46 protein-coding genes are annotated in these 41,323 nt (G+C 71.2%); 24 read left to right on the top strand and 22 right to left on the bottom strand.

The window, feature by feature from the left end; all coding sequences use genetic code 11:
- Window positions 1–82: 82 nt before the first annotated feature.
- Window positions 83–967: a methyltransferase domain-containing protein gene (locus METY_RS19890; RefSeq protein ID WP_103123129.1), complete on the bottom strand. Its 885-nt coding sequence runs from the start codon at window positions 965–967 to the stop codon at window positions 83–85.
- Window positions 968–1,112: 145 nt separating this feature from the next.
- On the opposite strand from METY_RS19890, the gene METY_RS19885 reads away from it, so the two are divergent.
- Window positions 1,113–1,649 (top strand): DUF2199 domain-containing protein, encoded by a 537-nt coding sequence (locus tag METY_RS19885; RefSeq protein WP_200819746.1) that lies wholly within the window; start codon window positions 1,113–1,115, stop codon window positions 1,647–1,649.
- Window positions 1,650–1,950: 301 nt separating this feature from the next.
- Here the strand turns inward: METY_RS19885 and METY_RS19880 are convergent, their stop codons facing one another.
- On the bottom strand, window positions 1,951–3,180 hold the full coding sequence (locus METY_RS19880; RefSeq protein ID WP_103123127.1) for an SAM-dependent methyltransferase: 1,230 nt from the start codon (window positions 3,178–3,180) through the stop codon (window positions 1,951–1,953).
- 161 nt (window positions 3,181–3,341) lie between these two features.
- On the opposite strand from METY_RS19880, the gene METY_RS19875 reads away from it, so the two are divergent.
- From METY_RS19875 to METY_RS19855, 5 genes are all read left to right on the top strand, one after another.
- Window positions 3,342–4,121 carry a ComF family protein gene (locus METY_RS19875; protein WP_103123126.1) on the top strand — a complete coding sequence of 260 codons (780 nt, stop codon included), beginning with the start codon at window positions 3,342–3,344 and terminating at the stop codon, window positions 4,119–4,121.
- Between the two features lie 52 nt (window positions 4,122–4,173).
- On the top strand, window positions 4,174–4,431 hold the full coding sequence (grxC, locus tag METY_RS19870) for a glutaredoxin 3 (RefSeq protein ID WP_103123125.1): 258 nt from the start codon (window positions 4,174–4,176) through the stop codon (window positions 4,429–4,431).
- A 5-nt stretch (window positions 4,432–4,436) separates the two neighbouring features.
- Entirely contained in the window at window positions 4,437–5,315 is an 879-nt protein-coding gene (locus METY_RS19865; protein WP_103123124.1) for a carbon-nitrogen hydrolase family protein, read from the top strand.
- 40 nt (window positions 5,316–5,355) lie between these two features.
- A complete protein-coding gene (locus METY_RS19860) occupies window positions 5,356–5,811 on the top strand; it encodes a DUF1178 family protein (RefSeq protein WP_103123123.1) in 456 nt (151 codons plus the stop codon).
- 228 nt (window positions 5,812–6,039) lie between these two features.
- On the top strand, window positions 6,040–6,243 hold the full coding sequence (locus tag METY_RS19855) for a hypothetical protein (protein ID WP_103123122.1): 204 nt from the start codon (window positions 6,040–6,042) through the stop codon (window positions 6,241–6,243).
- Here the strand turns inward: METY_RS19855 and METY_RS19850 are convergent.
- From METY_RS19850 to METY_RS19825, 6 genes are all read right to left on the bottom strand, one after another.
- The gene (locus METY_RS19850; protein ID WP_103123121.1) at window positions 6,240–6,989 is read right to left on the bottom strand and encodes a rhomboid family intramembrane serine protease; all 750 of its coding nucleotides are present in this window, start codon (window positions 6,987–6,989) and stop codon (window positions 6,240–6,242) included. The genes METY_RS19855 and METY_RS19850 overlap by 4 nt on opposite strands.
- A 119-nt stretch (window positions 6,990–7,108) precedes the next feature.
- Window positions 7,109–7,672: a cob(I)yrinic acid a,c-diamide adenosyltransferase gene (locus tag METY_RS19845; protein WP_103123120.1), complete on the bottom strand. Its 564-nt coding sequence runs from the start codon at window positions 7,670–7,672 to the stop codon at window positions 7,109–7,111.
- A 7-nt stretch (window positions 7,673–7,679) separates the two neighbouring features.
- Window positions 7,680–7,874, bottom strand: coding sequence for a twin transmembrane helix small protein (locus tag METY_RS19840; RefSeq protein ID WP_103123119.1), 195 nt, complete (start codon window positions 7,872–7,874; stop codon window positions 7,680–7,682).
- Window positions 7,875–7,883: 9 nt separating this feature from the next.
- On the bottom strand, window positions 7,884–8,381 hold the full coding sequence (locus METY_RS19835; protein WP_244593757.1) for a TspO/MBR family protein: 498 nt from the start codon (window positions 8,379–8,381) through the stop codon (window positions 7,884–7,886).
- Between the two features lie 54 nt (window positions 8,382–8,435).
- Window positions 8,436–9,701 (bottom strand): peptide antibiotic transporter SbmA, encoded by a 1,266-nt coding sequence (gene sbmA / locus METY_RS19830; protein WP_103123117.1) that lies wholly within the window; start codon window positions 9,699–9,701, stop codon window positions 8,436–8,438.
- 125 nt (window positions 9,702–9,826) lie between these two features.
- On the bottom strand, window positions 9,827–10,684 hold the full coding sequence (locus tag METY_RS19825) for a PfkB family carbohydrate kinase (protein ID WP_244593756.1): 858 nt from the start codon (window positions 10,682–10,684) through the stop codon (window positions 9,827–9,829).
- Window positions 10,685–10,908: 224 nt separating this feature from the next.
- On the opposite strand from METY_RS19825, the gene METY_RS19820 reads away from it, so the two are divergent.
- Both METY_RS19820 and METY_RS19815 read left to right on the top strand, forming a co-directional pair.
- Window positions 10,909–11,607 carry a GntR family transcriptional regulator gene (locus METY_RS19820; protein ID WP_200819745.1) on the top strand — a complete coding sequence of 233 codons (699 nt, stop codon included), beginning with the start codon at window positions 10,909–10,911 and terminating at the stop codon, window positions 11,605–11,607.
- A gap of 65 nt (window positions 11,608–11,672) precedes the next feature.
- Window positions 11,673–12,668, top strand: a complete 996-nt coding sequence (locus METY_RS19815) for a Bug family tripartite tricarboxylate transporter substrate binding protein (RefSeq protein WP_103123115.1) — start codon at window positions 11,673–11,675, stop codon at window positions 12,666–12,668.
- 6 nt (window positions 12,669–12,674) lie between these two features.
- Here the strand turns inward: METY_RS19815 and METY_RS19810 are convergent, their stop codons facing one another.
- A complete protein-coding gene (locus METY_RS19810) occupies window positions 12,675–14,042 on the bottom strand; it encodes a sensor histidine kinase (protein WP_103123114.1) in 1,368 nt (455 codons plus the stop codon).
- On the bottom strand, window positions 14,039–14,704 hold the full coding sequence (locus METY_RS19805) for a response regulator (RefSeq protein WP_103123113.1): 666 nt from the start codon (window positions 14,702–14,704) through the stop codon (window positions 14,039–14,041). The genes METY_RS19810 and METY_RS19805 overlap by 4 nt, the downstream gene beginning before the upstream one ends.
- Window positions 14,705–14,836: 132 nt before the next feature.
- Between METY_RS19805 and METY_RS21530 the strand changes: the two genes are divergently transcribed.
- Both METY_RS21530 and METY_RS19795 read left to right on the top strand, forming a co-directional pair.
- Entirely contained in the window at window positions 14,837–15,424 is a 588-nt protein-coding gene (locus METY_RS21530) for a hypothetical protein (RefSeq protein ID WP_244593755.1), read from the top strand.
- 183 nt (window positions 15,425–15,607) lie between these two features.
- Window positions 15,608–16,621, top strand: coding sequence for an LLM class flavin-dependent oxidoreductase (locus METY_RS19795; RefSeq protein ID WP_103123134.1), 1,014 nt, complete (start codon window positions 15,608–15,610; stop codon window positions 16,619–16,621).
- Window positions 16,622–16,632: 11 nt separating this feature from the next.
- Here the strand turns inward: METY_RS19795 and METY_RS19790 are convergent, their stop codons facing one another.
- Entirely contained in the window at window positions 16,633–18,153 is a 1,521-nt protein-coding gene (locus METY_RS19790; protein ID WP_103123112.1) for a sensor histidine kinase, read from the bottom strand.
- 101 nt (window positions 18,154–18,254) lie between these two features.
- Here METY_RS19790 and METY_RS19785 point away from each other — a divergent pair, with 101 nt between their 5' ends.
- The 5 genes from METY_RS19785 to METY_RS19765 all read left to right on the top strand — a co-directional run bounded on the left by METY_RS19785 (window position 18,255) and on the right by METY_RS19765 (window position 20,984).
- Window positions 18,255–18,890, top strand: coding sequence for a uracil-DNA glycosylase family protein (locus METY_RS19785; RefSeq protein ID WP_103123111.1), 636 nt, complete (start codon window positions 18,255–18,257; stop codon window positions 18,888–18,890).
- A 79-nt stretch (window positions 18,891–18,969) separates the two neighbouring features.
- Entirely contained in the window at window positions 18,970–19,482 is a 513-nt protein-coding gene (locus tag METY_RS19780; RefSeq protein ID WP_103123110.1) for an EF-hand domain-containing protein, read from the top strand.
- Between the two features lie 44 nt (window positions 19,483–19,526).
- Complete coding sequence (locus METY_RS19775) at window positions 19,527–20,144, top strand: sigma-70 family RNA polymerase sigma factor (protein WP_244593754.1); 618 nt, start codon at window positions 19,527–19,529, stop codon at window positions 20,142–20,144.
- Window position 20,145: 1 nt separating this feature from the next.
- On the top strand, window positions 20,146–20,562 hold the full coding sequence (locus METY_RS19770; protein ID WP_103123108.1) for a hypothetical protein: 417 nt from the start codon (window positions 20,146–20,148) through the stop codon (window positions 20,560–20,562).
- Complete coding sequence (locus METY_RS19765; RefSeq protein WP_103123107.1) at window positions 20,562–20,984, top strand: periplasmic heavy metal sensor; 423 nt, start codon at window positions 20,562–20,564, stop codon at window positions 20,982–20,984. The genes METY_RS19770 and METY_RS19765 overlap by 1 nt, the downstream gene beginning before the upstream one ends.
- A 15-nt stretch (window positions 20,985–20,999) precedes the next feature.
- On the opposite strand, the gene fae is transcribed toward METY_RS19765, so the two are convergent.
- Window positions 21,000–21,539: a formaldehyde-activating enzyme gene (gene fae / locus METY_RS19760; protein ID WP_103123106.1), complete on the bottom strand. Its 540-nt coding sequence runs from the start codon at window positions 21,537–21,539 to the stop codon at window positions 21,000–21,002.
- Between the two features lie 25 nt (window positions 21,540–21,564).
- A complete protein-coding gene (locus METY_RS19755) occupies window positions 21,565–22,230 on the bottom strand; it encodes a carbonic anhydrase (protein WP_200819744.1) in 666 nt (221 codons plus the stop codon).
- A gap of 198 nt (window positions 22,231–22,428) precedes the next feature.
- Here METY_RS19755 and METY_RS19750 point away from each other — a divergent pair, with 198 nt between their 5' ends.
- A complete protein-coding gene (locus METY_RS19750) occupies window positions 22,429–23,310 on the top strand; it encodes a RibD family protein (protein WP_103123105.1) in 882 nt (293 codons plus the stop codon).
- Window positions 23,252–23,803: a cytochrome b gene (locus tag METY_RS19745; RefSeq protein ID WP_103123104.1), complete on the top strand. Its 552-nt coding sequence runs from the start codon at window positions 23,252–23,254 to the stop codon at window positions 23,801–23,803. The genes METY_RS19750 and METY_RS19745 overlap by 59 nt, the downstream gene beginning before the upstream one ends.
- 190 nt (window positions 23,804–23,993) lie before the next feature.
- On the opposite strand, the gene METY_RS19740 is transcribed toward METY_RS19745, so the two are convergent.
- Together METY_RS19740 and METY_RS19735 are read right to left on the bottom strand one after the other, a co-directional pair.
- Window positions 23,994–24,419 (bottom strand): OsmC family protein, encoded by a 426-nt coding sequence (locus tag METY_RS19740; RefSeq protein WP_103123103.1) that lies wholly within the window; start codon window positions 24,417–24,419, stop codon window positions 23,994–23,996.
- 122 nt (window positions 24,420–24,541) lie between these two features.
- The gene (locus tag METY_RS19735; protein WP_244593753.1) at window positions 24,542–25,432 is read right to left on the bottom strand and encodes a YihY/virulence factor BrkB family protein; all 891 of its coding nucleotides are present in this window, start codon (window positions 25,430–25,432) and stop codon (window positions 24,542–24,544) included.
- A gap of 184 nt (window positions 25,433–25,616) precedes the next feature.
- Between METY_RS19735 and METY_RS19730 the strand changes: the two genes are divergently transcribed.
- A complete protein-coding gene (locus METY_RS19730; RefSeq protein WP_103123101.1) occupies window positions 25,617–26,579 on the top strand; it encodes a DMT family transporter in 963 nt (320 codons plus the stop codon).
- Window positions 26,580–26,617: 38 nt separating this feature from the next.
- Window positions 26,618–28,300 (top strand): acyl-CoA dehydrogenase family protein, encoded by a 1,683-nt coding sequence (locus METY_RS19725; protein WP_103123132.1) that lies wholly within the window; start codon window positions 26,618–26,620, stop codon window positions 28,298–28,300.
- Window positions 28,301–28,409: 109 nt separating this feature from the next.
- Here the strand turns inward: METY_RS19725 and METY_RS19720 are convergent, their stop codons facing one another.
- The 5 genes from METY_RS19720 to METY_RS19700 all read right to left on the bottom strand — a co-directional run bounded on the left by METY_RS19720 (window position 28,410) and on the right by METY_RS19700 (window position 33,765).
- Window positions 28,410–29,951: an FAD-dependent oxidoreductase gene (locus METY_RS19720; protein ID WP_160147395.1), complete on the bottom strand. Its 1,542-nt coding sequence runs from the start codon at window positions 29,949–29,951 to the stop codon at window positions 28,410–28,412.
- 623 nt (window positions 29,952–30,574) lie between these two features.
- Complete coding sequence (upp, locus tag METY_RS19715; RefSeq protein WP_103123099.1) at window positions 30,575–31,204, bottom strand: uracil phosphoribosyltransferase; 630 nt, start codon at window positions 31,202–31,204, stop codon at window positions 30,575–30,577.
- A 32-nt stretch (window positions 31,205–31,236) separates the two neighbouring features.
- Window positions 31,237–32,559: a thymidine phosphorylase gene (gene deoA / locus METY_RS19710; protein WP_103123098.1), complete on the bottom strand. Its 1,323-nt coding sequence runs from the start codon at window positions 32,557–32,559 to the stop codon at window positions 31,237–31,239.
- Entirely contained in the window at window positions 32,549–33,352 is an 804-nt protein-coding gene (locus METY_RS19705) for a purine-nucleoside phosphorylase (protein ID WP_103123097.1), read from the bottom strand. The genes deoA and METY_RS19705 overlap by 11 nt, the downstream gene beginning before the upstream one ends.
- On the bottom strand, window positions 33,349–33,765 hold the full coding sequence (locus METY_RS19700) for a cytidine deaminase (protein WP_103123131.1): 417 nt from the start codon (window positions 33,763–33,765) through the stop codon (window positions 33,349–33,351). Before METY_RS19700 ends, METY_RS19705 begins: the two co-directional genes overlap by 4 nt.
- Window positions 33,766–33,919: 154 nt before the next feature.
- On the opposite strand from METY_RS19700, the gene METY_RS19695 reads away from it, so the two are divergent.
- From METY_RS19695 to pgm, 3 genes are all read left to right on the top strand, one after another.
- Window positions 33,920–34,768 carry a DUF1194 domain-containing protein gene (locus METY_RS19695; RefSeq protein ID WP_103123096.1) on the top strand — a complete coding sequence of 283 codons (849 nt, stop codon included), beginning with the start codon at window positions 33,920–33,922 and terminating at the stop codon, window positions 34,766–34,768.
- 131 nt (window positions 34,769–34,899) lie between these two features.
- Window positions 34,900–35,403 carry a retropepsin-like aspartic protease family protein gene (locus METY_RS19690; RefSeq protein ID WP_103123130.1) on the top strand — a complete coding sequence of 168 codons (504 nt, stop codon included), beginning with the start codon at window positions 34,900–34,902 and terminating at the stop codon, window positions 35,401–35,403.
- 138 nt (window positions 35,404–35,541) lie between these two features.
- Window positions 35,542–37,188, top strand: a complete 1,647-nt coding sequence (pgm, locus tag METY_RS19685; RefSeq protein WP_103123095.1) for a phosphoglucomutase (alpha-D-glucose-1,6-bisphosphate-dependent) — start codon at window positions 35,542–35,544, stop codon at window positions 37,186–37,188.
- 465 nt (window positions 37,189–37,653) lie between these two features.
- Here the strand turns inward: pgm and METY_RS19680 are convergent, their stop codons facing one another.
- Window positions 37,654–38,640 carry an NADPH:quinone oxidoreductase family protein gene (locus METY_RS19680; protein WP_103123094.1) on the bottom strand — a complete coding sequence of 329 codons (987 nt, stop codon included), beginning with the start codon at window positions 38,638–38,640 and terminating at the stop codon, window positions 37,654–37,656.
- A gap of 47 nt (window positions 38,641–38,687) precedes the next feature.
- Window positions 38,688–39,236 (bottom strand): sigma-70 family RNA polymerase sigma factor, encoded by a 549-nt coding sequence (locus METY_RS19675; RefSeq protein WP_103123093.1) that lies wholly within the window; start codon window positions 39,234–39,236, stop codon window positions 38,688–38,690.
- Window positions 39,237–39,523: 287 nt separating this feature from the next.
- On the opposite strand from METY_RS19675, the gene METY_RS19670 reads away from it, so the two are divergent.
- A complete protein-coding gene (locus METY_RS19670) occupies window positions 39,524–40,057 on the top strand; it encodes an invasion associated locus B family protein (RefSeq protein WP_103123092.1) in 534 nt (177 codons plus the stop codon).
- A gap of 54 nt (window positions 40,058–40,111) precedes the next feature.
- Window positions 40,112–41,323, top strand: a 1,212-nt coding sequence (gene hrpB / locus METY_RS19665; RefSeq protein ID WP_103123091.1) for an ATP-dependent helicase HrpB, incomplete at its 3' end; no start/stop codon positions are given.

Genomic DNA, 41,323 nt, shown 5'->3' with positions numbered 1-41,323 from the left:
CCGCAAGGGGAGAGGGGGACCGCGACGTGGCGCATCATCTCCAAGCGACCAGTCACGCTCCGCCGCCGAAGGCGCCCCGCCGTCACCCCTTCCCCGGAAACTCCCCCTCCGGCACGCCCAGCGCGTCGGCGAGGCGCGCGCGGGCGGAGCCGGGCTTGAGCGGCTTCTGCTGCTCGGGATGCGGCGCCCAGCCCGACAGCCAGGCGACGTCGAACGTCGCGCGCACCCGGCCGTCGGCGTCGGCGAACCGCTCGGCGTAGATCGCGAGCGCCCGGGCGAGCGTCGCCCGCCGCAGCGGCCGGCGCCGCCGCTCCAGCAGCACGTTGGTCGCCCCCCAGGCGCGCAGGTCGGCCATCAGCGCGAGCGCATGCGGGTAGCGCACCGTCACGCGGTCGACGTCCGCGACCGGCAGCGCGAAGCCCGCCCGCTGCAGCAGCGCGCCCAAGGCCCTGACGTCGGCGAAGGGCAGCACGCGCGGGCTCAAGCCGCCCTCGACCTCGCCCTCGGCCGCCGCGAAGGCTTGCCGCAGCTCCGTCAGCGTCTCGCCGCTGAGCAGGGCGCCGAGGAACAGACCGTCCGGCTTCAGCGAGCGCCGGACCTGCGCCAGGGCGCCCGGCAGATCGTCCACGAGCTGCAGCGCAAGAGACGAGACCACGAGATCGAAGCTCTCGGGCGCGAACGGCGAGGCCGCCGGGTCTGAGACGAGGTCCGCCCCGGCCTCCGCCCGCGCCGCCGCCCGGACCACCCGGCCGGCGCCCGGCCGCGCGCGCAAGACGCCAGCGGCCTCGGGGCCGGTCGAGACGAGGTCGAGCGCGTCGGCGAAGGGCCGGAGCGTCGCGGCCAGCCGGTCGGCGAGATCCTCGGCCACCCGCCGCCGCAGGAAGTCCGGCCCGCCTCCCGCCGTCGCGGCGCGCGCGAGCCGCAGGCCGAGCGTGCGGCGGTCGATGAGAGCGGGGACGGCGGTCATGAGCGAGAGATAGGCCGCCGCGCCGGTCAGGTCATCCCCCGAAGGAGGGCCCGATCCCGGACGTTTCTCGACTGACCCGGCCGGCCCGCGAGCCCGCGTCCCGCCAGCCGGCCCGTTGACTGCAATACACACATGATTTCTACTTATGCGCGAACTGACGTCGGACCGGGGGCGGGCGATGGCGCTGTATCGGTGGGCCTGCGCGTGCTGCGGTGAGGCTCATGACGAGCTGCCCACATGCTGGGGCTCTCCCTCGCCCTTCGATCTTCTGCCGGAGGGGGAGCGCGAACGGCGCGCGATCTTCAACCGGGACACCGGGATCCTCGACGACAACACGTTCTTTGTCCGCGGAGGGATCTACATCCCCATCCACGGCATGGACGAGCCGCTCGCCTGGGACGTGTGGGTGTCGCTGTCGGAAGAGAGCTGGAATGCGATGGCGGAGACCTGGGACGATCCCGACCGCCACGAGACGACCGGCCCGTTCTTCGGATGGCTCCAGAGCTCGCTGCCCTACGCCGAGGAGACACGCGGCCTGAAGACCAGGGTGCACATCCAGCCGCCGGGCCAGATCCCCTGGATCGAGGTCGAGCCGACCGCGCATCCCCTCGCCGTCGAGCAGGAGTTCGGGGTAACCGTCGAGCGCGTGGCGGAGATCGCCGCGCGCTTTCTCGCGCACTGACGACGACCTCCGCCTCCGCGACCGTCTTCGCCCGCTCTGCGCGGGCACCCGGTTTCGCGACAGTCTTCCCCAACTGCGAAGGGGCGAGCTCAATCGTCATTCCCCGGTTTATCCGGGGAATCCAGGCCAGCTCTTCCGCACGCAGGGGGTCGACTGGATGCCCCGGATAAACCGGGGCATGACGCGCGCGCTTTCAGGCTGGGCCGGAGCTTACGCCAAAGCCGAGGAAGACGCTGGCCCTCCTTGTTCCCGCCGGAGAGAGGTCGCCGCGAAGCCGCGGGTGAGGGCTCAGGCCGCCCCCTCAATCCGGCCGCCGTTCCCCCGCCTGCAGCCGCGCCTCGGCCTCGGCCATGTAGTCGCGCGTCATCGGTGTGGCGGCGACGTCCTTGGTGAGCTGGATCTGGAAGACCATGTGCTTGCCGTGGCGGAACGAGAACTCCGCGGTGATGAGGTAGAACTCCCACATCCGGCAGAACCGCTCGCCGAGCAGCGCCGCGGCCTGGGCGCGGTTCTCCTGGAACCGGCGCTCCCAGTGCACGAGCGTTTCCGCGTAGTGCATCCGCCAGATCTCGATGTCGGTCGCCCAGAGCTTGGCGCCCTCGATCGCGGTCAGGGTCTCCGAGAGCGCGGGCGAGTAGCCGCCGGGGAAGATGTACTTCTTCACCCAGGCGCCGGTGATCCCCGGGCCGCCCTTGCGCCCGATCGAATGCAGCAGCGCCACGCCGTCCGGCTTCAGCAGCTTCGAGACCTTGGCGAAGAAGGCCGGGAAGTTCTTGACGCCCACGTGCTCGAACATGCCGACCGAGACGATGCGGTCGAACGGGCCCTCCACATCGCGGTAGTCCATCAGCTCGAACCGCACCCGATCGGAGAGGCCACGCGCCGCGGCGCGTTCGATCGCGAGCGCCCGCTGCTCCTTCGACAGCGTGACGCCGACCACTTCAACCCCGCAGTTCTCGGCGAGATAGATCGCCATCGAGCCCCAGCCGGATCCGATGTCGAGCACGCGCTGGCCGGGCTTGAGGTCGAGCTTCGCCGCGATGTGGCGGAGCTTGGCGACCTGCGCCTCCTCCAGCGTGTCGTCGGGCGAACGGAAATAGCCGCAGGAGTAGTTCAGCCCCTTGTCGAGGAAGAGCCGGTACATCTCGTTCGAGAGGTCGTAGTGCGCCTCGACGTTCTTTTTCGACAGCGCCGTCGTGTTGGAGCGCGCCCAGCGCTTGAGCGTCTTCAAGCCGCGGCGCAGCGCCTTCTGGATCGGCTGGGCGCGCAGATTGGTGCGGTTTAGCGCGTAGATCGTCAGGAAGTCCCGGAGCGTTCCCTGCTCGATGGTGAGCCGGCCGTCCATGTAGGCCTCGCCCGCCTTGAGCTCGGGATTGAGCAGCAGGTCGCGCGCGACCTTGGCGTCATGGAACTTGAGCGTCACGGCCGGCCCGGGCTCGCCGGCGTGGCTGTGGCGGACGCCCTTGTGGTCGATGATCGTGAGCGAGCCGCGGCCGACGAAACGGCGTAGCATGGCTTGGAACAGATCCATCGGCGGCTCCGGGCGTGAAAGGCTGGGCGCTTGATTAGAACAGCGCGCGCGATCCCGCATCGTCTTTGTGCATGGGCCGTCCGGCGGAGGGCGTTCGTCTCGTCGGAGGAAGCCACGTCACGCCTCTGCTCGTGGAGGGCGTCCAGAGAACGCGGGAACGCATGAGCGCCGTCGACGAGGCCGCGCCGTCCCGCCTCGCCCGCCTCCGCGCGCCGCTTGCCCGGCTCGGCCGGCGCGCGCTCGATCTCGCGCTGCCGCCCCAGTGCCTCGCCTGCGCGACGCCGGTCGCCGACATGGGCGGGCTCTGCGTCGCCTGCTGGAGCGGCCTGAAGGCGATCGAGCGGCCGTTCTGCGAGCGGCTCGGGACGCCGTTCCCCGCCGACTTCGGTCCCGGCCTGGTGTCGCCCAAGGCGCTCGCGAGCCCGCCGGCCTGGGACCGGGCCCGCGCGGTCGCCCGGTTCGACGGCACGGCCCGCACGCTGGTCCACCGCCTGAAGTACGGCGACGGCACCCATCTCGCGGACGCGCTCGGCGGCATGATGGCGCGGGCCGGCCATGAACTGCTGGCGCCCGAGACGCTGCTGCTCCCTGTGCCGCTGCACCGGGGGAGGCTGTGGCGCCGGCGGTTCAACCAGTCGGCGCTGCTCGCCCGCAGGATTGCGGCGCTCTCCGGCGCGGAGCTCGCGCTCGATCTCCTCGTGCGCGCCAAGGCCACACGGCCCCAGGTGGGCCTGAGCGGGCGCGAACGGGCCGAAAACCTTGCCGGGGCCTTCCGCCTGGGCGACCAGGGGAAGGCGCGGATCGCCGGGCGGGCGGTCGTTCTCGTCGACGACGTGATGACGACCGGGGCCACTCTCGACCGCCTCGCCCGGCTCGTGCGGCGCGCAGGGGCAGGCTCCGTGGACGCGCTGGTGTTCGCGCTGGTTGTGAACGACGGCTGACAGCCTATATCGTGACGCTTTCGCCCTTTCGCTCCTTTGCGTCGAGGTTTCGATGCCCACGGTGACGGTCTACTCCCGCGTCGGCTGCCCCTATTGCGACATGGCCAAGAGCCTGCTGCGCCGGAAGAGCGTGACCTTCGACGAGATCGACATCGGCCGCGCGCCGGACAGGAGACCGGAGATGATCGCGAAATCAGGAGGCCGCACCACGGTGCCGCAGATCTTCATCGACGGGCGCCATGTGGGAGGCTGCGACGATCTCTACGCTCTCGACGAGAGCGGCGGCCTCGACCCGTTGCTGGCGGCGTGACGGCGATGGCGGAGGTCTCCAGAAGCTTCGTCGCCGCCTGCGCGCAGATGCGCTCGGGCAAGGACATGACCGCGAACGTCGACGCCGCCGCGAAGCTGATCCGGGAGGCGGCGGAGAGCGGCGCGGCCTATGTCCAGACGCCGGAGATGACCAACATCCTGGTGCGCTCCCGCGACGAACTGTTCGCCGCCATCATGCCGGAGAACGTCTGCCCGGCGCTCGCGGCCTTCCAGGAGCTCGCGCGCGGCCTCGCGGTCTACGTTCATCTCGGGTCGCTCGCGGTGAAGCTCGACGGCCACCGCGCGGCGAACCGCAGTTTCGTGATCGACCCCGAGGGCGAGATCGTCGCGCGCTACGACAAGATCCACATGTTCGACGTGGACCTGCCGAACGGCGAGAGCTGGCGGGAAAGCGCGACCTACCGTCCGGGCGAATCGGCCGTCGGCGTCGATCTGCCCTGGGGCCGGCTGGGGCTCACCGTCTGCTACGACGTCCGCTTCCCCACGCTGCACCGCGCGCTGGCCGAGACCGGCGCCGAGGCGATCGCCTCCCCCGCGGCCTTCACTCGGCAGACCGGCGAGGCGCACTGGCACGTCCTGCTGCGCTCGCGCGCGATCGAGACCGGCTCCTTCGTCATCGCGGCCGCCCAGGGCGGCAAGCACGACGACGGCCGCGAGACCTATGGCCACAGCCTGATCATCGACCCCTGGGGCCGCGTCCTGGCGGAAGCCGACCACGACCGCCCCGGCGTCATCCTGGCGGAGATCGACCTCGCGCAGTCCGCCGAGGCCCGCCGCCGCATCCCGGCGCTCGAGAACGGGCGGCGCTTCGGCGTTCTGCCCCAGGCCTCGGACCCGACCCCGCTGCGCGACGTCGGGACGTGACGCCCGACGCCGGCCCAGCCGTCCAAACCCTCCCTCGCCCATGATCCGCTACCAACTCACCTGCGCCGCGGCCCACGGCTTCGACGGCTGGTTCCGCTCCTCTGCCGATTTCGACGGCCAGGCGGAGCGCGGCCTTTTGTCCTGTCCCGCTTGCGGGTCGGCCGAGGTGCGCAAGGCGCTGATGGCCCCGGCCCTGGCGACCGCTTCCGACGTCCCGGGGCCCGCCCTCGCAGCCCCCTCCCCCGCCGAGCCGGTCACGCTCGTCTCCGAAAAGGACAGGGCGTTGCGCGCGATGCTTCGGGAGCTGCGCGAGCACGTGACGCGGACCGCCGAAGACGTCGGCGACCGGTTTCCGGAGGTCGCCCGGCAGATCCACGCCGAGGAGATCGAGCCCCGCTCGGTCTACGGCAGGGCGACGTTCGAGGAGGCGAAGGCGCTGGCCGAGGAGGGCGTGCCCGTCCATCCGCTGCCGCGTTTCCCCGACGACGGAAACTGACCGCCAGCCATGCGCCACAGGGCTTGACACAGCTCCCGATCGGCGTATTTCAGCGCGCATCCGCAGCGGCTTACGCCGTTCGCGGCTCCACAGGAATTCGACCCTTTATGCCAAGCGACAGTAGTCGATGGACCGCGCCCTGCGCGGCCGTTCGCGAGCGCCTCGCCTGATCGCTTGATCGGGCTCGCCCGCGACCGGCCCGTGCGGCCGGTCGGACGAGGTGAGCCAATGACCTTTCCCAAGCGCGCCCCCGGGCGCATCGCCGCCGAGTTCGAGGCCGCCCCGCGTGAGCGCGGCGGCGATCTCGCGTTGATCATCCTGCTTGCGCTGGTGTTCGCGCCGATCGTCGCGATGCACGTAGCCTTCGCGTCGGACGACGGCGCCCAGCAGGCGTCGCCCGCGACGCAGGCGATGGCGGCTGGCGCGCGCTAGGCCGACCGCTCTTCCAGCGTCGGCGCCGGCTGGCGGCGGCGCTCGATGCGCTCCGCGAGGCCGCGATCGAACAGGTGCACGTCGCGCCGCTTGAGCGCGACCACAAGGACGCCGCCGGTGAGAAAGCCGCCGACGTGCGCCCACCAAGCGATCTGGGCGCCTTCGCCCGCGAGCAGGGCGTTGCCGGCCTGGAACACGACCCAGGCGCCGATGATCCAGAAGGCGCGAAGCCGCAGCGGGATCCGGTAGAACACCAGCACCCAGACCTTCACCTGCGGGTGCAGCATCACATAGGCGGCGACCACGCCAGCGACGACGCCCGAGCCCCCGACCAGAGGCGCGTCGGCGTTCGCCGCGCCGGCGGCGTGGGCGAGCCCGGAGCCGACCCCGCAGAGCACCAGGAACAGCAGGTAGCGGGCGCGGCCGAGATCGTCCTCGACGTTGTCGCCGAAGACCCACAGGAACATCATGTTGCCGATGAGGTGCAGCCACCCGCCGTGCAGCACGATCGAGGTGACGAGCGTGGCCCAGGCCGGCACCCGCTCATAGCCCGCCGGGAGCACCGCCTCGCCGAACAACACGCTGGGGATGAGCCCGAACGAGACCACCGAGGCTTGGCGCGCGTCGATCACGAGGCCGGACTGGAACACGACGAAGATCGCGATCGAGACGCCCATGAAGGCATAGGTCACCCACGGCCGCCCGATGTGGCGGTGGGGAGCGTCGTCCAGGAAGGGGACGAACATTGGCGGTCTCGACCCGTCAAGCGCGGCTGCGACCTCCTGCGGGCCGGCGCGCTTCCGCAAATATGGCGGCGTGGGCGACCGTCACAAGCGCTCGGACGCAGCGCTCGGCGATTGGCGCGTCAGCGTGTCTTTCCGGGCGCCCAAAGCACGTCGCCCTGGCCGAGGTTCGCGACCCGCGCGGCGACGAACAGGAAGTCCGACAGCCGGTTGACGTAGGCGAGCGCCGGCTTCGACACCGCCTCGCGCTCCGCGAGCGCCGTCATCAGCCGCTCGGCGCGGCGGGCGACGGTGCGGGCGAGATGCAGGTTCGCGGCGAGCGCGGTTCCCGCCGGCAGCACGAAGGACTTCAGCGGCTCCAGCTGCGCGTTGAGCGCGTCGATGTCCCCCTCGAGCCGGTCGACCTGGCTCTGCACGATCCGCAGCGGCTCGTAGCCCAGGTCCTCGCCGGTGTCGGGCGTCGCGAGATCGGCGCCGAGGTCGAACATCTCGTTCTGAACGCGCGACAGGATGACGTCGAGCTCCGGCGCGGCGTGCAGCCGGGCGAGCCCGATCGCGGCGTTGGCCTCGTCGACGGCGCCGTAGGTGTCCACGCGCAGGTCATGCTTCGGACGTCGGGGGCCGGAGGCCAGCCCCGTGGTGCCGTCGTCGCCGGTGCGCGTGTAGATCTTGTTGAGCTTGACCATCGCGGCCTCAGGACCCCATCGCCCAGACCGTCGCCATGATGACGACGATCGCCACGAACTGCAGCCCGACGCGCCAGCGCATCAGCTTCTGAGACCGGTTGGGATCGCCGCCCCGCATCATGTTGAACAGTCCGAGGATCAGCACGATCGCGACCGCGCCGACGGCGACCGGCACGGCGTAGCCCGAGAGAAGATCGGCCATGGCGGTCCCTCAGTTCAAAAACAGGATCGACGCGTTCAGCGCCGTGGCGAAGGCGACCCACGCCAGATAGGGGTGCAGCAGCCCGGCCGCGAGCCCGTCGATCGTCCGAAACGTCAGGATCGTCCAGACGATCGCGGCGAGCAGCGCCAGGATGACCGCGAGACCGAGCCCCGGATTTTGCGCGCCGAAGAAGGCGAAGGACCAGGCGACGTTGAGGGCGAACTGGACGGCGTAGGCCGTCAGCGCTCGCCGCCGCGCGGCCCCCTCCCCGATCACAGCCACCCGCCAGAGCGACACCGCCATCAGCGCGTAGAGGATCGTCCAGGCGATCGGGAACGCGAGCTTCGGCGGATTGAACGAGGGCTTCGCCAGTCCGTCGTACCACGGAAGATTCGGGACGGTCGCCGCGGAGCCGAGCTGGGACGCGGCGAAGCTGAGCGCGAGCGCGCCGGCCAGGATCAGCAACGAGCGCGGCGAGCGCCAGGCGGGACGGGATGCTGTCGTCATGGGGCTCACATACCGCGGTTGGGCGCGGCCCGCGAGGGGCCGCGCCTCCAATCCTCAGACCCGGACGCCCGCGGCGTCCACCTCCGCCTCGGGGACCTCGAGGTCCTGCGCCGGCGGCGGCCCGCCGTGAATCTGCGCCTCGAAGCCGCGCAGACGCTTGTAGATCGACAGCAGCTCGATGATCTGCGGCCAGGAGTTCACGAGGTACTGGAACGATTTACGCACTTCCTCGAACGCGCCCAGGATCTGCTGCATCGGCCCGAGCGTTATCTTGCCGGCCACAATGGTGGGCGCAAGCACCAGATAGGGAAATATATTGTCGATTTGCAAATAGGAAATACGTGCAACGTTAAAATATAGATAGTTAAAATACAGCCTGAAGTAATTTTTGCGGACATTAGCGAACAGTTCTCTGGCAGTTGGCGGCTGTGCGCGATCAGGGTCGTCCTCGCCATAGACCAACTCCTTGCGGTAGGCCGCTTCCACGCGTTGGTTGCGGAACTCGAGACCCGGTAGCTTGATCCCGACAAGGGCGAGGAAGGTGGTTCCGAACGCGGCCCACAGGATCGACGCCGTGACCAGCGGCTGGGGAACGGCGCCGACGATCGGCAGCTCGCTGACCGGGCCGGACAGCCGTATCAGCACGGGCAGGAAGGCGATCAGCGTCATCACCGCGTCGATCAGGCTGACGCCCAGCGTCTCCATCTGGGTGGAGAACCGCATGGTGTCTTCCTGGACGCGTTGCGAGGCGCCTTCGACATGGCGAAGTTTGGGCCAGAACGACATGTAGTAGTCGTTCATCGCCGTCCGCCAGCGGAAGATGTAGTGTTGCACGAAGAACCGGGTGAAGACGCCGACAATTACGGCAACCATGGCGATGCCGATGAACGCGAAGGCTTCGCCGTAGAAATCAGCGAGTGTAACAGGCCGGCTTTTAGAGACCGCGGCCTGCACCAGGTCGTAGAACGGCCCGTACCAAGCGTTGATTGCGACCGCCACCTGCACCTGAAAGTAGGTGACGAAAATGATCAGCGCGCTGCCGAGAATGGACCACGGCGCCCACGGATGCTTCGAGGTGGCCAACCAGTAGGCCGAGAACAGGCCGACCGCGATCGCATAGTAGATGTAGAACCACAGGAAGGGCGCGGAGACGAAGACGGCCGGCCCGACGATCGGCGGCGCGTCCGGCGCGGGCGGCGGCAGGCCGATCCAATCGCCCGCGGCCCAGCCGCCCGCGTACCACAGACCGATCGCAAGCAGCGACCACACCACGGCCGAGACGAAGAACGGTTTCGGGTTCGGGAAAAACGATACGAACATGCCCGACGGCCTCCACGTGCGCCCCCGGGGGCGGGGCGGCGACAAGGCATACGCCGGAAGCGGCGAGACGATGTCTTAAAAGTTGGAAGGGTCCCGCCCGCGGCGACCGCGCCGTTCGCCTCGCCTCACCAGACCGCGGCGAGCAGCGCGTCGCGTTCGGCGCGGGTCGGGAAGGCGCCGAAACCTCCTTCGGCGCGGACCGCGAGGGCGCCGCAGGCGGCGGCGTGCCGCAGGCTTTTGGGCCAGTCGCCGGTTTCCGCGAAGGTGGTCGCGAATCCCGCGGCGAAGGCGTCCCCCGCCCCAATGGTGTCGACGGTCGCCACTTCAAAGGCCGGCTGGGTCAGAATCGCGCCGTCCGACAGCCGGGCGATCGCCCCGGCCGCGCCGCGGGTCGCCACCAGCGCGCGGACGCCGCGTTGGAAGAGCGCCGCCGCAAGCGCCTCGGCGTCGAGGTCGACCGCGACGTCGAGCGCGAGGGCGAGCGCCTCCGTCTCGACCGCGTTCGCGACGACGATCGAGCAGGCCGCGAGGATCTCGGGCGCCACGGGGCGGAACGGCGACGGGTTGAGCACGGTGATTCGGTCCGCGCCGCGGGCGATCGCGAAGGCCTCGGCGATGGCCGCGTCGCCGATCTCGAACTGGGCGAGCGTCACTGCGGCCGCCTCGATCGCCGGCCGTGCGTCCTGGGCGTCATCGGCGGACAGCGACGCATTGGCGCCGGAGAACACCGCAATGGCGGTCTCGCCGTCTTCGGCGATGAAGCCGACGCCCGCGCCCGTCGCGCCCGTCCGGCGGCGCAGCATGGCGGGGTCGAGATCGGCGTGCGCGAAGGCCGGCGGCGCGAGCGCGCCGAGCGCGTCGTCCCCGACCGCGAACAGGCCATCGACCGTCGCGCCGAGCCTGCGCGCGGCGACCGCCTGGTTGAATCCCTTGCCGCCGGGCTCCAGCCGGAACCCAGACGCGGCGAGCGATTCGCCGGCCATGGGCAGCCGCGCAACACGTGTCGTGCACGCCGTCACGAAGCTCCCCATAATGAAAAGCTTCGCTCGCGCGTCGTTCTGGTTCATCATAAGTCACGCCCCCCGACGCGACGTCGTTCCCGCCATCCTGCGCCGAGAGCGCCTGAGCCGCTCCGCACATTATGCTGAAAGCGTTGCACGACACTCCAAGCTTACACAGTCGCCTGCGTTTGCGCGACGACACAGCGATGCCGCTTTACCGGCAACTGGAGCTGCAGATCGCCGCCCTGATCGAGGGCGGCGAGATCGGCCCGGGAGCCACTTTGCCGGCCGAGCGCCAGCTCGCGTCCGAGCTGGGCGTCAGCCGCACGACGGTGCAGCATTGCTACGGCGCCCTGCGCCGGCGCCGGCTGGTGAGCGCGCACGGCCGCCTCGGCTTCATCGTCGAAGGTCCTACGGAGAAGCTCCATCCCGGCATGGAGCGCCTCAAGGGCTTCACCGAGGAGATGCGCGAGCTCGGCCGCGTCGCGTCGTCGAAGGTGATCGAGCGCGTGATCACCCACGACCGCTCGCTCGCCTCGCTGTTCCAGCAGCCCTCGACCGCGCCGTTCCTGAAGCTCGTGCGGATTCGCTTCGGCGACGACGTGCCGCTGTCGCGGGAGGTCGCGTGGTACGACCTCGGGGTCGCGCCCGAGCTCGCCGAGGCCGACCTCTCGGGGTCGGTCTACGACCGGCTGCGGGAGATCGGCTGCGCGCTGACGCGCTGCGAGCAGACGATCGAGGCCGCCACCCCGGACGAGGACGAATGCGCGGTGTTCGGCTTCGAGGAGCCCTTGCCCTGCCTGCTCATCAAGCGCCGCTCTTTCGCGGGCGAACGCATGGTCGAGTACGTCGAGGGCCTGTTCCGCGGCGACGCCTACGCCTACCGGCTCACCCTCGGCGCGTGACCGCCTGACTTTTGGCGCGGGCGCGCTAGCTCGGCAGGGATGCCCTCGACGAGGAGACGCCCTCCATGCCGATGCGACTGACCCGCCGCGCCGCGATCGCCGGAGCCGCCGCGACCGCGGCGGTCGGCCTGACGCTCCCCGCCCAGGCCGCGACCGTGACGCTGATCGTGCCGTTTCCCGCCGGCGGCGCCGTCGACATTCTGGGGCGGCTCGTCGCCGAGCGCCTGCAGGCGAAGCTCGGGGAGACCGTGATCGTCGACAACCGCGGCGGGGCCGGCGGAATGATCGGCACGGCGGCGGTGGCGAAGGCGGAGCCCGACGGCGCGACCCTTGGCGTCGCCTCCACGTCGCAGCTGATCGCGAACAAGTATCTCTACGGATCCAGTCCGTACGATGCCGACGCCGACCTCGTGCCGGTCAGCCGCGTCGCGACCGGCACCGTACTGTGCGTGGCGAACGCGAAGATCGCGCAGGACCGCGGCTGGGCGACCTTCCGCGACCTGATCGCCTGGTCGAAGGCCCACCCGGACGAGACGCGCATGGGCTCCTCAGGCCTCGGCCAGGTCTCGCACCTGATGATCGAGCTCGTGAAGGCGCGCACCGGCGCCAGGATCCTCCACGTGCCCTACAAGGGCGGCGGCCCGGCGATCCTCGACCTGCTCGGCGGCACGATCGACATGATGTTCGACGTCATCCCCGCCCTGATGCCGCATGTGAAGGAGAAGGCCTTCCTGCCGCTCGCCGTAGGCAGCCGCGAGCGCATCCCCGCGCTCCCCGACACGCCGAGCATGAAGGACTTTTCGGACCTCAACCTCGCCGACGTCGATCTCCAGACCTGGTACGCGATCGTCGCGCCCAAGGGCTATCCCGCCGACAAGCAGGCGTCCCTGTCCAAGGCCCTGGCCGAGATCATGGAGGACCCCGCGGTGAAGGCGAGGCTGGAGCCGATCGGCTTCTCGCCCGTGACCGACGCCTCGCCGGAGCAGTTGAAAACCCGGATCGCGCAGGAGAACCCGATGTGGAGGGACATGGTGCGGCTGTCGGGCGCCAAACTCGATTAGCCGACTTCAGTCCTGCGCCGGCAGGGTCAGCCGTGCGGCCAGTCCTCCCGCCGGCCCTCGCTCCAGCGTGAGCCCGCCGCCGTAGAGCTCCGCGAGCTCCCGGGCGATCGACAGGCCGAAGCCGTGACCGGGCGTGGTCTCGTCGAGCCGCCGGCCCGGCAGCATCGCCTCGGGCAGCGCGTCCTCGGGCAGGCCCGGGCCGTCGTCTGAGATCGTCAGCGCGACCTGCGCGTCGCTCCGCCGTGCGTGAACCACGATCGCGCCGCGGGCCCATTTGCAGGCGTTGTCGAGCAGATTGCCGGCCATCTCGTCCACGTCCTGCGGGTCGCAGGCCACATGGATGTCGTCGGCCACGTCGATCGCGATCGACAGCGTCTTGCCCGCATGGATCGCCTTCAGCGCGACCGCGAGATCGTCGATCCGGGGCTTGAGCTCGGTCCGCATGCGCTGCGGTCCGCCGAGGGCTGCGGCGCGGGCGCGGGCGAGATGGTGCCGGATCCGGCGCTCGACGCGATCGACCTCGGCGCGCAGGGCGCCGTCCGGGTCGCGGCCGGGATCGTCGAGCGCCACCGAGAGCGTCGCGAGCGGCGTCTTCAGGCCATGCGCCAGGTTCGCGACGTGCAGCCGCGCGCTAGCGAGCCCCGCGGCGTTCTGCTCGATCAGCGCGTTCAGCTCCGAGGCGAGCGGCTTGAGTTCGGCCGGCTGGTCGTCCGGCACTCGCGCCGCGCGGCCGGCGCGCACCTCGCCGAGCGCCTCGCGCAGCCGGCGGAGCGGCGTCAGGCCGAACCTAACCTGCAGCAGCGACGCGCCGACGAGGCCGAGGCCCACCGCCGCGAGCGAGAGCACGAGCGGCCTCAGGGCGTCCCGCATCGGTCCGGCGACCGCGCCAAACGGCGCCGCGACAGCGATATCGACCGGCCTGCCGCCCACGTCGACGCGCGTCGCGCGCACGATCAGCGGCTCCTCCGCGGGGCCGCGGCCCTCGTCCATCTTCGGCTTCGGCTCGCGCCAGCGCGGGTCGAAGGGCGCCGGCAGCGGCCGCCGCCGCCCGGATTCGAACCCTTCGTCGCCGAGCGAGCCTGACCGCAGGACGGCCGCGCCCTCCTCGTCGACGCGCCAGTACCAGCCGGAGCGCCGCCGGTCGAACGGCGGGCCGTCGACGTTGCGGGACAGGCGGAGCCGGCCGTCCGGGTCGCGCTCCAGCGCGTCGGCGATCGTCGTCGTCTGCGCGTCCAGGCGCTGCTCGACCTGCTGCGTCACGAAGCGCTGGAGGATGAAGCCGATGGCGAGGCCGGCGCCCACGAGCGCGACCAGGGTGAGCACGGCCGCCGCGAGCGTCAGCCGTCCGGCGAGGGAGCGCGGCGCGAGCCTCATGCGCCGTCCGCCGTCAGCCGGTAGCCGCGGCCGCGCACCGTCTCGATCAGGTCGCGGCCGATCTTGCGGCGCAGCCGCCCGACGATGACCTCGAGCGAATTCGAATCGACCTCCGCGTCGCCCTCGTAGACCCGCTCCAGCAGTTCCATCCGGTCCACCACCGCCTCCTTCCGCAGCGCGAGGCAGGAGAGCACGCGCCATTCCATGCCGGTGAGCTTCAGCGGCAGGCCGTCGAGTTCGAAGGTCCCGAGCTGGGCGTCGAAGACGAGAGGGCCGCAGACCACGCGCGACGCGGACGCCCCCGCGGCCCGCCGGACGAGCGCGCGAAGCCGCATGACGAGCTCCTCCACCCGGAACGGCTTGGTCAGGTAGTCGTCGGCCCCGGCCTTGAAGCCCTCAACCTTGTCGGACCAGCTCTCGCGCGCGGTCAGGATGAGCACCGGCAGGTCGCGCCCGTCGGCGCGCCAGCGGCGGAGAACGGTCGCGCCGTCGACCTTCGGCAGGCCAAGGTCGAGCACGGCGACGTCGTAGCGCTCCGTGGCGCCGAGATGGCCGCCGTCCTCTCCGTTCGCGGCGACGTCGACCGCGAACATCTCCTCCCTGAGCGCCCGCGCGACCCGCTCGGCGAGCGCGGCGTCGTCCTCGACCAGCAGCACGCGCATGACATGTCCTCGAGAGTTCGTGGGCGTTCGATAGCCCCGCAGGCTGAACCGAAGCTGAACCGCGCGGTTCAGGCCGGGTTCGAGGGCCCTCATCTAGAACGGCGTCATCGAAACCGAACCGGAGACCATCCGATGACGACTGACAACGCCGCTCCGACCGACGAGCCGCTCGCCCCGAAGCCCGCGGAGCCCATCCGGCCGAAGCGCGGCCGCCGGGCCATCTTCGCCGCAGCCGGCGTCGCGCTTCTCGCCGCGGGCGCCGCGGCCGGCGCCGGAGCCGCGTCCTTCGCCCGTCACGGCGGCGGCGAGATGGCGCCGCTCGCGCCTGTCGCGATCTCCGCCGTGAAGGACGGCGCGGTGACCACGGTGAGGGGCAAGGTGGCCGAGATCTTCGGCAACAAGTTCGTGCTTCAGGACGACACCGGCCGCGCCCTGGTGGAGACCGGCCGCGCCGGCGAGGGCGGCAAGCTCGTGGCGGCCGACGAGGCGGTGACGGTCCAGGGGCGCTTCGAGGACGGCTTCCTGCGCGCGGCTTGGATCGTCCGCGCAGACGGCGCGGCGGAGAAGGTCGGCGGCTTCGGTCCCGGCGGGCCGAAGGAGCGCGACCGCCACGGCCACGGGCCGAAGCGGGGCGAGCGCGAGGAGGGTCCGCGGCGCGGCGCGGACGCCCCCCCGCCGCCGCCGGCTGGCGGCGCGGAGCGCCCCGGCGCGCCGCTCTGACCTCCGCGAGGGGGCGCTCCGCGCGGGGCGCCCCTTCCGTTTTCGGCCGAGGACCCCGATCTTGGGAGTAACGCGAGGCTTGGCGCGCGACCCGCGACGGCCTCTTCCTCCTGCGCGTCACGCGCGGGGGCACGCCGGGCGACGCCGGCGCTCCCGGCCGCGACGCCTGATCGGATGATCTTGATGATCCCCTTTTCCGTTCTCGATCTCGCGCCGATAGCCGAAGGCTCCACCGCGGCGGACGCCCTGCGCAATTCCGCGTCGTACGCGCAGGCCGCCGAGCGGCTCGGCTTCCGGCGGTTCTGGCTGGCGGAGCACCACAACATGACCGGCATCGCCAGCGCCGCCACGGCGGTGGTGATCGCGCACGTGGCGGCCGCGACCTCCTCGATCCGGGTCGGCTCCGGCGGGATCATGCTGCCGAACCACTCGCCGCTGGTGATCGCCGAACAGTTCGGCACGCTGGCCTCGCTCCATCCCGGCCGCATCGACCTCGGCCTCGGCCGCGCGCCGGGCACCGACATGCTGACCGCCCGCGCGCTCCGGCGCGACGTCAACGCGGCGGCCGAGCGCTTCCCGCAGGACGTGATCGAACTGCAGGCCTACTTCGCGCCGGCGGTCGAGGGACAGGCGATCCGCGCCGTGCCGGGCGCAGGCCTCGAGGTTCCGCTCTGGCTGCTCGGCTCCAGCACCTTCTCCGCCCAGCTCGCGGCGATGCTTGGGCTGCCCTTCGCCTTCGCCGCCCACTTCGCGCCGGCGGATCTCGAAGCCGCCTTCGCGGTCTACCGCGAGCGCTTCCAGCCCTCGGAGACGCTCGCGAAGCCGCATGCGATGGTCGCCGTGAACGTGCTGACCGCGGAGACCGACGCCGAGGCCCAGCGGCTGTTCACCTCGCAGCAGCAGGCGTTCCTGAACCTGCGCCGCGGCCGTCCCGGCCCGTTGCCGCCGCCTGTCGACGACATCGGAATGGTCGCGTCGCCGGGCGAAGTGGCGAGCCTCGAGCAGATGCTGCGCTACGCCTTCGTGGGTTCGGTCGAGACCGTCGAGCGGGAGCTCACGCGCTTCATCGCGCGGCTGCAGCCGGACGAGCTGATGGCGACCGGCCACATGTTCGATCCGGCCGCTCGCATCGCCTCGCTCGAGGGCGTCGCGGTCGTGCGCGACCGTCTCGCCGCGGCGGAACGCGTCGCGGCGTGACGCCGGTACCGTCAGACCACCCGGCGCAGATCGTCGGCGTACTGCTTGATCGGCGCGAGCGTGCTCATCACGCGCGCTGCGGGGAAGGCGACGATGACCTCGGTGCCTTCCCGCAGCCGGCTCTTCAGCGAAAAGTGGCCGCCGTGAAGATCGACGAGCCCCTTCACGATCGGCAGGCCGAGCCCGGCGCCCTGCTCCGCGGTCTTGATGGCGAGGCTGCCCTGGCCGAAGGAGGCGAGCACCGTCGGGATCTCGTTTTCGGGGATTCCGGGGCCCGAATCCGACACCGACAGATACTGGCCGCCCGAGGCCATCCAGCCGACCTTCAGCCGGATCTCCCCGCCCTGCGGGGTGAACTTGATCGCGTTCGACAGCAGGTTGAGCGTGATCTGGCGCAGCGCGCGCTCGTCCGCCCAGAGCGGCGGAAGGTTGGCCTCGTAGACCTCCCGGATCGAGATGCCGCGGTTCTTGGCGCGGAGCTTCAACAGGCGGTGGCAGTCCTCCACCACATAGGGAAGGCTGACGCTCTCCTCGTGCAGCTCGTAGCGACCGGCCTCGATGCGCGAGAGGTCGAGGATCTCGTTGATCAGCTGAAGCAGGTGCTGGCCGCTCTGGTGGATGTCGCCGGCGTACTCCTTGTAGGTCGGCACCGCGTGGGCCCCGAAGACCTCCGACTTCATCACCTCGGAGAAGCCGAGGATGGCGTTGAGGGGCGTGCGCAGTTCGTGGCTCATGGTGGCGAGGAACCGCGACTTGGCGAGGTTCGCCTCCTCCGCCCGGCGACGGGCCTCGTCGGAGTTGGCCTTGGCCTGCTCCAGCTCGCCGATCAGGGCGTCCTTCTCCGCCTGAAACTCCAGCGCGCCGAGCGCGTTGCGGTAGAGCTTGCGCGCGAGGAGCAGAAAATAGATCTCGACGCCCGCCGTCATTCCCGCGACCGCCGCGGAGCCGATGCCGCCCTTGGCGAGGTAGGCCGCCACCACGACCAGGGCGATGGGGATCGTCCCGGCGTAGACCGCCGCCGGCACGCTTGCGGCGAGCATGACCGGGACCGCGACGCCGACGAGCATCACGAACAGGGAGATCAGCTCGGCGGAATCCTCGCCGCCGCTGAGCAGGGCGACGATCGATCCCCAGGCGAGTCCGTTGAGGCATTCGGCGAAGACGAAGCGGGTCGTCCAGCGCCGCACGTCCAGCCCTTCGGACGGCTGGCGCATGAAGCGCTTGGCGAAGGCCCCGATCAGGGCGTGGCCGGCGAACACCGTCGCGAACCAGGCGATCGCGAACTGGGGTTCGGCCCACAGCGTCGACACGCCGGCGATGACGGCCGCGAGCGTCAGGACGACGGCGACGGCGGACAGGCGGTTCTGGGCGTAGATGCGCGCGAGTTCGACGTCGAACTCCGGACGCGTGCCCGTGGTGGAGGTCAGCCGCTCGCGTTCGGCGCGCACTTTCGCCGTCACCGTGCGTCGACGCTCGGTCGTCGTTTCGCCCGACCGGCCCTCGGCGTCCCGCATGGCCGGAAGATCGAACATGTCCACGTGGAGATCGCGTCCCGCCTCGCCCGGAGCCCGTTTGGAGCAAGGATGACCGCCAAAGGCTTAAAAGGGTGCTGACGCGACCGATCAATTGCAAAATGAGCGCCGTGCAATCCAGTCCCGACCTCGACGCGCTGGTGGCCGAGATCCGGCGGTGCCGGATCTGTCGCGACGCCCCGCGCGGGGCGCCGCTGCCGCACGAGCCCCGTCCGGTGGTCCGGGCGCGGGCGTCCGCGCGCCTCGTCGTCAGCGGCCAGGCGCCGGGCACCCGGGTGCACGCCAGCGGACTGCCGTTCACGGACCCCTCGGGCGTGCGGCTCCGCGGCTGGATGGGGGTCACGGACGAGGAGTTCTACGACGAAACCCGGATCGCGGTGGTGCCCATGGGCTTCTGCTTTCCCGGCCAGGACGCCAAGGGCGGCGATCTGCCGCCCCGCAGGGAGTGCGCGCCGGCGTGGCGGGCCTCGGTGTTCGCCGCTTTGCCCGACGTCGAGCTGGTGCTCGCGGTCGGCCGGCCGGCGCAGCGCTGGCATCTGGGGGAAGACGCCGGGAGCTCGCTGACCGAAGCGGTGATGGACTGGCGCCGCGTCCTGAACCGCGCGGCCGCCCCGCGCGTTCTGCCGCTGCCGCACCCTTCGTGGCGCAACAACGCCTGGCTGAGGCGCAACCCCTGGTTCGACGCCGAGCTGGTTCCCGAACTGCGCCGGCTGGTCCGCGGCGCGCTCGCGACGTGAAAAAGCGCGCAGGGAGCGGCGCCGTCCCGCGTATCAGCCTTCGAAGGGGCCGTTGGTCCACCCCATTAAGGAGATCGTCATGATCCGCATCGCCGCCGCAGCTCTCGCCGCGACCGTCGCCCTCGCCCCGCTCGCGGCCTCCGCCGCCGCCGGCGACGGCGACACCCGTCAGGACCGCCTGCAGAAGCGCGCCGAGATGATGTCGAAGCGCTTCGACAAGCTCGACAAGAACAAGGACGGCGCGGTCGACAAGACCGAGATGGAGGCGGCCTCCAAGCGCGCCTTCGACAGGGCCGACACCAACAAGGACGGCGTGATCGACGAGGCCGAGGCCAAGGCGATCCGCGACCGCCTGGCCGAGCGCCGCGGCGACCGTCCGGCGAAGGCCAACCACAAGGACCGCCTCGCCCGGGCTGACGCCGACAAGGACGGCAAGATCACCCGCGACGAATTCGCCGCGAGCGCGGCCCCCTGGCTCATGCGCGCCGACTCCGACAAGGATGGCAAGGTGACCAAGGCGGAGCTCGACGACTACGTCAGCACGCTGCAGAAGCGGGCGGAGAAGGCGGACGCCAGGCGCGCCGCCCAGTAAGGGAGGCTCGAGGCGGGGCTTGAGGGGTGGCGGGCGTCGGCCGCATGGCGAACCTCGAACGCGTCGGGCGCGCCGTGTCCGAGCCTGAGCCTCCGCGGCCTGGCCGCGCCGAGGCGGACGACGACGACGAACTGGTCGCCCGCGCCGCGGCCGGCGACCAGCGGGCCTTCGCCCGGCTCGTCGCCCGCCATGGTCCCCGCGCCCAGGCGCTCGCGCACCGCTTCACCGGCTCCGCCAACGAGGCCGAGGACATCGTTCAGGAAGCGTTCTGGCGGGTCTGGCGGGCGGCGCACAACTGGACGCCGGGCGTCGCCCGGTTCTCGACCTGGCTGCACCGCATCGTGGTCAACCTCTGCGTCGACCGCGCGCGGCGCGAGCGGCTGCGGCGGATGCTGCCGTTCGCGGACCACTTCGATCCGCCGTCCGAGGACCCAAGCCCCGAGCGCTCGCTCGGGGACCGCCACGCGGTCGACGCCGTCCGCCGCGACATCCTCGAACTGCCGGCCCGACAGCGGGCCGCGATCCTGCTGGCCGCCGACGGCGAGCGCTCCAACGCCGAGATCGCCGCGGTGCTGGAGACGACGGAGAAGGCGGTGGAATCGATGCTCGTGCGCGCCCGGCGCACGCTGCGCGCCCGCCATCGTGGGCGTGAGGAGGCCTGAGATGATCAAAGGATCCGAGATCGACGTCTTCGCCGACCGGCTCGACGCCTACAGCCCGGACCTCGCGCGCTGGCCGGCGGACCGCGCCGGGGAAGCCCAGGCGCTGCTGGCGCGGTCGGCGGAGGCGCGGGCGCTCCAGAGCGAATCGCAGCGTTTCGCGCGCCTTCTCGCCTCCGCGGCGGAGGCCCCCGCGCCCAACGGCTTCGCGTTTCGGGTCGTCGGCGAGATCGCGGCGCGGCGCGAGGACCGCTGGTTCCGGCTGTTCGGCTCGCCCGGCCGCTTCGGCCTCGCGAGCGCGGGCCTCTGCGCCGCGGCGGTCGTGATCGGCGTCAGCCTCGGCCTCGCCACAAGCCCGACCGGCGCGGGCTACGATCCCGGCGACGCCATCGACGTCGCATTCAACGACGTGGACCTGTGATGGCGCGACGGCCGCACTGGGCGCTCTACGCCGCGCTCGCGCTCTCGGTCGCGCTCAACCTCGGCGGCGCCGGCTATCTGTTCGCGACGGTCGAGCGCGGACGCGGCCCCCGCACGATCGACAGCACGATCGAGACCGTCGCCGGCCGCTACCCCGGCGCCACCGGCGGGGCGATCCGCGCCGCCCTGGAGAAGCGGCGCGCCGAGCTTAAGGCGGCCTTCGACGACATCCGGACAGCCCGCCGCGCCACCCGCGTCGCGATGAAGGCCCAGCCCTACGACCCGGAGCGGCTCGAAGCCGCCTTCGCGGAGGCGCGGGCGAAGAGCTCCGCCCTGCAGGCGATCGTCCACGAGGCGATCGCCTCCGCCATTCCCGGCGCGCCGCCGGACGACCGCGCGAAGATCACCGACGACAAGGACTGAGAGGCGGCGCCGCGCTCAGTACTCGACGACGCCGTCGAGCGCGTAGTGCTTGATCGTCTTGCGGTTCGCGATCAGCTCGTCGATCGTCGGCTCGTTGTTCATCGCGCGTTTGATGGCGAGCTTCATCGCCTCGTAGTTCGTGCGATAGAGGTCGGGCTTGTCGAGGTTCGGGTCTTCCGCGCAGCGGAGATCGAGCCAGACCGTCACGATGATGCAGATCTCGTTGACGATGTCCTTGGGGATCACGCCGTCGATGACGCAGTCGAGCACGGCGTCCGCGATCGCGCCCTGGACGACGCCGCCGAGCAGGTCGACGTACTCCGCGCCGGGGATCGTCACCTTCGACGTCATCAGCGTGGCGGGGCGGACCAGCTGGTTGAGGTCGCGCACCGCGAACATGCGGGTGTGACCGACGCTTTGGCCGAGCATCGAGGCGAAGGCCTGGCCGACTGGGCCGTTGACCGCGCCGATCAGAACCTCCGGCATCGCGTCGGTCGCCTGGCCCTCGGCGGCCAGAACGGTCGCCTCGCCGGCGCGGAAGATGATGTCGGTCATCAGAAAGCTCCTATGAAGGTCGTCGTCATTCCGTCGGCACGTCGCACCACACGCCTCGGGCGTCGTCGCGACACCGGAGGCAGCCGTTGGCGACGCCAAAATGCATGGCGGAGATGGAGAGCGATCCCTCCTCGACCCGCTCGCGCACCCAAGGGAAGGTCATCAGGTTCGCGACCGTCACCTCGGCGCAGGCCTGCTCGGCCAACCTCTCGCGCGCGTCCCAGTCGAGCGACGGGTCGACCTTGGCGCGCGCCTCTTCGGCGATGCCCATCCAATTGACCACGAAGTCCGAGGCCTCGGCCGGCGCGCCCTGGAACAGCGCCTTCACGCCGCCGCAGCCGGCGTGGCCCAGCACGACGATGCGGTGGACCTGAAGCACCCGCACCGCGAACTCGACCGCGGCGCTCGCGCCGTGATGCGCCTGATCCGGCGCGTAGGGCGGCACCAGCGCGGCCACGTTGCGCAGCACGAACAGCTGTCCCGGCGCCGCCCCCAGGATCTGCTGCGGATCCACGCGGCTGTCCGAGCACCCGATCACCATCACTTTCGGCGATTGCCCCTTGGCGAGCTGCTCGAAACGGCGTTGCAGCTCGGGCCAGGCTTCGGCGCGGAACCGCCGGTAACCGTCGAAAAGAGCGTCCAGCGAACCTGCCCGCTCGGGCGTCGTCGCGGGGCTGTGACCGTCATTCATGAACCGCTGCCCCCTGTCGCCGCGTAGGGTTGAAAAGGAAATGGCGCCGGGCGCACGGACCACGCCGGCCGGGCGCCCGTCAATCGCGCAGAGGGTCGCGGCCTCATCTTCGCGCGAGCCGTCTGGCCGAACGCCGCGGCGGGTCTATCTGGAACCGTTCGAGGGCATGAGCAACGCCGCCTTTAGGATCGGACGCCGATGATCGCATCCGCCTCGCCCGAGGCTCTCGAGCCGAAGGACGACGCGCTGGACGCCGCAGCCTGGGCGGCCGTTCGCGCCGTACGCCACGGCGCGACGCCGCCGGCGCATCTCAGGTCCCATCCCCTGCTGCGGATGCTCGGGCCGACGGCGGCCCCGCGCAACCTTGTGGTCGCCCAGATCGGTCAATCGCTCGACGGCCGCGTCGCCACGGTGACCGGCGCCTCGCACTACATCAACGGTCCCGGCGGCCTCGATCACCTGCACCGCCTGCGGGCGCTCGTCGAAGCGGTCGTGGTCGGCGTCGGAACGGTCTGCGCCGACGACTGCCAGCTCACGGTGCGGCGGGTCGAGGGCGTCTCGCCGGCGCGCGTCGTGATCGACCCCGCGGGCCGCATGCCGGCCGGCGCGCGGTTGCTCGCGGACGACGGAACGCGGCGCATCGTGATCCGGGCGGAGGGCGCGCCGCACTGCGCCGCGCCCGGGGTGGAGACGGTTCATCTGCCGGCCGTCGCCGGCCGCATTGAACCGCGCGACGTCGTGGCCGCGCTTGCGCGCCGCGGCCTGCGCCGGGTGCTGATCGAGGGAGGCGCGTCGACGGTTTCCGCCTTCATCGAGGCGGACTTGGTGGACAGGCTGCATGTGATGGTCGCCCCGCTGCTGGTCGGGTCGGGGCGCGCGGGCCTCGCGCTGACGCCGATCGACCGGCTCGACCTCGCGCGCCGGCCCGTCGCCGCCGCGTTCACGCTCGGCGAAGACATCCTGTTCGATTGCGACATGCGACGCTCGGCTCAGAACCGGCGCGCGGAAGGAGGGGTAAGCCATGACGCTGACGGCCTCAACGAGGACGCCCGCAGCCGGCGGCTACACGCCGACGGCTAAGGTGCTGCACTGGGTGGTGGCGATTTTCGTCATCTCGGAGATCATCGTCGGCCTGTCGCTCGACAGCATTCCGGACGGGCCGACCAAGAACACGATCTACGACCTGCACAAATCGACCGGGATCGTCATTCTCACGCTGATGATCGTCCGGCTGGCCTGGCGGCTGACCAACCCGCCGCCGCCGTCGGAGCCGACGCTGGCGCGCTGGCAGATCGGCCTGTCGCACGCGGTGCACTGGACGCTTTACCTGATCCTGCTGGTGATGCCGATCCTGGGCTGGGCCGGCTCAAACGCCTTCGGCGCGCCGGTCCCCGTGTTCTGGCTGTTCGAGATGCCGAGGATCATGTCGGAGAACAAGGAGCTGTCGAAGCAGATCCTCGCCGTGCACGCCACGCTGGGATTCGTCGCTGGCGGCCTGATCCTTCTCCACGTCGCCGCGGCGCTCTACCACCGGCTATTCCTCAAGGACGCGGTGCTGGCGCGCATGACCTGACGCTGCCTCAAGCCAGGGCTGGAGCCGGAACGCTCGTGCCCCGGCCTTGGGCCGGGACCCGGACCCGTGCGGCCACGGGATGGCGCGCCCGTCCCGCACCTTCTTGCGAGCGCCGCGTTTCTCAGTCCCGGCTCAAGGCCGGGACCCGAGGCGCGAGCCTGTCCGGCCCGCGCCGCAGCCCAGGGGGAACTCAGCCCGCGAGCGAGGCCTCGAAGTTGATCTTTGCGTTGAGCACCTTGGAGACCGGGCAGCCGTCCTTCGCCTTGGTCGCGATCTCCTTGAACTGCGCCTCGTCGATGCCCGGCACCTTGGCCGTCACCGAGAGATCGATGAAGGTGATCTGGAACCCGCCCCCCTGCTGCTCGATCGAGACCGCCGAGGTGGCGTTGATCTCGTCCGGCGTGAAGCCGGCTTCGCCCAACATCAGCGAAAGCGCCATCGAGAAGCACGAGGCGTGGGCCGCGCCGATCAGCTCTTCCGGGTTGGTGCCCTTCTCATCGCCGAAGCGCTTCTTGAACGAATAGTTGAGGTCGGAGAGGGCTCCGCTCTCGGTCGAGACCTTGCCCGAACCTTCCTTGACGGAGCCGTTCCAAACGGCGCTGCCAGTGCGCTTCATACGTCAATCTCCTTGGGGCCGGCCGCCGTTTTGGCGGCGTTGAGAGACGAATTAGGGCGGGGGATCGGATCGTCAGGGGCGAGCGGGCGCACGCCCCGCGTGCAGAGACGCGCGGGAACGCGTCACTCGGCGGGCTGCGCCGCCGTCGGGCCGCTCAGCTGCTTTCCGGCGAACTGCGCCTTGCGACGGGCCGCGAGCGCGGCGTTGAACTCGGCCCCGAGGATGAACAGCGCGGCCGAGACGTTGAGGAACACGATCGCCGTCATGATGCCCGCGAGCCCGGCGTAGGTGGACGCGTAGTTCGCGAAGCGGGCGAGGTAGATCGAGAAGCCGGTCGCGCCCGCGATCCAGAGCGCCACCGTGATCGCGACCCCCGGCAGCACGTCCATCACCTTCCGGCGACCGCCCGGGAGCCAGAGGTGGGTGAGGACCAGCCCCGTCGTCACCACCACGATCGTCAGCCCGTAGCGCGCCAGATCGCTGACGAACTCGAGATTCACCAAGGAGACGGCGTACTCCGGGAAATAGTTCGAGACATAGGTGAGGGCGAAGCCCCAGAGGATCGGCCAGAGCACGATGAAGATCGCGACCACCACCAGGCCGAAGGCGCCGAGCATCACGAACCAGATGCTCTGCAGCCGCGCGAGCCAGACCGGCTTCGAGGTGGGCGAGGCGTAGGCGCGGCCGAGCGCGATCCGCAGCGACTCCACCGCGGAGGACGACACCCACAGCGTCAGCAGCACGCCGATGGTGAGAATGCCGCCGCGTGGCGTGGTCAGGACCTTCTGAACCTCCGTCGCGAGCGGCATGGCGACGCCCGACGGCCAGGTGTCGAAGATCAGATGGACGATCGTCGAGGTCTCGGCGCCCGCGCCGAGGAACGCCGCGAGCGCGGTCACGAAGATCAGGAAGGGGAAGATTGCGAGCAGGCCCGACAGCGCGACGTGGCTCGCGATCGCCCAGCCGTCGTCGCGCTCGAAACGCTGGAGCGCGTCCCAAACCAGCCAAACCACCGAAGCCGACGCGTCCCGCAAACCTTTGCGCATGTGGCGGGAATGTAGCGCCGCCGCGGCGGAAATGGAGTCCGCGCAGCGCGCGGCTACAGCGCGCCATCGCCGCGCGCGATGCAGCCATCGGCGATTTGCGCTTGAGCGCGGCGACGAAGCGGTCGAGGAGACAGCGTCCCCGGAGTTGGTCATGATCGCGCGCCTGACGCCTATCGTCTTCATCTTGATCTGGTCGACCGGCTGGATCGTCGCCAAGCTCGCGGCCCCGCACGCCGACCCCTTCGCGTTCCTGATCGCACGGTATGTCGGCGCCGCGGCGCTGCTCGCGCCCCTCGCCGTCGTCCTCGGCGCCCGCTGGCCGGCGACGCGCGGCGAATGGGGCCATGCGCTGCTGAACGGCGCGCTGCTCCACGGGGTCTATCTCGGCGGCGTGTGGTGGGCGGTGTCGCAGGGCGTGCCGGCCGGCGTCTCGGCGCTCATCGCGGCGCTGCAGCCGCTGTTCACGGCGCTCGCGGCCGGCCCGGTGCTCGGAGAGCGGCTGGGGACCCGCCGCTGGCTCGGCGTCGCGCTCGGCTTCGCGGGCGTCGCCGCGGTGGTCGCGCCGAAACTCGCAGCCGGCGGCGCGACGGAGGGCCTCGGCGGCCTTGGCCTGCCGATCGCCGTCAACGTGCTGGCGATGGCGGCCGTCACCGCCGCGACCCTGCACCAGAAGCGTTCGCTTGCCGGCTCGGACCTGCGGACGCTGGCTCCGGCGCAGTACCTCGGCGCGCTCGCCGTCACCGCGCCGCTGGTCTGGGCGACCGGCGCGACCCGGATCGACTGGACCGGCGAGACGATCATCGCCATGGCCTGGTCGGTGCTCGTGCTTTCGATCGCGGCGATCATGCTGATGCTGGCGATGATCAAGCGCGGCGAGGTCTCCCGCGTCGCCGCGCTGATGTATCTCGTGCCCCCGACCGCCGCGGTTCAGGCCTACCTCCTGTTCGGCGAGACGCTCTCGCCGATCCAGCTTGCGGGCATGGCGCTCGCCGCCGTCGGGGTCGGGCTTGCGGCGGGAACGGCGGCAGGCGCGCCTGCGTCCGCCGAAGGGTGCATTGCGGCGAACGTCCCCGCCGGGGAGGATGCGGCCGAGAGATCGCGACCGTCGGCCTGATCGGCCCAGACGTCGTGCGCGCCATCGGAGCCTCCTGCATGACCGCCGTAGCAAAGCCCCTCGCCGCCGAGGCCGAAAGCCCCGCGGCCCGACTCGCGTCCGTCCTGCCGGCGCTCGACGCGCTGCTGTCGGAAGCGACCGCGGCGGTCCGGGCGAAGGTTCTGAAGGGCGACCGGCTCGACCCGGGGCTGCTGGAGCGCGAGCAGCGGGCGACTCACGGCCTTGCCTGGCTCGCCACCTACCGCATGGCGCTGCGCGAGCTGCACCACTGGAGCGAGCGTCTCGCCCAGGAGGGCCGCTATGGCGCCATCGAGGAGGCGATCCTGCGGATCGGCGCGGCGGAGTACGTCGCGCAGCTCATCGGCGGCATCCCGATGAACCAGGGCGAGATCCTGCGCGCGACCGATCTTGGCCTCGACGCCGGCCGACCGGCCGAACTGCTGGGCGACGCCGGCCGCGAGCTGATCGCCGACGGCGGAACCGCGGAAGCGCGCGCCGCGCTCGTCGACCTGATGCGCGAGGCCGACGGCCGCGCCGGCTTCGGCGACAGCGGCCTCGACGAGACCCACGGCCAGTTCCGCGACGAGATGCGCCGCTTCGCCGACGCCGAGGTCGCGCCTTACGCCCACGCCTGGCATCTCGCCAACGCCTACATCCCGCTCGAGACCATCTCCAAGATGTCCGAACTCGGGGTGTTCGGCCTGACGATCCCGGAGGAGTACGGCGGGCTCGGCCTTGGCAAGGAGGCCATGTGCGTGGTCTCCGAAGAGCTCAGCCGCGCCTACATCGGCGTCGGCTCGCTCGGCACCCGCTCCGAGATCGCCGCCGAGCTGATCATGGGCGGCGGCACCGAGGAGCAGAAGGCGCACTTCCTGCCGAAGCTCGCCGACGGCTCGATCCTGCCGACCGCGGTGTTCACCGAGCCCAACACCGGCTCGGACCTCGCGAGCCTCAAGACCCGCGCCACCCGCGAGGGCGACGTCTACAAGGTCAACGGCGCCAAGACCTGGATCACGCACCCCGTCCGCGCCGACCTGATGACGCTGCTGGTGCGCACCGACCCGAACGAGCGCGGCCACCGCGGCCTCTCGATGCTGCTGGCCGAGAAGCCGCGCGGCACCGACGGCGACCCGTTCCCGGCGCCCGGCATGTCCGGCGGCGAGATCGAGGTGCTGGGCTATCGCGGCATGAAGGAGTTCGAGATCGGCTTCGACGGCTTCGAGGTCCCAGTCGCGAACCTGCTTGGCGGCGTCGAGGGCGAGGGCTTCAAGCAGCTCATGAAGACCTTCGAAAGCGCCCGCATCCAGACCGCGGCGCGCGCCGTGGGCGTGGCGCAGTCGGCGCTCGACATCGGCCTGCGCTACGCCGAGGAGCGCGCCCAGTTCGGCAAGGCCATCGTCGCCTTCCCGCGCGTCGCCGACAAGCTCGCGATGATGGCGGTCGAGGTCCAGATCGCGCGCCAGATCACCTATTTCGCGGCGCGCGAGAAGGACAAGGACCACCGCTGCGACCTGGAGGCCGGCATGGCGAAGCTGCTCGCCGCCCGCGTCGCCTGGGCGGCGGCCGACAACGCCCTGCAGATCCACGGCGGCAACGGCTTCGCGCTCGAGTACCAGATCTCCCGCGTGCTCTGCGACGCGCGCATCCTCAACATCTTCGAGGGCGCGGCCGAGATTCAGGCCCAGGTCATCGCCCGACGCCTGTTGGAGCAGGGGGCCTGAGGGCTTCAAGCGCCGGGCGATAGGTCCTTAGGACTTCCGCCGACCTTCGGCGGCCGCGGGAGAGGGATCGGCCGCGTCGGGCTGCCGCCCCGGGCCCGCGACCGCGCGGTCAAAGCACCGCGCCGTACCCCGTGAGCGCCAGCACCACGCCGCGGCGGTTGACCTGCTGCACGGTCGAGGCGCCCCGCACCGCGTGGGCGGCGCAGACGCCCGCCGCCTCGCCCGCCATCATGTAGGCGGGCTCCATCCGGTAGCTGCAGTTCACCACTCGTGTCACCGAGGCGCAGACCGGCACGATCAGGTTGATGCACTCATGCTCCTGCGGCAGCAGCGCGCGCAGCGGCAGGCTGTAGCGTTGCGCGCCCATCCCGGGCGTGTCCTTGGCGTTGCTGCCTTCGATGACGAGCTTGCCGTTGACGTCGGCCAGATATTGGGTGGGGTGGCTGTCGTAGTCGTAGCCCCACAGCAGCACGCCGTCCGCGAAGCGCGCGCCGCGGTTTGTGTAGCGCTGGTGGAGCTTGAACTGCCCGTTCATGCGCCGCGCCTCACGCACGTAGAGCTGGCGCGGCCAGTTGTCGTTGTTGGCGAACTCGCTGCGGGAAAGGCCCCATTCGTTCACGCTGTCGCGGAACGTCTGCGGAAGTCTCGGATCGGTGGCGAAGAAATACAGCCGCCCGGCCTGGTACGAGGCGTGGAAGTCGTTGATCTGCCGCCGCACCGCCCGGGTGGCGGTGGGATAGGCCCAGTTCGCGCCGACCGGCTCGTCGTTGTTGCGATCGACCTTCGCGATGCCGGGAAGTTCGCCGCCGGCATGGAACGCGTCGCCGGAATAGCTGCGCTGCAGATCGATCAGGTAGAGGTCGGGATCGTAGGTCCGCGGCCGCTCGAACGGGCGGCGATCGCTTGGGACGTTGGTGAGGCTCAGCCGGTAGTTGAAGCCCATGACGCCGGCGTCGGCCGCGCCGATCGCGAGGCTGGGGAACGGCCGCACCAGCGGCAGCAGGCGGCCGGCGCTGTCCCGCACGGTGATTTTGGTTTTCGGCAGCTGGGCGACCCCGAAGCCGGCCGTGGGCTCGGAATAGGCCCGCTTCGCGTCGCGGCCGACCTCGTAGGACACGCCCGCGGCGGCCAGGACATCGCCCTCGTAGCTTGCGTCGATGAAGACCTTGCCGGCGAGATGGGTGTCGTCCTCCAGCAGCAGGTACTTGATGCGCGCGCCGTCCCGCGCGAGCGGGCGCCGTTCATTGACGTCGCCGGGAAACACCACGATCCCCGCTTCGTCCAACAGCCCGCGGAAGAAGGCCTCGGCGACGTGCGGCTCGAACCGGAACGCTTTGGGCAGGCCATAGTGCGCGCCCATCGCCGTGAAGAAGCGTCCGGCGAGACCGCCGATTGGCTGCTTCGCGTTGGCGTCGGAGCGGCTGAGCCCGTTCGCGGTCATGCCCCCGATCGGGTTTGGCCCGACGACCAGCGCAACCCGCAGGTTCTCGCGCGCCGCGGCGTAGGCGGCGATGACGCCCGCGGAGGTCGCCCCATAGACCACGACGTCGAAGTGGAGCGCGGACGAGGCAGGCCCGCCCGAGACTGTGAGAACGCTCGCGGCGGCGCCGGCGACAAAAGTGCGACGCGTCAGGATCAGCGTCACGGCCATGCCCCCCAGCATCAGCGACGACGGTATGGCTTCGCATGCGTCGCGACGCCTCGGCGCCCCGATCCTGGCGTCCGTTTAGGGCCCGGCGCGTGGAGGATTGGGCGTGGCGCATCGCCAGACGGCGCTGCCGGCTTCGTATCCAAGCGGCGGCGCCGTCCTCACGCCACAGCGTAGATCCGGCGTCGTTAGCCTACAAGAAAAATCTGTGAATTAGGACAGGACAGCATCCCTGACAGGCACATTGCACGAGGTCAGACGCCTGACGGGCCTTCATAGGGCGATGAGTAAATTTTTCATTCAACTACAGTAACTTAATCGCTCGACGCAGCGCCGAACGGAAGCGCGCGGCAATCTCTATGATTGTATCTTACCTCTTGATCGCGCAAAAATTGCTTTCATGACTCGCTATCTCCCCGATTGACGCCGCTTAATTTTGGCATCATTCTGGTCATCAGCAGGCGATCATATGTCGGAGACAAGCCCTTCGACGCAACAATCGGTCGCCGAACGAAGTCCCGTCAGGGACGTGTCGGCGGAACGCGGCGGCCAATCGGGGGATAGCCGCTGCGTTCCGCCACACATTGTTGGCGCCATTCGGCGGGCGCTTCCTTCTGTCGTCGATGCTATTTCGTGCCGTAGAGCCGGTCGCCGGCGTCGCCCAGACCGGGGACGATGTAGCCGAGCTCGTTCAGCCGCTCGTCGATCGCCGCGGTGAACAGCGGCACTCCGGGGCAGGCCTCGACGAACCGCTTCACGCCTTCGGGCGCGGCCAGCAGGCAGAGCGCCCGGATGTCGCGGGCGCCCTTGCGGCGCATCAGCTCCACCGCCTCGACCATGGAGTTGCCGGTCGCGAGCATGGGATCCACCACGATCACGAGCCGATCCCCGAGGCCCGCCGGCGCCTTGAAGAAGTACTGGACGGGCTCGAGCGTGTCGTGGTCGCGGTAGAGGCCGACATGGGCGACGCGCGCCGCCGGGACGAGGTCGAGCATGCCGTCCACCAGCCCGTTCCCGGCGCGCAGCACCGAGGCGAACACGAGCTTCTTGCCGGAGATCTTCGGCGCGCGCATCGGCGCGACGGGCGTATCGATGTCCACCAGCTCCGTCGGCAGGTCGCGCGTCACCTCATAGGCGAGCAGCAGCGAAATCTCCCGCAGCAGCAGGCGAAAGTCCGCGGTCGAGCGCTCCCTGTCCCGCATCAGGGTCAGCTTGTGCTGCACCAGCGGATGGTCGATCACCGTCACTTGCGCCATCGTAGCCCCCAAGCTCCCCGGATCTGGACTGTTCACGCGATCCGCTCCTGGATCAGCGGCCGTTCCGCGACCGCCCCGACGCCGATCTCGTAAGCGCGGCGAACCGCAGCGGCGGCCCGGTCCGCGGCCGCGGCGTCGCGCGCGTGAACCCTCGCGAGCGGCCGCTCCGGTCCGACCTCGGCCCCCACGGGCGCAAGCCGGTCGAGCCCGACCGCGGGATCGATCGTCTGGTCGGGTCGCGTACGGCCGCCGCCGAGGCCGACCACCGCGAGGCCGAGCGCCCGCACCTCGATCCGCACGACCCGCCCCGGGGTCTCGGGCGCGACCTCGACCACCACGGGGGCGCCCGCGAGATGGGCGTCGGGGCGCTCCATCAGGTCGATTGGTCCGCCGAGCGCCGCCACCATCCGGGCGAAGCGTTCGGCGGCGGCGCCCGAGGCGAAGGCGCGCTCCAGCGCCGCGCGGCCCGCCGCGGCGTCGCCGGTCAGGCCCGCGAGCAGCAGCGCCTCGGCGCCCAAGGCCAACGTCACCTCCATCAGCCGCGCGTCGCTGCGCCGGCCGGCGAGAACCGCGACGGCGTGGGCCGTCTCCAACGCGTTGCCGGCGACGTTCGCCAGCGGCTGGTCCATGTCGGTGAGCAGCGCGACCGTGGGAAGCCCCGCGCCCCTCGCCACCTCGACAAGGCTCGTCGCGAGCCGCCGGGCGTCGTCGTCGTCCGGCAGGAAGGCGCCGGAGCCGGTCTTCACGTCCATGGCGAGGCCGCCGAGGCCCGCCGCGAGCTTTTTCGACAGGATCGACGAGGTGAGCAGCGGAATCGCCTCGACCGTGCCGGTCACGTCGCGGATCGCGTAGAGCCTGCCGTCGGCCGGCGCGAGGTCGGGGGTCTGGCCCACGATGGCGCAGCCGACGTCGCGCACTGTCGCCCGAAGCGCGTCGAGGGCGGGCCGGACCGCATAGCCCGGGATCGCCTCCAGCTTGTCGACGGTGCCCCCGGTGTGGCCAAGACCGCGGCCCGCGATCATGGGCACATGGGCGCCGCAGGCCGCGAGCGCCGGCGCGAGCAGCAGGCTCACCGTGTCGCCCACGCCGCCGGTCGAGTGCTTGTCGACCACCGGGCCGGGCAGGTCGTCCCAGCTCAGGGTCCGGCCCGAGGCGGTCATCGCGCGCGTCAGCGCCACCGTCTCGTCGCGGTCGAGACCCCGGAGGAAAGCCGCCATGGCGAAGGCGCCGACCTGCGCGTCGCTCAGGCTTCCCGAGGCGACGCCGGCGACCAGCGCGCCGATCTCCCCGGCCGAGAGCCGCGCGCCGTCGCGCTTGCGGCGCAGGAGCTCCTGCGGCGGAAGGTCAGAGGCCATCCAGCCCCTCCACGAACCGCGTCAGCAGGCGCGTCAGCGCCGCCGCGCCGGCGGCCGCCGCCGTCTTGGTCTCGGCGTGGCTCGGCCCCTGCGCGCCGAGCCCGGCCGCGAGGTTGGTGACCACCGAGATCGCGGCGAGCTCGAAGCCGGCCCAGCGCGCCAGCACCGCCTCCGGCGCGAGCGACATGCCGACGAGGTCGGCGCCGAGAACTTTGGCCGCGCGGATCTCCGCCGGCGTCTCGAAGCTGGGGCCGGGGAAATACATGTAGACCCCCTCCCCCAGCGGAACGGCCTCCGCGGCGGCCGCCTTGGCGAGCGCGGCGCGGAGCGGCGGCGCATAGGCGTCGACCATGTCGACGAAGCGCTCGTCGCCGGCGAGGCCGACCAGAGGGTTGAGCCCCGTCAGATTGATGTGGTCCGAGATCGCGACCAGCGCGCCGGGCGGCGTGGCCGGATCGAGCGAGCCGGCTGCGTTTGTCAGCACGATCCGGCGGACGCCGAGCGCCTTCAAGGTGGCGAAGGCCGGCCGCATCGCGGCGGCGTCGCCGGCCTCGTAGGGGTGGGCGCGGCCGTCCAGCGCAACGACCCTTTTGCCGGCGAACGTTCCCACCACGACGCGCTTGGCGTGGCCCGAGACGGCGCCCGCCGGAAAGCCTTCGAGATCGGCGAAGGCAATCCGGTGGGCGTCTTCGAACCGTTCCGTGACGACCCCAAGGCCGGTGCCGAGCACCAGCGCGGTCTCGATGGCTGCGCCGCCTGCGAGGCCGCGGATCCGGTCGGCGGCGGACGTCATGGCTGCGTCTCCAGGTTCGCAGGCCCGAAGGAGGCCGGCAGCAACTCTTCCAGGGTGAAGCGGGCGCGCACGCCCTCGGGCCCTGCGGCCAGCACGTGCGCGCCGTCGGCGGCGAACTCGCGGATGCGCTGGCGGCAGGCGCCGCAGGGGGTGCAGAGGGCCGGTCCGTCGCCGAGCACCAGGATCGCCGCAATCCGGCGCCCGCCGGCCGCGACCATGGCGGAGATCGCGCCGGCTTCGGCGCAAGTCCCCACGGGGTAGGCGGCGTTCTCGACGTTGCAGCCGGCGTGGATCGCGCCCTCGGGCGTCGCGAGCGCCGCGCCCACGCGGAAGCGCGAGTAGGGCGCATAGGCCGCGGCCCGGGCCGCGACCGCGGCGTCGAACAGGGCGGCCACGGTCGGCGCGTCGGTCATGCGGTCCTTAAGGTCCTGCGGCGGGCCGGGCAGCATAGACCGCCCCCGCGCGCCGGGGCCAGCCGGCCGCGTCGCTTATCCGCTGGCGCTGCTCGGACAGCGGTGGCACCTTGGTAGGTATCCGCCATGACGGGCTTCGAGGAGGCTTGGCTGCATGGGTGCGATCGCGGTGCGCATGCTCCGGGCGTCGATCCGGATGGTCCTTCCGCTTGCGGCGCTCGCGGGCTCCGCCGCGTTCGCCGCGCAGCCCGCGGAGACCGACGTCGACCTCGAGCTGGTGCTCGCCGTCGACATCTCCTACTCGATGGACACCGAAGAGCAGCAGGTGCAGCGCGAGGGCTACGGCGCGGCGATCGTGTCGAAGCCGGTGCTGGACGCGATCCGGGACGGCCTGCTCGGCCGCATCGCGGTGACCTACGTCGAGTGGGCCGGCTCCGAGGAGCAGGCGACGATCGTTCCCTGGCGCATCATCGACGGCCCCGAAAGCGCGCAGGCCTTCGCCGCGGCGCTCGCGGCGCAGCCGCTGCGGCGGGCCTACCGCACCTCGATCTCGGGCGCCCTCGCCTACTCCGCCCGCGCCTTCGAGGCGAGCGGCGTGCGCGGGCTGCGCCAGGTGATCGACGTCTCCGGCGACGGGCCGAACAACCAGGGCGAGATGGTCGAGCGCGTGCGCGACGAGGTGCTGGAGCGCGGCGTGGTCATCAACGGCCTGCCGCTGATGCTGAAGCGGCCGAGCTCCGCGATGATGGATCTCGGCGACCTCGACGCCTACTACCGCGACTGCGTCATCGGCGGCCCCGGCGCCTTCGTGCTGCCGGTGCGCTCGGTCGACCAGTTCCCGGACGCGGTGCGGACCAAACTGGTGATGGAGATCGCGGGGCTTCCGCCCGCGGCCCCGGCGGAGCCCGAGACCCTGACGGCCGTTCCGGCCGCAGGCGTCGCCCAGGGCCCGTCGTCCTGCACCGTCGGCGAGCAGCTCTGGCGCGACCGCTTCGGGAACTGAGGGCGGTCTTGACCTCCGGTTCACCATCCCGCGAAAGGCCGCCCGCCGCTTAACCCCGTCCCAACCCCGGCGCCGGAGGCTCGAGGCTCGATCGACAGCCGCCGGTCCGGGAGACGTTGCGCGTGATCAAGATGCTGCTCGTGACCGCCGGGCTGGTGGCCGGCGCCGCCTTCGTCGCGCCGCAGGTGCTGGAGCGGGCGGAGACGACGCCTGCGGCGCCGTCCGCGCGCCCGGCGACGGCCAAGGCGCCTGACGCCGCCGACGGGGGCGTCCTCACGCTGCGCGCCGGACCCGACGGGCACTACCGCGCGGAAGCCTTGATCTCCGGCCGTCGCGTGCCGGTGCTGGTCGACACCGGGGCAAGCGTCGTCGCGCTGTCCTACGAGCAGGGCCTAGCGCTCGGCCTCGTCAGCGGCGGCGACAGGTTCGACGTGGCCGTCTCCACCGCCAACGGCCAGGTCGGCGCCAAGCGCGTGGTGCTGCGCGACGTCCGCCTGGGGTCGATCATCGTGCGCGACGTGGCCGCGCTGGTGCTCACCCGCGGCGCTATGGACGGCAACCTGCTCGGCATGAGCTTCCTCAGCCGCCTCCGCCGCATGGAGGCCAACGCCGGACACCTGACGCTGGAGCGGTAGCGCGCGCGCCGGCAGCGGGCGCGAAGGGCCGCGCTCTACCCCCGCCCCGGCCGACTTTTTTCGCCGTCGCCGCGCCCGCGGCCCATTCGGTCCTATAACTCCCGCGCAACGAGAGCCTCAAACGACGCGGAGACGACGATGGCCGAGATCAGCGAACGCGCAGGCAAGCCGGCGGAGCCGTCCTGGCTGGTGAACGTGCCCAAGCTGATGACGGATTACTTCACCGGCGAACCGGACCTCGCCGTCCCCGCGCAGCGCATCGCCTTCGGCACCTCCGGCCACCGCGGCTCGTCGCTCGACGCGATCTTCACCGAGACCCACCTTCTCGCCGTCGCCCAGGCCATCTGCCTCTGGCGCGCCAAGGCCGGGATCGATGGCCCGCTCTATGTCGGCAAGGACACCCACGCGCTGTCCGAAGCGGCCTTCGCGAGCGCTGTCGAGGTCTTAGCCGCGAACGGCGTCGAGACCGTGGTGGACGAGGCGCTCGGCTACACGCCGACCCCGGTCGTGAGCCACGCGATCCTCGCCTACAACCGCGGCCGGACGCAGGGCCTCGCCGACGGCGTGGTGATTACGCCGTCGCACAATCCGCCGGAGGACGGCGGCTTCAAGTACAACCCGCCAAACGGGGGACCGGCCGGCGGCGAGATCACCGGCTGGATCGAAAAGACTGCGAACGAGCTGATCGCCGGCGGCCTCAGGGACGTGAAGCGCATTCCGCTGCAGCGCGCGCTCCGCCTGCCGAACGTCACCCGCCACGACTTCATCTCGCCTTATGTCGCCGACCTGGCCAACGTGATCGATCTCGACGCCATCCGCGCTGCGGGCGTGCGCATCGGCGTCGATCCGCTCGGCGGCGCGGGGCTGCCCTACTGGGCGCCGATCGCCGAGCGCCACCGGCTCGACCTCACCGTGGTCAACGACCGCGTCGATCCGACCTTCAGCTTCATGACGGCGGACTGGGACGGCAAGATCCGCATGGACTGCTCCAGCCCCTACGCCATGGCGTCGCTGATCGCGCTGAAGGACCGCTTCCACGTCGCCTTCGCCAACGATCCCGACGCCGACCGCCATGGGATCGTGACGCCTTCGGCCGGGCTGATGAACCCGAACCACTACCTCGCCACCGCGATCGCCTACCTCTACCGCCACCGCCCAGACTGGAAGGGTTCGCCCGCCATCGGCAAAACGCTGGTGTCCAGCTCGATCATCGACCGGGTCGCGGATTCGCTTGGCTTGAAGCTCGTGGAGGTGCCGGTCGGCTTCAAATGGTTCGTGGACGGGCTGACCGACGGCTCGCTCGGCTTCGTCGGGGAGGAGAGCGCCGGCGGGACCTTCCTGAAGCGCGACGGCTCGGTCTGGACCACCGACAAGGATGGGCTGATCCTCGGCCTGCTGGCCGCCGAGATGACGGCGGTGACGGGCAAGGATCCCGGCGCCCTTTACGAGGACCTGACGCGCGAGCTCGGCGCGCCGGTCTACGCCCGCGTCGACGCCGCCGCGACGCCCGAGCAGAAGGCGGTGCTGAAGAAGCTCTCGCCCGAGCAGATTCCCGGCGAGGAGCTCGCCGGCGAGCCGATCCGTGCCCGGCTGACCGACGCCCCCGGCAACGGCGAGGCCTTCGGCGGGGTGAAGGTGACCACCGAAAACGGCTGGTTCGCCGCGCGGCCCTCGGGCACGGAGAACGTCTACAAGATCTATGCGGAGAGCTTCATCGGCCCGGAGCATCTCGCCCGCATCCAGACCGAGGCGCGCGAGATTGTCACCAAGGCGCTGGGGGGCTGAGGGGCGCTCGGAACCAAGCCGTCATGTTCCGGCCTTGAGCCGGGGCCCATAACGGCCCTCCTTTCCGAACAGACCGCCACGCAGGCGCGTCCTTCTTCCGCCGGCGCGCGTCTGGGTCCTGGCTCAGGGCCAGGACGCAACCGCGGCGTTTTGTGGGCTGATTTCCAACGCAGGGAGAGAACGCGTCCAAGTAGGGGCGGTCTCCGCCGACTGCCGCCGCCTCTGCGCCGCATAGATCGCGGGATCCCTCCCCTTGGATAGGGGCCGGTGGACGGGCGAAGCCCGGCTGGGTGGGGCGCTTCCGCAGACCCCGCTCCGTTCGAACGTCTACGCCCAAAAGGCCCCACCCGACCCCGGCTGCGCCGGGGCCACCCTCCCCACGCCTCCGGCGCGAGGAGAGATCCCCGCGTCTGACCGACAGACCTAGGAGACCTCAAGCTCTTCAGGCGTCTGGGCGTTGCGCCCTTACCCCGCTCCGCTCGCGCGCACCAGGACCTTGCCCTTGGCCTCGCGGCGGGCGATGCGGCCGATGGCCTCGATCGTCTCGTCGAGCGGCAGGACGACGTCCACCGGGGCTGAGATGTCGCCGTCGGCGGCCCACGCGAACAGGCGGGCCAGCTCCGCCCGGTTCGCCTCCGGCTCGCGCTCGGCGTGCGCGCTCCAGAACACGCCGCGGACGTCGGCGCCCTTCAGCATCGGCAGGTTGAGCGGCAGCTTGGGGATCTCGCCGGCCGCGAAGCCGATGACGAGCAGCCGGCCCCGCCAGGCGAGCGCCCGGACGGCGGCCTCGGTCGAGGCGCCGCCGACCGGATCGTAGACCACGTCGACGCCCTTAGCCCCGGTCAGCTCCTTCAGCCGCGTCTTGAGGTCCTCCGCGGCGTAGTCCAGCGTCTCATCGGCGCCGCGGGCGCGGGCGAAGGCGAGCTTGTCGTCGGAGGAGGCGCAGGCGATCACCCGCGCGCCAAGCAGCTTGCCGATCTCGACCGCCGCGATCCCGACGCCGCCGCTCGCGCCCAGAACCGCGAGCGTCTCGCCCCGGCGGAGCTGCCCGCGGTCGGCGAGCGCGTGCAGGGTGGTGCCGTAGGTGATGATGAGGCCGGCGGCCTTGGCGAGGTCGAGCTCGTCGGGCACCAGCGTCAACGCGTCGGCGCGGACCACGACCTGCTCGCGGCAGGCCCCGTAGCCGAGGTAGCCCGCGACCCGGTCGCCGACCGCAAGGCCCTCCACCCGGTCGCCGACCGCCGCCACGACGCCCGACATCTCGCCGCCGGGCGAGAACGGCAAGGCGGGCTTGGTCTGGTAGGCGCCCTTGGTGATGAGCGTGTCGAAGAAGTTGAGCGCGGCGTAGGCGACGTCGACCACGACCTCCTCGGGGCCGGGCGCAGGCGCGGGCAGGTCGACGAGGCTCAGGGCCTCATAGCCGGCGAGCTCGGTGCAGAGCACGGCCTTCATGCGGTTCGCTCCGTTGTGGGATGAGAGACTTGGATGAGGCCGCCGCGCTACTTCGCGTCGACGAGGCCGTCGCCCTCGAGACGGCGGCGCAGGCGGCTGAACGCGAGCCGTATGCGGGACTTTACGGTGCCGAGCGGCAGGCCTTCGGACTCGGCGATCTCGCTGTGGGAGCGACCCTCGAAGAAGGCCAGCCGCACCAGCGTCAGCTGCTCGGGCGGCAAGGTCTCCATCGCCCGGCGGACGATGCCGTCGCGCTCGTTCGCCGCCATCGCGACGTCGGCCTGGGGCGCGTCGTCGATTGGGACGATCGCTTCGTCGAGCTCGACCGTCGCGCCATGCGCCCGACGCAAGAGGTCGATCCGCCGGTTGCGGGCGATTCGGTAGAGCCAGGTGCCGACGGAGGATTTCGCGGGGTCAAACAGAGCGGCCTTGCGCCAGAGCGCCACCATCGCGTCCTGCGCGACCTCCTCAGCCAGCGCCGGGTCCGCGCCGAGACGCTGCAGGTAGGCCGCGAGTCGCGGGGCGTAATGGTCATAGAGCGCCGCGAAGGCCTCGCGGTCACGGTCCTGCGCGACGCGAGCGACAAGATTCGCCATCGCCGCTGAAAGATCGCCCGCCGAAGTCACCCGTCCGTCCGCCCGCTCCCTCGCCGCCGTGGCGCGGCGCGCGCCGCCGAAACCGACGTCAACTCACTAAAGCATGACTTCTCGTAACCGGATAAGCGGCGGGCTTGGTCAAATTTTCTAAACTTTTGACGTAGCTTCATGGCAGTCACCACGAGCCGACGGCCGTGGGCGCGCGTTCGCGCGCTCCGCCGCCCTCTCCCGGGCCGCCCCGCAGCGCCTGTCCTCCAGCGCCGCGGACCAGACTGAAAGACACGCCTATGCCTGCTCGCACCCGCCTCTCCCTCGCTCTCGCTCTCGGCGCCGTCGCGCTCACGCCGGCGGGCCCGGCCGCAGCGCAGGGCGCGCCGGGCGCGCAGCCGGTCGAACTCGGCAAGTACAACGCGTGGGGAGCCTATTCGGCCGCAGTGAAGGCGGGGAAAGTCTGCTACGCGCTGGCGCAGCCCGGCTCCCGCAGGCCGGCGGGCCTGAACCGCGATCCGGCCTACTTCTTCATCTCGAACCGGCCCAAGGACAGCGTGAAGAACGAGGTCAGCATCGTGGTCGGATTCTCGACCAAGGCCGAAAGCGCGGTGCAGCTCGGCGTCGGCGGCCAGAACTTCTCGCTCTACACCCGCGCGGACGGCGCCTTCATGCAGTCGGCCGAGGAGGAGGCGAAGCTCATCCAAGCGATGAAGGGCGGCTCCGACATGACGGTGAAGGCGACCTCGCTCCGCGGCAACGTGACCACCGACACCTATTCGCTGGCCGGCATCTCCGCCGCGCTCGACCGCATCGACAAGGAATGCCGCTGAGCGTCTGAGCGGCGCCCTTGCCACGGGCCCGGCGGAGATGCTTCCTCCGCGGCCATGGCTGACCTTGTCCCGCTCCCGATCGACGAGGCGCTGCCGCGCCTGACGGCGGCGCTGGCCGAGCGGTCCTCGGCCGTGCTCGTGGCGCCGCCCGGCGCCGGCAAGACCACCCGCGTGCCCCTCGCCCTGCTCGCCGCCCCCTGGCGCGGCGACGGCAAGATCATCGTGCTGGAGCCCCGCCGCCTCGCCGCCCGGGCGGCCGCGGACCGCATGGCGTCGACGCTTGGCGAGCGCGTCGGCGAGACGGTCGGCCTGCGCGTCCGGCTCGGCTCCAAGATCGGGCCCCGCACCCGGATCGAGGTGGTGACCGAGGGCGTGTTCGCGCGGATGATCGTCGACGACCCGGAGCTGAAGGGCGTCGCGGCGGTCCTGTTCGACGAGTTCCACGAGCGCTCGCTCGACGCCGACCTCGGCCTCGCCCTCGCGCTCGACGCCCAGTCCGGGCTGCGGGAGGACCTGCGGATCGTGGTGATGTCGGCGACGCTCGACGGCGCGCGCGTCGCGGCTCTGATGGGTCAACCCGACGTCATCGAAAGCGCGGGCCGGGTTCACCCCGTGTTAACCCGCTATTCACCTCGCGACGCCCGGACGCGCGTCGAAGACGCCGCCGCCTCCGCCATCCGGCGCGCGCTCGCCGAAGAGCGCGGCGGCGCGCTCATGTTCCTCCCCGGCCGCGCCGAGATCCGCCGCGTCGCCGAGCGACTGGCGCAAGCGGACCTCGGGCCCGACGTCGACGTGGTCGAACTCCACGGCGGCCTCGACCCGCGGGAGCAGGACCGGGCGGTCGCCCCCGCCGCGCCCGGCCGCCGCAAGGTCGTGCTCGCGACCTCGATCGCCGAGACCTCCCTCACCCTCGAGGGCGTTCGGATCGTGATCGACAGCGGTCTCGCCCGCGTGCCCCGGCACGAAGCGGCGCTTGGGATCACCCGGCTGGAGACCGCCCGCGTCTCCCGCGCGGCCGCCGACCAGCGCCGCGGCCGCGCCGGGCGCACCGAGCCCGGCGTCTGCTACCGGCTGTGGGAGGAGGCCGCGACCCAGAGCCTGCCCCCCTTCGCCGAGCCTGAGATTTTGGCGAGCGATCTCAGCGGCTTTATGCTCGACCTCGCCGCCTGGGGCGTGAGCGATCCGGCGTCCCTCGCCTTTCTCGACCCGCCGCCGAAGGCCGCCGTCGCCGAGGCGCGCGCGCTGCTCGCGGGCCTCGGCGCTCTC

The sequence above is a fragment of the Methylopila sp. Yamaguchi genome (assembly GCF_002897035.1).
Taxonomy (GTDB): domain Bacteria; phylum Pseudomonadota; class Alphaproteobacteria; order Rhizobiales; family Methylopilaceae; genus Methylopila.
The sequence above is the reverse complement of the archived record's forward strand: the minus strand, read 5'-3'. Positions and strand labels throughout refer to the sequence as shown.

Excerpts from the sequence above, each read along its gene's own strand:
- METY_RS19890 (WP_103123129.1), bottom strand. The coding sequence starts at position 967 with ATGACCGCCGTCCCCGCTCTCATCGACCGCCGCACGCTCGGCCTGCGG.
- METY_RS19885 (WP_200819746.1), top strand. The coding sequence starts at position 1,113 with ATGCGCGAACTGACGTCGGACCGGGGGCGGGCGATGGCGCTGTATCGG.
- METY_RS19880 (WP_103123127.1), bottom strand. The coding sequence starts at position 3,180 with ATGGATCTGTTCCAAGCCATGCTACGCCGTTTCGTCGGCCGCGGCTCG.
- METY_RS19875 (WP_103123126.1), top strand. The coding sequence starts at position 3,342 with ATGAGCGCCGTCGACGAGGCCGCGCCGTCCCGCCTCGCCCGCCTCCGC.
- grxC (WP_103123125.1), top strand. The coding sequence starts at position 4,174 with ATGCCCACGGTGACGGTCTACTCCCGCGTCGGCTGCCCCTATTGCGAC.
- METY_RS19865 (WP_103123124.1), top strand. The coding sequence starts at position 4,437 with ATGGCGGAGGTCTCCAGAAGCTTCGTCGCCGCCTGCGCGCAGATGCGC.
- METY_RS19860 (WP_103123123.1), top strand. The coding sequence starts at position 5,356 with ATGATCCGCTACCAACTCACCTGCGCCGCGGCCCACGGCTTCGACGGC.
- METY_RS19855 (WP_103123122.1), top strand. The coding sequence starts at position 6,040 with ATGACCTTTCCCAAGCGCGCCCCCGGGCGCATCGCCGCCGAGTTCGAG.
- METY_RS19850 (WP_103123121.1), bottom strand. The coding sequence starts at position 6,989 with ATGTTCGTCCCCTTCCTGGACGACGCTCCCCACCGCCACATCGGGCGG.
- METY_RS19845 (WP_103123120.1), bottom strand. The coding sequence starts at position 7,672 with ATGGTCAAGCTCAACAAGATCTACACGCGCACCGGCGACGACGGCACC.
- METY_RS19840 (WP_103123119.1), bottom strand. The coding sequence starts at position 7,874 with ATGGCCGATCTTCTCTCGGGCTACGCCGTGCCGGTCGCCGTCGGCGCG.
- METY_RS19835 (WP_244593757.1), bottom strand. The coding sequence starts at position 8,381 with ATGACGACAGCATCCCGTCCCGCCTGGCGCTCGCCGCGCTCGTTGCTG.
- sbmA (WP_103123117.1), bottom strand. The coding sequence starts at position 9,701 with ATGTTCGTATCGTTTTTCCCGAACCCGAAACCGTTCTTCGTCTCGGCC.
- METY_RS19825 (WP_244593756.1), bottom strand. The coding sequence starts at position 10,684 with ATGGCCGGCGAATCGCTCGCCGCGTCTGGGTTCCGGCTGGAGCCCGGC.
- METY_RS19820 (WP_200819745.1), top strand. The coding sequence starts at position 10,909 with ATGCCGCTTTACCGGCAACTGGAGCTGCAGATCGCCGCCCTGATCGAG.
- METY_RS19815 (WP_103123115.1), top strand. The coding sequence starts at position 11,673 with ATGCCGATGCGACTGACCCGCCGCGCCGCGATCGCCGGAGCCGCCGCG.
- METY_RS19810 (WP_103123114.1), bottom strand. The coding sequence starts at position 14,042 with ATGAGGCTCGCGCCGCGCTCCCTCGCCGGACGGCTGACGCTCGCGGCG.
- METY_RS19805 (WP_103123113.1), bottom strand. The coding sequence starts at position 14,704 with ATGCGCGTGCTGCTGGTCGAGGACGACGCCGCGCTCGCCGAGCGGGTC.
- METY_RS21530 (WP_244593755.1), top strand. The coding sequence starts at position 14,837 with ATGACGACTGACAACGCCGCTCCGACCGACGAGCCGCTCGCCCCGAAG.
- METY_RS19795 (WP_103123134.1), top strand. The coding sequence starts at position 15,608 with ATGATCCCCTTTTCCGTTCTCGATCTCGCGCCGATAGCCGAAGGCTCC.
- METY_RS19790 (WP_103123112.1), bottom strand. The coding sequence starts at position 18,153 with ATGTTCGATCTTCCGGCCATGCGGGACGCCGAGGGCCGGTCGGGCGAA.
- METY_RS19785 (WP_103123111.1), top strand. The coding sequence starts at position 18,255 with ATGAGCGCCGTGCAATCCAGTCCCGACCTCGACGCGCTGGTGGCCGAG.
- METY_RS19780 (WP_103123110.1), top strand. The coding sequence starts at position 18,970 with ATGATCCGCATCGCCGCCGCAGCTCTCGCCGCGACCGTCGCCCTCGCC.
- METY_RS19775 (WP_244593754.1), top strand. The coding sequence starts at position 19,527 with ATGGCGAACCTCGAACGCGTCGGGCGCGCCGTGTCCGAGCCTGAGCCT.
- METY_RS19770 (WP_103123108.1), top strand. The coding sequence starts at position 20,146 with ATGATCAAAGGATCCGAGATCGACGTCTTCGCCGACCGGCTCGACGCC.
- METY_RS19765 (WP_103123107.1), top strand. The coding sequence starts at position 20,562 with ATGGCGCGACGGCCGCACTGGGCGCTCTACGCCGCGCTCGCGCTCTCG.
- fae (WP_103123106.1), bottom strand. The coding sequence starts at position 21,539 with ATGACCGACATCATCTTCCGCGCCGGCGAGGCGACCGTTCTGGCCGCC.
- METY_RS19755 (WP_200819744.1), bottom strand. The coding sequence starts at position 22,230 with ATGAATGACGGTCACAGCCCCGCGACGACGCCCGAGCGGGCAGGTTCG.
- METY_RS19750 (WP_103123105.1), top strand. The coding sequence starts at position 22,429 with ATGATCGCATCCGCCTCGCCCGAGGCTCTCGAGCCGAAGGACGACGCG.
- METY_RS19745 (WP_103123104.1), top strand. The coding sequence starts at position 23,252 with ATGACGCTGACGGCCTCAACGAGGACGCCCGCAGCCGGCGGCTACACG.
- METY_RS19740 (WP_103123103.1), bottom strand. The coding sequence starts at position 24,419 with ATGAAGCGCACTGGCAGCGCCGTTTGGAACGGCTCCGTCAAGGAAGGT.
- METY_RS19730 (WP_103123101.1), top strand. The coding sequence starts at position 25,617 with ATGATCGCGCGCCTGACGCCTATCGTCTTCATCTTGATCTGGTCGACC.
- METY_RS19725 (WP_103123132.1), top strand. The coding sequence starts at position 26,618 with ATGACCGCCGTAGCAAAGCCCCTCGCCGCCGAGGCCGAAAGCCCCGCG.
- METY_RS19720 (WP_160147395.1), bottom strand. The coding sequence starts at position 29,951 with ATGGCCGTGACGCTGATCCTGACGCGTCGCACTTTTGTCGCCGGCGCC.
- upp (WP_103123099.1), bottom strand. The coding sequence starts at position 31,204 with ATGGCGCAAGTGACGGTGATCGACCATCCGCTGGTGCAGCACAAGCTG.
- deoA (WP_103123098.1), bottom strand. The coding sequence starts at position 32,559 with ATGGCCTCTGACCTTCCGCCGCAGGAGCTCCTGCGCCGCAAGCGCGAC.
- METY_RS19705 (WP_103123097.1), bottom strand. The coding sequence starts at position 33,352 with ATGACGTCCGCCGCCGACCGGATCCGCGGCCTCGCAGGCGGCGCAGCC.
- METY_RS19700 (WP_103123131.1), bottom strand. The coding sequence starts at position 33,765 with ATGACCGACGCGCCGACCGTGGCCGCCCTGTTCGACGCCGCGGTCGCG.
- METY_RS19695 (WP_103123096.1), top strand. The coding sequence starts at position 33,920 with ATGGGTGCGATCGCGGTGCGCATGCTCCGGGCGTCGATCCGGATGGTC.
- METY_RS19690 (WP_103123130.1), top strand. The coding sequence starts at position 34,900 with ATGCTGCTCGTGACCGCCGGGCTGGTGGCCGGCGCCGCCTTCGTCGCG.
- pgm (WP_103123095.1), top strand. The coding sequence starts at position 35,542 with ATGGCCGAGATCAGCGAACGCGCAGGCAAGCCGGCGGAGCCGTCCTGG.
- METY_RS19680 (WP_103123094.1), bottom strand. The coding sequence starts at position 38,640 with ATGAAGGCCGTGCTCTGCACCGAGCTCGCCGGCTATGAGGCCCTGAGC.
- METY_RS19675 (WP_103123093.1), bottom strand. The coding sequence starts at position 39,236 with ATGGCGAATCTTGTCGCTCGCGTCGCGCAGGACCGTGACCGCGAGGCC.
- METY_RS19670 (WP_103123092.1), top strand. The coding sequence starts at position 39,524 with ATGCCTGCTCGCACCCGCCTCTCCCTCGCTCTCGCTCTCGGCGCCGTC.